Source organism: Bacillus sp. NPDC060175 (assembly GCF_042728695.1).
GTDB lineage: Bacteria > Bacillota > Bacilli > Bacillales > Bacillaceae_G > Bacillus_A.
Genome location: NZ_JBHWYR010000048.1, coordinates 1 through 43,151, shown reverse-complemented (window position 1 = coordinate 43,151; position 43,151 = coordinate 1). Strand labels below are relative to the sequence as shown.

General features: G+C 34.3%; 33 protein-coding genes, 9 pseudogenes and 1 riboswitch. Of the genes and pseudogenes, 30 read left to right on the top strand and 12 right to left on the bottom strand.

Translation table 11 applies throughout. The annotated features are described in order from the left end of the window. The first annotated feature begins 321 nt into the window (after positions 1-321). From ACFWDE_RS21265 to ACFWDE_RS21255, 3 genes are all read left to right on the top strand, one after another. Positions 322-2,697: a putative mucin/carbohydrate-binding domain-containing protein gene (locus ACFWDE_RS21265; RefSeq protein ID WP_377894529.1), complete on the top strand. Its 2,376-nt coding sequence runs from the start codon at positions 322-324 to the stop codon at positions 2,695-2,697. 166 nt (positions 2,698-2,863) lie between these two features. Next, complete coding sequence (locus tag ACFWDE_RS21260) at positions 2,864-3,571, top strand: IS6 family transposase (RefSeq protein WP_377894527.1); 708 nt, start codon at positions 2,864-2,866, stop codon at positions 3,569-3,571. A 155-nt stretch (positions 3,572-3,726) separates the two neighbouring features. Continuing rightward, complete coding sequence (locus tag ACFWDE_RS21255; RefSeq protein WP_377894525.1) at positions 3,727-5,511, top strand: S-layer homology domain-containing protein; 1,785 nt, start codon at positions 3,727-3,729, stop codon at positions 5,509-5,511. Positions 5,512-6,011: 500 nt separating this feature from the next. On the opposite strand, the pseudogene ACFWDE_RS21250 reads toward ACFWDE_RS21255, so the two are convergent. Together ACFWDE_RS21250 and ACFWDE_RS21245 are read right to left on the bottom strand one after the other, a co-directional pair. Next, positions 6,012-6,920 (bottom strand): annotated as a pseudogene (locus ACFWDE_RS21250) (nucleoside hydrolase). Positions 6,921-7,445: 525 nt separating this feature from the next. Next, entirely contained in the window at positions 7,446-9,476 is a 2,031-nt protein-coding gene (locus tag ACFWDE_RS21245; protein ID WP_377894523.1) for a serine hydrolase domain-containing protein, read from the bottom strand. A gap of 575 nt (positions 9,477-10,051) precedes the next feature. On the opposite strand from ACFWDE_RS21245, the gene ACFWDE_RS21240 reads away from it, so the two are divergent. From ACFWDE_RS21240 to ACFWDE_RS21200, 9 genes and pseudogenes are all read left to right on the top strand, one after another. Next, positions 10,052-11,221 carry a serine hydrolase domain-containing protein gene (locus ACFWDE_RS21240; RefSeq protein WP_377894521.1) on the top strand — a complete coding sequence of 390 codons (1,170 nt, stop codon included), beginning with the start codon at positions 10,052-10,054 and terminating at the stop codon, positions 11,219-11,221. A 234-nt stretch (positions 11,222-11,455) separates the two neighbouring features. Further along, positions 11,456-12,286 (top strand): annotated as a pseudogene (locus ACFWDE_RS21235) (IS4 family transposase); the annotation flags it as partial. Between the two features lie 175 nt (positions 12,287-12,461). Then, entirely contained in the window at positions 12,462-13,052 is a 591-nt protein-coding gene (locus ACFWDE_RS21230; protein WP_377894519.1) for a sensor domain-containing protein, read from the top strand. A gap of 4 nt (positions 13,053-13,056) precedes the next feature. Beyond that, entirely contained in the window at positions 13,057-14,847 is a 1,791-nt protein-coding gene (locus ACFWDE_RS21225) for a response regulator (protein ID WP_377894518.1), read from the top strand. Positions 14,848-15,664: 817 nt separating this feature from the next. Beyond that, positions 15,665-16,702: a serine hydrolase domain-containing protein gene (locus ACFWDE_RS21220; RefSeq protein WP_377894516.1), complete on the top strand. Its 1,038-nt coding sequence runs from the start codon at positions 15,665-15,667 to the stop codon at positions 16,700-16,702. 482 nt (positions 16,703-17,184) lie between these two features. Further along, the gene (locus ACFWDE_RS21215; RefSeq protein WP_085311911.1) at positions 17,185-17,595 is read left to right on the top strand and encodes a DUF1878 family protein; all 411 of its coding nucleotides are present in this window, start codon (positions 17,185-17,187) and stop codon (positions 17,593-17,595) included. 944 nt (positions 17,596-18,539) lie between these two features. After that, positions 18,540-18,983, top strand: coding sequence for a carboxymuconolactone decarboxylase family protein (locus tag ACFWDE_RS21210; RefSeq protein ID WP_000083030.1), 444 nt, complete (start codon positions 18,540-18,542; stop codon positions 18,981-18,983). 241 nt (positions 18,984-19,224) lie between these two features. Beyond that, positions 19,225-19,755, top strand: coding sequence for a GNAT family N-acetyltransferase (locus tag ACFWDE_RS21205; RefSeq protein WP_002204269.1), 531 nt, complete (start codon positions 19,225-19,227; stop codon positions 19,753-19,755). Positions 19,756-19,866: 111 nt separating this feature from the next. Then, positions 19,867-20,034 (top strand): annotated as a pseudogene (locus ACFWDE_RS21200) (IS4 family transposase); the annotation flags it as partial. On the opposite strand, the pseudogene ACFWDE_RS21195 reads toward ACFWDE_RS21200, so the two are convergent. After that, a pseudogene (locus ACFWDE_RS21195) lies at positions 20,023-20,163 on the bottom strand (IS6 family transposase); the annotation flags it as partial. The pseudogenes ACFWDE_RS21200 and ACFWDE_RS21195 overlap by 12 nt on opposite strands. 37 nt (positions 20,164-20,200) lie before the next feature. Between ACFWDE_RS21195 and ACFWDE_RS21190 the strand changes: the two are divergent. From ACFWDE_RS21190 to ACFWDE_RS21170, 5 genes and pseudogenes are all read left to right on the top strand, one after another. Beyond that, positions 20,201-20,443: an alpha/beta hydrolase gene (locus ACFWDE_RS21190; RefSeq protein WP_002166554.1), complete on the top strand. Its 243-nt coding sequence runs from the start codon at positions 20,201-20,203 to the stop codon at positions 20,441-20,443. 67 nt (positions 20,444-20,510) lie between these two features. Beyond that, entirely contained in the window at positions 20,511-20,858 is a 348-nt protein-coding gene (locus tag ACFWDE_RS21185) for a hypothetical protein (RefSeq protein ID WP_002191455.1), read from the top strand. Between the two features lie 381 nt (positions 20,859-21,239). After that, positions 21,240-21,416, top strand: a riboswitch (M-box (ykoK) riboswitch). A 213-nt stretch (positions 21,417-21,629) separates the two neighbouring features. Beyond that, positions 21,630-22,958, top strand: a complete 1,329-nt coding sequence (gene mgtE / locus ACFWDE_RS21180) for a magnesium transporter (protein ID WP_002016493.1) — start codon at positions 21,630-21,632, stop codon at positions 22,956-22,958. A gap of 207 nt (positions 22,959-23,165) precedes the next feature. Continuing rightward, complete coding sequence (gene tnpB, locus ACFWDE_RS21175) at positions 23,166-24,287, top strand: IS200/IS605 family element RNA-guided endonuclease TnpB (protein ID WP_377894511.1); 1,122 nt, start codon at positions 23,166-23,168, stop codon at positions 24,285-24,287. 70 nt (positions 24,288-24,357) lie between these two features. Then, positions 24,358-24,708, top strand: a pseudogene (locus tag ACFWDE_RS21170) (cation transporting ATPase C-terminal domain-containing protein); the annotation flags it as partial. Between the two features lie 287 nt (positions 24,709-24,995). Here the strand turns inward: ACFWDE_RS21170 and ACFWDE_RS21165 are convergent. From ACFWDE_RS21165 to ACFWDE_RS21155, 3 genes are read right to left on the bottom strand one after another with little or no spacing between them, the layout of a single operon-like run. Continuing rightward, entirely contained in the window at positions 24,996-26,123 is a 1,128-nt protein-coding gene (locus ACFWDE_RS21165) for a Ger(x)C family spore germination protein (protein WP_377894509.1), read from the bottom strand. Next, on the bottom strand, positions 26,120-27,223 hold the full coding sequence (locus ACFWDE_RS21160; RefSeq protein ID WP_377894507.1) for a GerAB/ArcD/ProY family transporter: 1,104 nt from the start codon (positions 27,221-27,223) through the stop codon (positions 26,120-26,122). The genes ACFWDE_RS21165 and ACFWDE_RS21160 overlap by 4 nt, the downstream gene beginning before the upstream one ends. Next, positions 27,210-28,718: a spore germination protein gene (locus tag ACFWDE_RS21155; RefSeq protein ID WP_377894504.1), complete on the bottom strand. Its 1,509-nt coding sequence runs from the start codon at positions 28,716-28,718 to the stop codon at positions 27,210-27,212. Before ACFWDE_RS21155 ends, ACFWDE_RS21160 begins: the two co-directional genes overlap by 14 nt. 285 nt (positions 28,719-29,003) lie before the next feature. Between ACFWDE_RS21155 and tnpA the strand changes: the two genes are divergently transcribed. From tnpA to ACFWDE_RS21140, 3 genes and pseudogenes are all read left to right on the top strand, one after another. Then, a complete protein-coding gene (tnpA, locus tag ACFWDE_RS21150; protein WP_377894502.1) occupies positions 29,004-29,402 on the top strand; it encodes an IS200/IS605 family transposase in 399 nt (132 codons plus the stop codon). A gap of 11 nt (positions 29,403-29,413) precedes the next feature. Beyond that, positions 29,414-30,526: an RNA-guided endonuclease TnpB family protein gene (locus ACFWDE_RS21145; RefSeq protein ID WP_377894500.1), complete on the top strand. Its 1,113-nt coding sequence runs from the start codon at positions 29,414-29,416 to the stop codon at positions 30,524-30,526. Positions 30,527-30,823: 297 nt separating this feature from the next. Beyond that, positions 30,824-31,192, top strand: a pseudogene (locus ACFWDE_RS21140) (PTS transporter subunit EIIC); the annotation flags it as partial. Between the two features lie 10 nt (positions 31,193-31,202). Here the strand turns inward: ACFWDE_RS21140 and ACFWDE_RS21135 are convergent. Continuing rightward, positions 31,203-31,478: a hypothetical protein gene (locus ACFWDE_RS21135; RefSeq protein WP_001087731.1), complete on the bottom strand. Its 276-nt coding sequence runs from the start codon at positions 31,476-31,478 to the stop codon at positions 31,203-31,205. A 405-nt stretch (positions 31,479-31,883) separates the two neighbouring features. Between ACFWDE_RS21135 and ACFWDE_RS21130 the strand changes: the two genes are divergently transcribed. From ACFWDE_RS21130 to ACFWDE_RS21110, 5 genes and pseudogenes are all read left to right on the top strand, one after another. Next, entirely contained in the window at positions 31,884-32,435 is a 552-nt protein-coding gene (locus ACFWDE_RS21130) for a GNAT family N-acetyltransferase (protein WP_377894498.1), read from the top strand. 506 nt (positions 32,436-32,941) lie between these two features. Further along, positions 32,942-33,085 carry a hypothetical protein gene (locus ACFWDE_RS21125; RefSeq protein ID WP_377894496.1) on the top strand — a complete coding sequence of 48 codons (144 nt, stop codon included), beginning with the start codon at positions 32,942-32,944 and terminating at the stop codon, positions 33,083-33,085. Between the two features lie 111 nt (positions 33,086-33,196). Continuing rightward, on the top strand, positions 33,197-33,955 hold the full coding sequence (locus tag ACFWDE_RS21120) for a MerR family transcriptional regulator (RefSeq protein WP_377894494.1): 759 nt from the start codon (positions 33,197-33,199) through the stop codon (positions 33,953-33,955). Between the two features lie 10 nt (positions 33,956-33,965). Further along, positions 33,966-34,625 (top strand): GAP family protein, encoded by a 660-nt coding sequence (locus tag ACFWDE_RS21115; protein ID WP_377894493.1) that lies wholly within the window; start codon positions 33,966-33,968, stop codon positions 34,623-34,625. Between the two features lie 12 nt (positions 34,626-34,637). After that, positions 34,638-34,988 (top strand): annotated as a pseudogene (locus ACFWDE_RS21110) (DUF2306 domain-containing protein); the annotation flags it as partial. 981 nt (positions 34,989-35,969) lie between these two features. On the opposite strand, the gene ACFWDE_RS21105 reads toward ACFWDE_RS21110, so the two are convergent. Together ACFWDE_RS21105 and ACFWDE_RS21100 are read right to left on the bottom strand one after the other, a co-directional pair. Then, positions 35,970-37,058: a YhgE/Pip domain-containing protein gene (locus ACFWDE_RS21105; protein WP_377894491.1), complete on the bottom strand. Its 1,089-nt coding sequence runs from the start codon at positions 37,056-37,058 to the stop codon at positions 35,970-35,972. 80 nt (positions 37,059-37,138) lie between these two features. Beyond that, positions 37,139-37,564, bottom strand: a complete 426-nt coding sequence (locus tag ACFWDE_RS21100) for a MarR family winged helix-turn-helix transcriptional regulator (RefSeq protein WP_377894490.1) — start codon at positions 37,562-37,564, stop codon at positions 37,139-37,141. A 290-nt stretch (positions 37,565-37,854) separates the two neighbouring features. On the opposite strand from ACFWDE_RS21100, the gene ACFWDE_RS21095 reads away from it, so the two are divergent. Beyond that, positions 37,855-38,034: a DUF4083 family protein gene (locus ACFWDE_RS21095; RefSeq protein ID WP_377894488.1), complete on the top strand. Its 180-nt coding sequence runs from the start codon at positions 37,855-37,857 to the stop codon at positions 38,032-38,034. Positions 38,035-38,287: 253 nt separating this feature from the next. Here ACFWDE_RS21095 and ACFWDE_RS21090 read toward each other — a convergent pair. Continuing rightward, positions 38,288-38,488: pseudogene (locus ACFWDE_RS21090) on the bottom strand (IS4 family transposase); the annotation flags it as partial. A gap of 442 nt (positions 38,489-38,930) precedes the next feature. Here ACFWDE_RS21090 and ACFWDE_RS21085 point away from each other — a divergent pair. Both ACFWDE_RS21085 and ACFWDE_RS21080 read left to right on the top strand, forming a co-directional pair. Further along, entirely contained in the window at positions 38,931-39,404 is a 474-nt protein-coding gene (locus tag ACFWDE_RS21085) for a GbsR/MarR family transcriptional regulator (RefSeq protein WP_377894487.1), read from the top strand. Between the two features lie 11 nt (positions 39,405-39,415). Continuing rightward, a complete protein-coding gene (locus ACFWDE_RS21080) occupies positions 39,416-40,234 on the top strand; it encodes an alpha/beta fold hydrolase (RefSeq protein ID WP_377894485.1) in 819 nt (272 codons plus the stop codon). A 320-nt stretch (positions 40,235-40,554) separates the two neighbouring features. Here ACFWDE_RS21080 and ACFWDE_RS21075 read toward each other — a convergent pair whose 3' ends face one another. Then, positions 40,555-40,905: a PH domain-containing protein gene (locus tag ACFWDE_RS21075; RefSeq protein WP_377894483.1), complete on the bottom strand. Its 351-nt coding sequence runs from the start codon at positions 40,903-40,905 to the stop codon at positions 40,555-40,557. A gap of 443 nt (positions 40,906-41,348) precedes the next feature. On the opposite strand from ACFWDE_RS21075, the pseudogene ACFWDE_RS21070 reads away from it, so the two are divergent. Together ACFWDE_RS21070 and ACFWDE_RS21065 are read left to right on the top strand one after the other, a co-directional pair. Further along, a pseudogene (locus ACFWDE_RS21070) lies at positions 41,349-41,472 on the top strand (IS110 family transposase); the annotation flags it as partial. A gap of 180 nt (positions 41,473-41,652) precedes the next feature. Then, positions 41,653-42,411, top strand: coding sequence for an alpha/beta fold hydrolase (locus ACFWDE_RS21065; RefSeq protein ID WP_377894481.1), 759 nt, complete (start codon positions 41,653-41,655; stop codon positions 42,409-42,411). 309 nt (positions 42,412-42,720) lie between these two features. On the opposite strand, the gene ACFWDE_RS21060 is transcribed toward ACFWDE_RS21065, so the two are convergent. Next, complete coding sequence (locus ACFWDE_RS21060) at positions 42,721-43,026, bottom strand: monooxygenase (RefSeq protein ID WP_199676300.1); 306 nt, start codon at positions 43,024-43,026, stop codon at positions 42,721-42,723. Positions 43,027-43,151: the final 125 nt, after the last annotated feature.

Here is a 43,151-nt window from a genome sequence, read left to right as displayed (position 1 = left end):
GAAGAATTCTTTATAAAGTAATGTAAAAATGAAATTATTCGATTTGTTTGTAAGTGAATTTCCTGTATTTTTGACCTTTAACAAGCGATTTTTATTTATAGTTCATATAAATCGGACACATGTTGTGTTGTTTGAAGGGAAGGTGCATAGATTTTAATAATTTATTTGTATATAAAAGAGAAATAGTTGAGTGTATATTAAATGATTTTTTAAAAATATTTCATGTAAACGCACGAGTGGTGTTGAGTTTATTTATGATAAATAGCTTCCTTTAAAATCGATAAAACATTATATAAAATAATGAGGATAGAGGTATTCATTATGAAATTCATAAAAGGAATATTCGTTTCTACGATTGCACTTACAGCCTTTACAGGATTAGAGTTAATTAAATTTAATGAAAATCCCAATGTAGTGTATGCAGATTCGAAAGATTCTTCAAAAAATACAAGTCAATTCCAGGGGGATATTAAAGAAGGAGATAAAATTATTTTAAAGTTTAAAAGTGAAGTGAATTTCCCGTATAAGGATGGACTCGAAATACAAATAAAAGATGAGGGTAGCGATCCGGAATTAGTAAAAATCTTCTCTGAATTTCCGCAGCTAACATTAAAGCGTTTATTTACATCTGTAAATCCGAAAGAGATTGAAAACATTGATAAACATACGAGGGAAACTGAAAATAATGCACCTTCTAAATTACTAGATTATTATATTGTCGAAGTGCCTAATAAAGTAACAGCTGAAGCGTTGATGGACAAGTTTAAGAAATCTTATCTTGTTGAAGAAGTATATATGCAAGAAAAGCCAGCTCTTTTACCAGAAATACAATTACCTACTGTATCGCTTAATCCTTACGACGATCCAAGATTTTCAAACCAGGGATATCTTAAGGAAGCACCATATGGGATTAATTCATCTTATGCATGGAGCATTAAAGGTGGAGATGGAAAAGGAACTACTTTTGTAGATATGGAGTATGGTTGGTTATTAGACCATGAAGATTTAGTAAATCAAAAAGTTGAGCTAATATCTGGTAGAAATATAGATCAACACGTTGGCCATGGAACCTCTGTTCTTGGGATTGTTTCTGCTGAAGATAATAAGGTTGGTAACATAGGCATTGCACCAAAGGCTAAGGTAAAAGTGGTATCCCAAATAAGAGATGATGGGTCTTATAATACAGCGGATGCTATAATAAATGCTGTACATAATTTACAAGCTGGGGATATTTTATTATTAGAGGCACAAGCTTCTTATAATGGATATGGTGATAAATATTTACCTGTTGAAGTACAGCCAGCTATCTTTGATGCAATACGAGCTGGAACGGATAAAGGAATTATTGTGATAGAAGCCGGGGCAAATGGTTCTAATGACCTTGATCAATTTAGAGATCGTAATGGAAAACAGGTATTAAATCGCAATAGTCCAGATTTTAAAGATTCAGGAGCTATAATGATTGGAGCCGCATCGTCAACTGTTCCTCATAAACGTTTATGGTTTTCAAATTATGGTAGTAGAATTGATGTTTATGGTTGGGGAGAAAATGTAGATACAACTCGTGCTGAACCTAATAGAATCACTAAAAATCTCTATACAACTGGCTTTAGTGGTACATCTAGTGCTTCTCCAATTATTGCTGGAGCAGCGACTTCAATACAAGGTGTTGCTAAAGAACATTTAGGACGTCCATATAAACCAGCTGAATTAAGAAATATACTAAGTAATCCAAATACAGGTACCAAATCTCAAAATCCGTTAACAGATAAAATTGGTGTTTTGCCAGATTTAAAGTCAATCTTATCAAATTTGGGATATAGCCCAGATATATCGAACAATGTTAATGTTTTAGAGGGAAATCAATTTGTATGGTCAATGAAAGGAATAGGAGATTTTGAGTTTGCCAAATTAGATTTCAATAAGACAAAAGAAGAAATGCAAATTCAATTAAAAGCAGGTGTGCCACATCATTACTTTGATAGTACATATGCGAGTATAAAAGTCCAAAACCTATCTGGAAAAGTGATATATAATAAAGACATTTATGGAAACAGGCAACAGAATGCGGAAACACAAAAAGTTTCGGTGAAAGTCGGAGACTATATAGAATTTACACATTTAGAGGGTGGAAACCGTGCGAGTCTTATAAATGTGGATAAAAATATACAGGAGAGTTTTGGTAAGAAGATAGCGTATCAAGTTACAGTAAATGGTCTCAAGAAAGTGGATCAAATTACTACTCCTAATCCTATTCCAGACACAGAAGCTCCTACACAGCCTCAAGGGTTACAAGCAACCAACATCACTGCAGATAGCGTGGAGTTAAAATGGAATCCATCAACAGACAATGTAGGTGTGAAAGAATATCAAGTACTACGTGACGGGAAATTCATTCAAACGGTACAAGGAACCACATTTACTGATGGTAAACTGACTGCTAACATAGAATACAAATATACTGTGAAGGCTATAGATGCAGCTGGAAATCAGTCTATTCAAAGTAGTGCTCTTAGTATAAAAACAAAAGAGGAAAATACTTCTTATGAAAAATGGGATCCGAAGAAAGCATATACAAAAGGGGATAGAGTAGAGTATCAAGGGAAAATCTATGAAGCTGTTCAAAGTTATCAAGGAAATGGAGATTCAAATTGGATATTCTCGTTATCCTTATGGAGACCAATTACAGCAAGTTAAATATAGTCTATTTGATAGAATAGTTATTTCAGCATTAGCAAAATAATTTTTATGAACTATATTATCCCTTAATAGGGTTCTGGTGCAAAAATTCCAAAACGCTTGTAAGTAACCTCCTAAACTTGGACATACTGATACTAGTACTCTAAAAAAGGATGTGACTGATATGGAAAAGCAAAATCTATTCAAGTGGAAACATTATCAATTGGATATTATTTTATTAACAGTGAGTTGGTACCTACGGTACACCCTTAGTTTTCGTGATTTAGTTGAAATGATGGAAGAACGTGGGCTATCCCTTGCTCATACAACTATTATGCGATGGGTTCATCAATATGGTCCCGAATTAGATAAGCGAGTAAGGCGTCATCCTAAGTCAATCAATGATTCTTGGCGAGTCGATGAGACGTATGTGAAAGTCAAAGGTCAATGGATGTACCTATATCGTGCTGTTGATTCAAAAGGAAATACAATTTATTTTCATTTAAGCAAAACAAGAAATCATAGGACTGCAAAGCGTTTTTTCAAGAAAGCTTTGCAGTCTTTTCATGTTTCAAAGCCCCGTGTGATTACAGTAGACAAAAACCCGGCCTATCCTATAGCGATTGAAGAGTTGAAGACAGAGAAAAAGATGCCTGTGGGCATCCAAATAAGGCAGGTAAAATACCTTAATAACATTGTAGAGCAAGATCATCGTTTTATTAAAAAGAGAGTTCGTTCAATGTTAGGATTGAAATCTTTTCGTACAGCTAAATCTATTCTTTCAGGAATAGAAGGGATGCATATCATTAAAAAAGGCCAACTTATTTTACGGGACAAGTCTGTCCAAAATGAAGTGAAGTTTATTCATCAACTATTTGGAATGGCTGCATAAGAATAGATTCCATTAGGAATCTATATACCTCTTTCAAATAAATAAAATCTTTGCACCAGAACCGGATAAAATATGTTTATTTGAAATTGTCACAATCCTGTAACATAAGTGATTTATTTTATAATATGAAACTAACACGGAAAGAGGGAGAGGTTATGAAAAAAATCATACCGATAGTCGCATTAATAGGCATGCTGAGCTTAGGGATACAAGAAATGAATGTGAAAGCTGAGACATACAAAAGTGCAGGTTCCAAAATGGATTTTTGGAATTCTAAAAGAACAGGCACTAATTTTATGAATAGCACTTCATTACCTGAAAACTACAAAAGTGCAAAAGAAGCTCATATTGAATATATTCGTTTAGCACCTGATAAATGGGCAAAAGATAAGGATTTTTTATTTGAAGACAAACCAGATACATCAGGAAAAGATTTTCTTATCGGTAATGCAGATAACTATCAAGGATTAGTGAAAGAGGATGTAGCAAAATTGAAAGCAGATTTAGATGCTGCACAATCACAAGGGATTAAAGTTGTACTTACAATGCTTTCATTACCTGGTGATCGTTGGCGTCAATTTAACAATAATCAGAATGATGATAGAATCTGGGAAGAAGAGAAATATCAAGAACAAGCAAGCCAATTTTGGAAGGACCTTGCGTTTGAATTGAAAGATCATCCTGCTGTGGTGGGTTACAACATTATTAATGAACCACATCCAGAAACATCTAAGAAAAATAGATATAACGATTTTTGGACGGAAGATTATGAGAAATGGTATTCAAAAGTGAAGGGTACCCCAGCTGATTTAAATGAATTTTATCAAAAAGTTGTTACTTCAATTCGTGAAGTAGATAAAGAAACACCTATTATTTTAGATTCAAGTCTATATGCCACACCTTGGGCTTTTAAATATCTTAAACCAGTTAAAGATAATAAGACATTGTATGCATTTCATATGTATGAGCCATATCAATTAACAAGTCAACTTGAAAAGCAAAATAAAGAATATCAATATCCTGGAATTGTAAAAGTGGGAGATTTAGAAACACCTATGATTTGGGATAAAAATGGATTAAATACATTCTTACAGCCTGTGCAAAATTGGTCTCAGGAAAATCATGTACCATCTAATCGAATCATTGCTGAGGAATTTGGAATTAATCGTACCGTTCCTGGAGCACCTCAATACATGCAAGACTTAATTTCTATATTCAATCAGAATGGATGGCATAAATCATTCTATGCATTCCGTGAAGATACTTGGACAGGAATGAATTATGAATTAGGAACAGAAAAAATAAAATGGGATGAAGAGGGGCAACCAAAACGTCAAGATAATCCACTTTGGGATGTAATAAAAAATGATTTGCAAATCGATGCAGGAGTAAATAGAACTACATTTAAGGATGTCCCACAAGAACACTGGGCATTTCATGCAATTCATGATTTAGCGAGTAAGGGAATTATTGCAGGTTATGGAAATGGGATATTTGGTATGGGTGATAATGTAACACGTGAACAAGTAGCTGCATTAATTTACCGTACTTTGCATATAGAAAAACAAGATAAATATGAAAATCCATACAGAGATATCGATGGAAATTCAACAATGTTTCCTGAGGAAATATTAGCTTTAACTAAGCTAGGAATTTTCCAAGGAGATGATCAAGGAAACTTTAGACCGAAAGCTACATTAACACGTGCAGAAATGGCACAAGTTATTAAGAAAGCATTTAGATTAGATGTAAAGGCGCCGCATAATTTCAACGATATTCCAGCAAATTCATGGGCAAAAGATGCGATTAGTGCCGTGCAATCGAACCATATTGCAGTAGGAGTTGGAGAAGGGGAATTTGCTCCGGATATGAACGTAACACGTGAACAGTATGCACAGTTTTTATATAATGCAATTTCAAATGCGCAATCCCATCAATAAAAAGAAAATGAAGTTGAGTGGTTTATTATATCATCATTATAAGGGCGTATTACTGCTCGTAAAAATTTAATTGGTGATACCCCACATCAACTTAAAAACTTTATAACGCCCCTAAAACAAAAAATTGTACATTTTCATCTGGACATGTCAATTTTCTCGTTTGGGGGTATTTGCTTTTCTTAGCTTGATAGCGATGTGGTGCTACCCCATGCCCATCAACTTAGGAATTCAGAATTATCCCAAAACGAAAAAATGAGCGTTTTTGTTACAAGTTAACACAAAATTTCGTTCTGGGGGTACTATAAAATTTTAGCTTGATAGCGATGTATCTGTACCCCATGCCCATCAACTTAAGAAAACAAGTTACCCCCAAAACGATAAAAATAAATTTCAGGTCTATAAAAACACAAAATTTCCATTTAGAGGGTACTTTAAAATCTTAGCTTGATGGACAAGGGTATTCACTAAAATAGGTCGCCAGTCGTTACAGTCATAAACTCCTAAAAAAACTGTTCATAATTCATTTGTATTGCAATCCTATGTTTTGGACGATTACCGAATGTTTCTGGTTCAAAAGTAAATCTAAAATCTCCTATACTTTGCCCTCGTACAGTATCAAGTACATTAACCGTCACTGCTGATTGATGGTACGTAAAAATATCATCACGATTAATCGCAATCAAAGTGAGCGCATCATGAACCGGGCTACCTTGTATTCCAGGAACTTTTTTTTGATAAAATTGATAATAGTAATAGTCTAAAAGAGGCTTTAAAAACTTAGTTTTTCCTTTAGATTGAATATAATTGACCATTTCTGGTGTTACGATAGCCGATTGTGTAACATTCAAAGGATAAATTGTTAGATTCTTTGCGTATCACATTACAATATTGGTCGCTACAGGATCACCATAAAAGTTAGCTTCTGCAATGGGAGTAACATTTCCTGGATATAGAAAAGCTCCTCCCATAATATAATAAGAATGTACATATTCCATCACATCTCCATAAAGGAGAAATAAAGTTGCAAGTGAAGTTAGCCTTCCGGTATTCACGATAATAAGTTCATTTTTATACTGCTTAATAAGTGCGAGAACCTCAAAAAAATTCTCAAATGTTTGAAGCCTTAGTCCTGGGTGAATGGGCCCTATCCCAAATTAACCGTGAACTTCTGGATAAAAAGTTTCAGCTTCTGAAAACATGGAATGCTCCGCCCCACCAAAAACTTTTATATATTCTTTTCCTACACTTTTAAGTAAAAAGCGAACATTTCTAACAACTTCAGCTTGAGGTACGTTCCCGTAGTCTGCAACAATTCCTATAACATCAACTTTATCTGTTAAATGTGCATATATGATAGCTATCGTATCGTCAATTCCAAAATCTCCAAAGAACAATACTTTTATCCCCATACAATATTTCTCCTTAATTTTACTAGCTTCTGAAACGGATTATAATTACATATCGTGCTATGAGATTGTCCCCATGCCTTTTTATAATACTGTGTATGATCGAATGCATTTAGTTAACATACACTTTCGTTAATAATGAACAAATTCCTTTTGTATGAAACGAAATAGTATATAAATACTGATCTTAACGCGTTTTTTCTGATATTCAATGCTCATCAAATGGCCCCAAAAACCAAAAAAATGTATATTGTAATCTAGAAATGCAAATTTTCTCGTTTTAGGTATTTGCTTTTTTTAGCTTGATGGGTAAGTATGATTCCCCCTAAATAACAAAGAAGGAACCTATCATATTTCATAATAGGTTCCTTCTTTAAATGCAAAAACTTAAGATGTATCGTATTATCTTTAGAATCTTTTCTGTTTTCATAAAGATCTTATAAAGTAGAATTTTTTGTATTATTTTAGCCGGATGTTGGTTTCTCATCAGCATCCAATTTTTTCATGATTCAATCTAAGATAAAATATCTACTGCCGTTTGTTAGGTAGTGCATAATAGCCAAAAGCTAAATCCAGCAAGGCACTTGCTTCTTGACGTAGTAACAGATCTTTCGGACGGAACATAAAGGATCCGTCAGCATTGATGGAAGTATCAGGGTCAAGAATTCCTTGGGAGGCAAGTGCCTGAATCGATTGGACTGCCCAGTCATCTGCGGCATCAAGTAATTTAACTTTAATAGCTTTATCAGGTTGAATCGTTTTCAAGTCTTGAATTTGCTTTACGTTTTGAATCATGGTTGCTGCGACCTGTCGGGTAATCGGAGTAGCACGGTTATACTCTGGAATTCCATTCATAATTTTTTCCCTTGCCTCCTTGGATTCGTCTGGAAAACCGTTCCATCCATGAGCAAGTAACAACGTATCCGCAAATTCTCCTTGTGTCATGGTGTCCATCGGATTGAATAGATTACCTGTTTTTGCACCCATAATATTTAGGGCATGAAGATTATCAATGTGACTTCTATAGTTACTCTTTTGTGGAACGTCATCAAAAGGTGGTTTGTTGTTAATTCTCTGGGCATCTGCTATAAAATCAAGGCTTTTAGGAGAGTTGTAGTGAAAATATGCGATTTCTCCAGCCGAATTCTTTTTGAAAGCAACTTTGTTGCCTTCCGAATCTTCAAATAACAACGGATGAATCATTTTGAGAACTTGTTTTCCCGTTGTACCACCCTCCATAACCAAATTCCCATTTTCATAATTAAAATGAGTGCGCATTGCAGCGAAACGCGTATTTTGGAATAAGCCCAAGTATTTGTGAGCTTCTTTTTCCTCTAAAGGGAGATAACTTGTTTTTACTTCATTCTTCTTAGCAGGGAAATAGTGATCCATGAGAGTTTCATATATGTCTATACTCATCACTGAATCATTATTGTAAGACATGAAAAATGCTGTTTTTTGTTCAGGCACTAAAATCAGCATTGATTGATGTCCAGGCATGCTTCCCCCTTTTATTACAACGTGTTGACCGTTAGCAAATTTATTAAAAGGCGTTTCAAATCCAATTGTCGCAACAGGAGTCGTCTTATCATCAAAAACTTGATAGTCATGCATCATATCCATGCTTTTTTTACTTACAATTTCTTTGTCTTTAAACTTTCCTTTCTGTAGTTGCATAATCATGTATTTTGACATGTCTTCCGCAGTAGATAAAATGCCTCCTTGTGGTGTATCCCTTAAACCGCTCCCACTTGTTGGAATCGGATCGCCAGTGGGACCGTAATGTGTAGCCATTCTTTCGAGAAGGTCAGGCGTAAAGCTCATGCTTGTAGATTTCATATCTAATGGTTTGAAAATATTCTTTTCCATATATTTCGAGAAAGGGCTGTTAGTAACATTCTCTACTGCAAACCCTGCGAGCGCAAATGAGACGTTGTCATACGTATAAACTTCACCCGGTGGCCGTACCACAGTTGGCATATGATTAGAGAAAAATTCTTTCATTGGTATACTATTATGAACGTATTCAGGTCCGGTTATATTCGTGAGATCGGGAAAATCTACCCCGCTGGTATAAGTGAGCATATCAAACAGGGTAAGAGATTTCCCTGTTTGATTAGGTATTTGTAATCCACCAAGATATTTTTGTACGTCTTGATCTAGTTTAAGCTTTCCTTTATCGACTTGCTGCATCACAGCCAAAGCAGTAAAAGTTTTCGAGACGGAACCAATTTGAAAGACCGTGTCCTTAGTAACGGGGCTTTTCTTTTCTTTATCGGCATATCCATACCCTTTATTGACAACGACCTTTCCATCATGAACGACGACAAAACTAGAACCGTTCACATTGTACTTCTTCATTTTTTCTTCAAATAACGGATCAGCAAAAGATTCTATTTCTTTTTTATTATTGAGTCCTTTCGTCATTTGGATATTAGTCGTGGATGCCGCTGGTTTTGATTTTTCTGCTTCTAATGATTGTTGGGAACATGCAGAAATCATGGTTGAAGAAGAAAGAAGAATTGTAACGATCCCCAGTTTGTTAATTGCTTGTTTCATTTTTGTACGCTCCTTTATTTAATTGAAATTTTTTGTTAGCACAACGAGTTAGCGGCTCGTTAGCGTATGAACAGAGTGTAGCAAGCGGCGAGTCATAGTCGATAGTGAACTTTTGTCATATTTATAAAGAACAACAAAAATTGAGTGGGATACGGCTATATTAATAGCTATGTCATAGAAATCATGACATTTTGACACTACCGTATGTGACAGAAAAACACTTAGTATCAAAGAGCAGTTTTTAACGCATTAACAATAAATGAGGAGGGGAGATTTTCATTGTGTATGATAAAAATATAAAGAGGCGTGAAAGGGGAAACAGGTATGACCTATTTATGAAAAACAAACCAGTAACAAGAGTGTTTCAAGGAAAAGAAGTAATTTCTAGGGTTAACATACATATGGAAAAAGAGGGACTTACTTAGGACAGAATGGCGTTTGTAAAAATAATAATTATGAATATGATTACGAATTCAATTTTGACCTTTTGTCATTGGTGGAGATAATAGCTGTGTGGTTAATACGAAACAGCAAGCAACTAACTATACAATATAAATAGAGAAGAGGAATACCTTATGAAAACACGTAGCCAAATTACATTTGCAAGTCTTGCCCTTTTAATAGCTGGAAGTTCCCTGTTATACACAACGCCAACCTCAATTGTAAAAGCAGAGCCTACTCAAAGTGTATCTAGTTCGTTACAAACAAGTACTCAACGAGATCGTACTGCCGTCAAGCAAGCGATACGGGATACATTGCAACTTGGATTCCCGGGGATACTTGCTAAAACTTCTGAGGGTGGAAAAACGTGGGGTTATGCCGCTGGGGTAGCGGATCTTAGCACCAAGAAACCAATGAAAACAGATTTTCGCTTTCGCATTGGTAGTGTGACGAAGACGTTCATCGCGACGGTTTTACTTCAATTAGCTGGAGAGAACCGCCTGAATCTAGACGACTCCATTGAAAAATGGTTACCTGGTATCATTCAAGGAAATGGATATGATGCTAAACAGATTACTATCCGTCAGATGTTGAACCATACAAGTGGTATCGCTGAATACTCAGGATCAAAAGAAGCTGATTTTACGCGTACAAAAAGATTGTATACCGCTGAAGAGCTAGTGAAGATTGGACTTTCATTGCCGCCAGACTCTGCCCCAGGAAAGGGCTGGTCTTATTCAAACACAGGATACGTATTACTAGGTATCCTTATTGAAAAAGTAACCGGAAACAGTTATGCGGAGGAGATTGAAAATAGGATTATTGAACCGCTTGAATTGTCGAATACATTCCTACCTGGTAATTCAAGCGTAATTCCAGGCACTAAGCATGCCCGTGGATATGTCCAACCAGACGAAGCAAATGAGCTAAAAGACGTTACTTATTTTAATCCAAGTATAGGTAGCTCGGCTGGAGAGATGATTTCTACTGCTGACGACTTAAACAAATTCTTTTCTTACTTGCTCGGTGGCAAATTAATGAAAGAACAGCAGCTAAAACAAATGCTTACTACAGTTCCTACAGGAAGAGCTGAAATCGGGAGATATGGTCTTGGAATCTATGAAACTAAGCTTCAAAGCGGTGTCACGATATGGGGACACTCAGGTGACATTCCAGGATTTAGCACTTTTGCTGGAGGTACACTTGGCGGTAAGCATACGTTGGCCGTCAGTTTGAACAGTATGCGTAGCGCTAACAGTCCTGATCCTTATAAAAATATTTTACTTGCTGAATTTAACAAGTAGGCAAAAAGGAAAACCGGATAAATTTTGTCATAGTTTTTATAGTTAAAAATATACCTTTCTGGTTCAAAAAAAACAATTTACTCTGAAAAAAATTTTGGGGGTAAAGCAAGTTCTTAATTTGATGGACATGCGGCAGTACCCTATCGCTATCAAGTTAATAAAAAGAAATGCCCCCCTATAATGAAAAAATACGCTATTCTTTCTGTAGAATCATAGGAAAGGATGGTGTTTTTTATGTCTGTTTCTGTGTCTGACGAATTACAACTATTTGCTCAAGAGATTCAAAGTTTTTTATCTTCAAATACCTTACGGAATCTTGCTAGAGATGTTGGTTTTGTACAACGAACCAGTAAGTATCAGGCAAAAGATTTAGTCGCTTTATGTGTATGGTTGAGCCAAAATATAGCTATGACTTCTTTAACTCAGTTATCTAGCTGTTTAGAAGCATCAACAGAAGTACTTATCAGTCCTGAGGGACTGAATCAACGATTTAATGAGGCGACCGTCCAACTCTTACAACGCCTACTAGCCGAACTACTAAACAAAAAATTGGCCACATCTATGCCGATTTCTTCTCCATACACTTCTGTTTTCAAGCGTATTCGTACTTTAGATTCAACTGCATTTCAACTCCCGGATGTATTTTCATCGGTTTATCCAGGTGCAGGATGATGCAGCCATACAGCTGGGATAAAAATTCAACTTGAGTATGATTTGTTAAGTGGGCAGTTCCTACATATTCATACATGTCCAGGTAAACAACATGATCGCACTTACGGCTCTCTGTGTGCCCAAACTGTGACAGCGAATGATTTATGTATCCAAGATTTAGGTTATTTTCATTTAAAAGACCTTCAATATATACAAGATAAGGAGGCCTACTATATCTCTCGTATCAAGTCGAATACACGTATTTATCAAAAAAATCCTAACCCTGACTATTTTCAAGATGGAAGAATTAAGAAAGGTACAGAGTATATACGGATAGATATGGAGACGTTAATAAACTCCCTTCAACCAGGACAAACATGTGAAATAGCTGATGCTTATGTAGGAATGATTGATAATGAACTTTTGTCATATTTATAAAGGATAACAAAAATTGAGTGGGCTAAGGCTGTATTGATAGTTATGTCATACAAACCATGACACTTTGACACTACCGTATGTGACAGAAAAATACTTAGAATCAAAAAGTAGCTTTTAACGCATTAGCAATGAATGAGGAGGAGAGATTTTAATGACGAAAGCATCAGCTCAAAAAACTTTGCAAGATTTTTATTTCTTGCTATTTACCTTTGTATCCGGATTCTTTTACTTTTGTTTCTATCTGGTCAGCATTACATTTGCATTAGTAATGACGATTATCTTTTTGGGTATTCCCTTGTTGGCTTGGGTGCTACAAACAACTCACACGTTTGTTCAGTATGAACGTATTCAGACGAAGGTTTATGCAGATATATCGATAGAGTTATTCGAACCAAGAAAAAAAGAGGAGGGAGATAAATGGATTAAAGCGAGAGATACAATCCTTAATAATAGCAACTGGAGGGCTGTTTTTTGGCTCATGCAGAAATTTTTTGTCGGAATAATGAGCCTTATATGTGCTGTTTTACTGTATGTAATGCCGCTAGTATGTATCGTTACACCCTTACTTTTTCGATATTTTAATATATACTTATTGGGCATTGCTGTGAATTCATGGGAGACAGCAATTTTTGTCATGATTGTTGGTTTCATTCTCATCTGGATACATAATCTTATTGGAAACTGCTTAGTTCGAATTATTGGAATGTACACGCATTCCATGTTTAAAGCTATAAAGGAGTGATAATTTGTTTAAGACTTTGAAACTATGGTTCTGGTATGATTGGGCCTTACTTTGTATACGTTTTATTATTTGGCTATCATTGATATCAACGACTATCCAACGACAAGATCATTTGACAGTACCACTTTGGATCATAATTCTTTGGGAAATCGTTTCATTTTCAGTACCTTGGATTTGTTTAATGTTCAGTTATCGCTATTATTTGTTCACTGAAATAATATTATTTGGCGGAGTGTGTTTCTATTTAACTTTATTATTTCCGTCAGCGTATCTTACTTTTTTAATGCCAACTTTTATGATTGCGGCAAATAGCGCTCATAAATCTTACCGCTGGTCGGGTCCTATCACAATTATTTTGTTCCCGTTGCTCATTGCGATATTTTCCAAAGTAACAGATTTATGGGTAATCATCCTACAACTCAGTTTAGCTTTTGCTATGGGCTCTTTCTTTCGTTTACTGGCTATTAATTACCGTCAAAGTGAAACTATTCGGAACCAGAAACATGTATTGGAACAATACGTATCCCAAGTTGAGCGGATTACATTACTCGAGGAACGTGATAGGCTCTCAAAAGACTTACACGATACGATGGGGCATTCCTATACCTCAATTATTATGGGGATGGAAACATTACGTATGGAATTAAAGTCTAAAGAAGGAGAGCAACAGCTCGATTCATTATTACAATTGGCCCGTAACAGTATGGAAGAAGTAAGACTGTATTTACATAAATTGGATTTATCGCAAGAATCGCTTCCCTTAGCTGTCACATTACAACAATTGACAGAGGAATTTAAGAAACATGCAAAAGTAAATGTACGTACTCGAATAATAGGGGAAGAGTATATGGCCTCCAAACAATCAAAAATGACACTATATCGGAGCTTGCAGGAATCACTAACAAATGCTGTTCGCCATGGGCATTCCACAGAAATCATTGTGTCACTTCACTTTGAACCACAACAGATAAGATTGGATGTACAGGATAATGGCTGTGGGGTAGAAGAGTGGAAGGATGGCTTTGGATTAACTGCGATGAAAGAGCGCGTGAGTCAGTCTCAAGGAAGAGTCATTGTTTATTCCAAAAAGGGGGAAGGGACGTTAATTTCATGTGTTTTACCGAAACAAGCACAACTGTCTAATGAACAAATCCGCATGTGTATTGTCGATGATCATTCATTTATTCGAGAAAGTCTTCATACAATTTTGGATGGACAGGAGGATTTACAAGTAGTGGGAATGGCTGAAGATGGAGAACGGGCTATGGAATTGTGTGAAAGACTAAAACCAGATGTAGTATTAATGGATTTAGAGATGCCTAATTTGGATGGAATTCATGCGACTAAAATGATTAAGGAAAAATGGCCGGACATTCGTGTACTCATTCTGTCAACCTTTCAGAATACAGAAAGGGCAAAAGAAATCATACGAAATGGTGCGGATGGATATTTATTGAAGTCCATAGATTCGCGTGAACTAGCTGAATCAATTCGTCTAGTCTATCGAGGAGGCACGATGATTCATCATGACTTGTTCCATAGAATGTGGGAAAAAAATGAAGAAACAGGATCATTTGAATCACGATCAGATGGAAAAGAGTATGGATTAACGAAACGAGAACTAGAGATTTTGGAACTATTATCACAAGGAAGCCGTTATAAAACAATAGCTTCGAAACTTTACTTGTCAAATGGAACGGTAAGAAATTACGCCTCCAATCTCTATGAGAAGCTAGGAGTTAAAAATCGAGAAGAAGCCGTACAAAAGGCAAAAGATACAGGATTACTTTCTTGACACTCTCACTTGAACTAGTTAGCTGAAGTCAAGGGGGAACTTACAGATAATGCAGGGCATCACTACCCAATACTACATTTGAAACTACAATGAAAAATAAAGAGTTGGAAACCCCCTGCTTTTTTGTGAATATAGTCTAATATAATTTAGTTGTTTAAAATGGGTATTCGGATTTTTATATCGAAAAGGTAAAACACTATGGAATAAGATGTCGATGACTATAAAAATTGTAGACTATAACCGAAATCGGGAAAAGGTATAAGGTATAAGGGAGTTGAATATTTTATTAAAACCTATCTTCACAGAGGACTGGTAAATAGTTTTCATATTCGCTAGTACATCGGTCCTAACTCTGAAAGTAAAATAGATATTTTGGTCAATAACATCTGTGATATAGATGCTATTTCCCTCATTTCGAAAATATCTATTACGTTGCCATGAGTGGTTTTGGGATTGAAAGAGGTACTTCCGTAAAGTCGGGCATAATAGCACTCACTAAATTTAAGCCCTCTAAAAAGAGAAGAATTTAGAAACTAAAGAAATTAGTGTGATGATGCTTTATTGTAGTCAAATATAAAATATGTCGTTTTGAGTTGAAGTGAAATGTGGAACCTAATTCTAAAATTTAAAATATATTGGAATAATGCAAAAGATAGTCCAAAACTGAAGTATCCAAGTAGGTCTGCGCAACCAGCCTGAAGATGGTCATCCCATTGTTGGATTTCATAATCCGATACGGAGTCCAATTGGATTAAATATGAGAAAGATAACAGGTTAATATATTGCTAATCATTTAAAGGAAGGGTATGTGATTGAGATGAATAATACATATAATGAAAAGACACATACATCGATTAAACAATTATTTAACAAGTTTTCGCCAAAAGCTCCTGGCTTTGCATATATTGCTAGTTTCGATAGCGGAGTAACTTATAAAGGTGCAGTTGGCTTAGCTTCTATAGAGGGAAATATACCCATAAATACCAAAATTATTTTTAATATTGCTTCAGTTTCTAAACAATTTACAGCATTTTCTATATTACTTTTAGAACAAGAGGGGAAATTGAATTTAGATGATTCAATTGTAAAGTTTGTCCCTTCTATAGGAGCATATGCTGAACCTGTAACATTGAGACACCTAATTCATCACACTGGTGGACTAGTTGATTATATGGAATTGGCTGAAGCAGCAAATATTAAATATACTGATACATTAACTGTGGAAGAATCGCTAGAACACCTTAAAAGTCATCAAATTGCAAAGTTCCCAGTTGGAACAAAATTTGAGTATAGCAATACAGGATATTTTTTATTATCACAAGTGATAGAGAAAGTAAGTGGCAAGTCTCTATGTCAGTTTAAAAAGGAGCGTATTTTTGACCCTTTAAATATGAGGGCCACAACAATTGTGGATTACTACCCAACTACTATATCAATTGCTAGCGGATATTCGAAGAATGAACAAGGAACATATAAAATCTATGAAAGCCCTTGGGAACATACAGGGGATGGGGCAGTTCATACAACAGTTGAAGACCTGGTAAAATGGGGAGAGAATTTAACTATAGGTACCGTTGGTGGAAAAGACCTTGTTAAAAGAATGAGCGAAATAGGTCCGGAAATTTCTCCAACTGGAGAATCGATTATTGACAATAAAGATTATGCTTTTGGGCTGAGAGCTGCAGAAGGTTTTAATTGTCGATACCTGGAACATTCAGGAAGCTGGGCAGGTTATCGTTCACACTTCATGAGGTTTCCAAAAGAATATTTGTCTGTTGCGGTATTAAGTAACTATGACGAATTTGACTCTAAAAAATATGCTCATGAAATAGCAGAAATTGTTTTAGAAAAGTAAAAAAAATAGAGCGAAGGATACAGTATTTGGATTTGGTTTACCCACGTTTTTTAATATTGTTTAAAAGTATGTACCTTACACTTTCTCAGAATCCAATCAAACAAACGGAAATAACCTTAGAATCAGATTTGTATTTTTAATGTTCTGGATAATCACTATTATCGTTGCGGTAATATTGCAAATCGAGTATCCCTGCATTCTCATTTTTATTTAATGAGAATGCAGGGATATAATAAATACAAAATTTTCGTTTTGAGGGAAATTGCTTTTCTTAGCTTGATAGCGATGTGGTGATACCCCATCGCTATCAAGCTAATATTTTTAACTACCCCCAGAACGAAAATTTTATACATCGTTGACTATTGATAATGATAGGTTATGTTAATAAAAATTGTATAGGTGATATATCATAAGTATTTGTATTTCAAGTTATAAATTGTTATGATAAACTGGTTAATTTAGGGAAATGAAGGAGGAGGAACATGGATTTAATCAAAGAAGTGACTTTATTAAGATATCAATTTAGACTTATGCAAAGTATGATTCAGTCAGATGAATTCCCATTTTATAGATTTGTTATAGATTATGAATTTGAAGAAGAACAAGTAAATGCTTTAAGAAAAATTTTAATTGCATTTCATGATCGATTAACTAGAGAAGAAGTTTCGATTTTTGCCCAAAATGATCATTTATTTTCTAAATTTAAACTTCCTTTAGATATGCTATACAGCCCCAAAAAACCTAATTTAGATGAGTTTAAACTATATATCACTAAGATTTTTTATCAAGAATTTGAATTGAAATACTTGTTATTAAGTTTAAAAAAACAATGTATTTTTGTGAATGTCTGTGATTATCTTTTAGAGCAATTACAAATTAGTAATAAAGTTTGATTATGTAAATAAAAAGCCCCTTCAGATACTCTAAAGGGATTTTAATAGAATTCTAGATAGATTGAATGCAGCTAACATTGATTATGTAAATATATAAAGGTAACAGAAATAATTATTAAACGGCTAGATGAGGCATCGCTATAAAGCTAAGGTTTTTCACTATCCATAAAGTAAAAAAGGCGTTATCCTTTCCTATGATTCTACAGAAAGAATAGCGTATTTTTTCATTTTAAGGAAATTTAGTTTTGCTAGCTTGGTAGCGATGGGGTGGTACCCCATCGCCCATCAACCTAAGATTTTAAAGTATCCCCTAAATGGAAATTTTGTGTTTTTTTGAACTTTTATTTATTTTTCGTATATGACGTAATACTTCTTAAGAAGATTCCTAACCCTGCAAAAAAGAATCCTAAGCATAATAAGCTGGCTGGCGTTCCCCAAGTGATTTGATCTAGCATTTTTATCCCCTCCCATTTATTATTATATAGTATTTAATAGAATTTATCCAGATTTTCCCTTAAACAGGTGCCGCCACATGCCTATCAAGCTAAGAAATTAGTTGTTCTCCAAAACGAAAAAATTAACTAAATCCCCATAAATAACTATAGGAAGATAAAAACACTGTAGCTTTCGAATAAAGTTTGATCAAAATTATGTAATTGTTTGGTGATAATAAAATTGTTTCATTTATAATAAAATCATTTAAAAATTAATAAAGTTATTCAATTTATTCTGACGGTAATAATAAAATAATTAAAAAGTGAAAATATTTGTTTGGAAAATACGGTTACTCATTTGCGATATTTACGTAGCATGAAACAACTAATTACACTGTCTATAACTGAAATTCTCTTTGATTTCGAATGCCTTACAAATAAAAAAATAGCACGAATGTTCGTATTAAGGTATAATTATAAGTATCTTAAAATCAAAGGAGGTCTTGCCTTATGAGTCAAAGAATTTCCTACTATGATGTTGCACCTGATGGCATGAAAATTATGATGGATATGGAGAAGTACACTAAGAAGTCTACAATTAATCGAATTACTAGAGAACTTATAAAGATTAGAGTCTCTCAAATTAACGGTTGTGCTTTCTGCATGGATATGCATACATCCGATGCCCGTAAGATAGGTGAAACCGAACAACGAATTTATTGCTTGAATGCTTGGAATGAATGTGATTTTTATACACCTGAAGAGAAAGTTGCTCTTGAACTATCTGAGCATATTACTCTAATTCCCACTAAAAGAGTTCCTGAAGACCTATATAAGCGAGTACGTGAACACTATGACGAGAAACAATATGTTGACCTTGTTCTGGTAATTAATCAAATCAACAGTTGGAATAGAATTTCTATTGCAATGGGAAATACAGCAACTAAAAAATAATTGCTCTCAACGAACGGTAAATAAGAATAAAATTAAAGATGTTTAACAATCACAATGCAATTGTTTCATTTTTCTTTATTACGCAGTTATCATAAACTGTGACATAACCAAATTTTTGAAATTTATTGTTTCATCCTTTATAGCTTTTATAATAATATTATCTTGAAACACGAAGGGACTGAACTATGCGCAGATATCAATATCTTAACCCCAAAATAAAAACATAATGGAGGTAAAAATATTGATTACAGAACTACAAACCGAAAGATTAGTTTTAAGAAAAATGAAAGCATCAGACTCAGCTAGCATGTTTACAATTTGGGCTGATCCAGAAGTTACAAAATTTATGAATATCAATAGTTTTACTGATGAAAGCCAAGCGGTAGATATGATTGAAATGCTTGATAAGTTATCTCGGGAAAACAGAGCTATTCGTTATTCAATAATTGAATTAGAATCAAATGAAATTATCGGTTCTTGTGGTTATAATTCATTTGATTTCAAAAACGCCAAAGCAGAAATTGGTTACGATATTAGTAAAGCTTTTTGGGGTAAGGGATATGCGCCAGAAGCCATTCTCTCTTTAATGGATTATGCGTTTAGTACTTTAGAATTCAATAGAATAGAAGCAAAAGTTGAATCTGAAAACATCAATTCAATAAAAGTCTTACAAAAGTTAAACTTTACATTCGAAGGGACAATGAGAAAGTGTGAAAAATCTAATGAAAAGTTTATTGATCTAAGTATTTATTCAAAATTAATAACGGATTAACTTATATTACTTAGCCTACATTCCTTAAAATGTAGGCTATTAAATACCCTCAAAATGAAAAAAATACGTTATTCTTTCTGTAGAATCATAGGAAAGGATGGCGTTTTTTGTATGTCTATTTCTGTATCTGATGAATTACAACTATTTGCTCAAGAGATTCAAAGCTTTTTATCTCCAAATATCTTACGAGATCTTGCTAGAGATGTTGGTTTCGTACAACGAACAAGTAAATACCAAGCAAAAGATTTAGTCGCATTATGTGTATGGATGAGCCAAAGTTAGCCCTCGTTCCTCCATCATTTCCACCACATTACGAAAGCTTAAATTGTACCGTAGGTACCATCTAACCGTTAATAAAATAATGTCAGGTTGATAATGTTTCCATTTAAAAAAATTTTCCTTTTCCATACTGATTACACACCTTTTATAGAGTAATAGTATCAGTATGTCCAAGTTTGAAAGACTATTTTCAGTCATTTTAAATTTTCTGCACCAGAACCTAAATTACCGCTTGGCTACTCCATCTTATTCTACTTGGCCGGGCATCATGGATGATATGAGATTAGCAATCGACTATATTGTGAATCAATCATATGAATGGAATTTAAATCCACAAAATATAGGAGTTATGGGTGACTCAGCAGGTGGCTATCTAGCTGCAATGCTTGTTTTAAAATACGTGCAGTAATTCCAGTATATGGTCTTTATGATACAAAAAAAACTATGAACTACCTGAACAACAAGGGACCAATCATGTGATCTTGAAAATGATGGACACAACGCCTTATCAGTCAACTCAAGCTTATATAGATGCTTCTCCCATATATCAAATAAAGAAAGCAACAAATAACCCAATGTTTAAAAGTAGCTTTTTTGTTATTTGGGGAGAGAAAGATGAAATTGTTTCTCCGGCAGAAGGTATAAATTTTATTAAAGTTTTGAAGGAATATAATGTTAATACTGAATCTTTTTCTGTACCTGATCAGGGGAATTTTTGGTTATGTGTCGATAATATACGAGGTTCTTGCTCGATAGATGAATATCCAAATACAATAGTGTCCCCTGAAATTTTGAAGTTCTTAAAGGCAGAACTAACCTATTAGAGATAATTATAAGTAGGAGCTTCTTGGGAGGTAGATGATTGTTTATAGCCATCTAAGTTTACCAACCTATAAGGGGAGTTCCTACCCTAAAAAACAATGCCAATTACATTGTTAATTTCAGTGAATTAATACTGGTATTTACATCTCTATCATTATACGTGTGGCACATTAAGCAATCCTCTCACCAAGGTTTAGATATTGTATAACTTAGAAAATCAAATGCATAAATTGTGAAATTTATTGTATAAATATAAAATGTTAATATCTAGCATTTGGTATTGGATTGACACCAAAAAGTGGAATAATAAGTTTTATATGTACTTGACAAGTCTAAAAATAGTGGATATTCTTTAACATGAAACAAGCAAAAAAATTTTAATATTTATAACCTGTTAGGTGAGGCTCCTATACAAACACAGGCTATTGCCCAAAAATATCGAAAGATGCCAATGGGTAGAACAGGAATTGTCGGATTAAGGCTCTTCTTAAGATAGCTAAGTGATGAATGATTCATCCTTTACGTTGTATAGTGCCAAAACTCAACTAGGGGGGAATGAGCTTTATTTAGCTATGTCTTTTTTAAATCAACCTCCTTTAGTTGAATCACTAGGGGAGGTTTTTTATATGCAAAATTTTATTTGTAATAAATCTCTTAAAAAAGGGGGGAAAACTAATGATTGATGATATTGATCCCATATTTATTAAGAAATTTGTTTTCCCAGAAGTGGGAAAATGAATAAATAGTACTACTGTCCTTAAGGAGGAATTACGATGAAAAAATGTTTACAACAATTATTAACGACAAAAGACATACACCTAGAGCGAGAACTTTTAAAAACTCAGTCCTATGATATTGCAATGGGAATGAAAGATTTTCATCATGAAGATCAGATATCTTTAATGAAATGTTTTCCTATTGAAAAAGGAGCGAAAATTCTTAGTTACCTTACTCCAGAGGAGCAATATAATATTTACACCAACTTGTCTGTGGATAAAGGGGAAAAGCTATTAGCTAGGCAATCCATTGATGACCTCGTTGATGTAATTCTTTCAATTCATCCACTTCAGGCTGAAAAATTGATACAACTTTTATCTGAAGAATCTCAACAAAAAATTAGAGATCTGCTGGTTTTTCAACCTGGAACAGCGGGCAGCCTGATGACAATTGACTATATCGCTGCCAGGGAAAATTGGAAAGTGAAAGATACGCTGTCGCATATTAGGAAAATTGGGGCAGGGGTAGAATCTATATCGTATATTTATGTTCTTGATACACGTGGACAGCTTAATGGAATTGTTTCTATTCGTGAATTATTGCTAGCATCAGATGATAAGACTTTATCATCAATAATGGCATCAGATGTTATTTCAGTTTCAGTAGACTTAGACCAACAGGAAGCTGTACAAAAGCTAATGGATTATGATTTATCCGCTATACCTGTAACAACGATGGAAAATCGGATGATAGGTATTATAACCTTTGATGATGCAATGGATGTTTTCGAAGAAGAAGCAACCGAAGATATTCAAAAATTAGGAGGAAGTACCCCATTAGATAAGCCATATTTCGAAACCTCTATTTGGCATATATACCGTAAACGTATAGGTTGGTTATTACTTCTGTTTGTAGCAGAAGCATATACTGGTTCTGTACTTCGACATTATGAAGAAACTTTGACTCATGTAGTTGCACTGGCTTTCTTTATTCCATTGTTAATCGGAACTGGTGGAAATACAGGTACACAAGTTGTAACCACATTGGTGCGTGCTGTAGCTCTAAATGAGGTGAAATTTAAAGATATATTTCGTGTCATGAAAAAAGAGGCATTAGTAGGTGTTTTACTTGGGCTTACATTAGCCGTGGCAGCATTAATTCGTGCATACACTTTAGGCGTAGGTACTGAAGTCGCACAAGTTGTAGCTATTACAGGATTATTCATTGTTATTTGGTCGTCTATTGTTTCATCTGTATTACCTTTGATTCTAAATAAGTTAAAGCTGGATCCAGCTGTTATCTCGGGTCCGTTCATTACGACGTTAGTCGATGGGACGGGGTTAGTTCTGTACTTTACCATTGCAAAAATGCTATTAGGTTTATAAAAAATTTATTTTTCGTTTTTATCATTTTAGCCAAGAAGACTCCTTCCTCAAGGAGCGCGAAGTGAGTAGGTGGGAGATGAATTGGCCTCGGACAAAGAATGGCAGGAAGCCATCTTAATTGTTCGACATACATAAAGTGTTACTTCACTACCTACCGAATGTATGTTTGTTGTATAATAGACGCATACCGAAATGGAGGTGAAATGAATGATGATTAATAAAGCATATAAATTTCGTATCTATCCAAATAAAGCACAAGCGATCCTAATCAATAAAACGATAGGTTGTTCTCGTTTTGTATTCAACCACTTCCTATCCCTATGGGATAATGCATACAAAGAAACAGGAAAAGGTTTGACATATGGTACATGCTCTGCCAAACTTCCTGCCATGAAGAAAGAGTTTGTTTGGCTAAAAGAAGTGGATAGTATTGCGATTCAGTCGTCTGTTCGCAACCTTGCGGATGCTTATACACGCCTTTTCAAAAAACAAAACAATGCCCCGCGTTTCAAATCTAAGAAGAACAACGTACAATCTTATACCACAAAACAAACAAATGAAAACATTGCCGTTGTAGGAAACAAAATAAAATTGCCAAAACTAGGTCTTATTCGATTTGCCAAAAGTCGTGAAGTAAAGGGACGCATTTTAAATGCTACAGTTAGGCGGAACCCTTCTGGTAGATATTTTGTGTCACTATTAGTTGAAACAGAAGTGCAAGAACTTCCGAAAACACATTCTTACATTGGAATGGATGTAGGACTAAAAGATTTTGCCATTTTGTCAGATGGAACAACCTATAAAAACCCGAAGTTTTTTCAATCATTAGAAGAGAAGTTGGCTAAAGCACAGCATGTTCTTTCTAGAAGAATGAAAGGTTCTTCTCGCTGGAATAAACAGCGAGTAAAGGTAGCTAAAATTCATGAATACATGGCAAATGCTAGAAAAGATTACTTGGACAAAATCTCAACTGAAATCATCAAAAACCACGATGTTATCGGTATAGAGGATTTGCAAGTATCGAATATGTTAAAGAATCATAAGTTAGCAAAAGCAATTAGTGAAGTATCATGGTCACAGTTTCGAGCCATGTTGGAATACAAAGCAAAATGGTATGGCAAACAAGTCATTGTCGTATCGAAAACATTTGCTTCAAGCCAATTATGTTCTTGTTGTGGATATCAAAACAAAGACGTTAAAAATCTAAACCTACGTAAATGGGACTGCCCTTCTTGTCTTACACACCATGATAGAGATATTAACGCAAGTATCAATCTAAAGAATGAAGCGATAAGGCTTCTAACCGCAAGGACTGTGGAGCTAGCCTAATAAATTAGAGTTCGATAGAACTCTTTACTTAGGAATCCCCCTCTTCTAAACGAAGTGAAAGTGGGGGTAGTTCAATGTAATGTGGAATATATTTGGTGCAAATATTCCTGAAATGCAATCTTTATTTCAAACGGGTTGGTTCGTAGTAGGATTATTAACACAATTATTGATTGTGCATATGATTCGTACTCAACATATTCCTTTCCTACAAAGTACGGCTGCTAGACCTGTTTTGATACTTACAGGTTTAGTTATGATTATAGGGATTTCCCTTCCATTTACCAGGTTAAGTACCCAAATTGGCTTAACTCCACTTCCGTTGTATTATTTCCCGTGGTTATTTGGAATTTTAACAATATATGCTCTAGTTACTGAAATTATAAAGAGAATATACATCAGGAAGTTTAATCGATGGCTTTAAAACTAAAACATTTTGTTGAAGTTCATTGTACGTTGAAAAGGCGGAGTCTCTTTGGAGACTTCGCCTTTTCGGTATATCAGGAATTACTAGTAGCCTCATAATATTTCCTCATATATTCATGCCTCTGTTTATCTCTTGAGAAACTTTGCACCAGAACCATATATACCCTAGAAACACATGTTTCCCTACAGAAAAGGTGAATTCATCTTCCACTTAACTTATTGGTGCTATGCACCTTCACACAAATTGAGGGGGAAGTTTTCTTGGCTAAAAATAATCTAGATAGTTTAATTTCTAATTGTTCCTGTATCTTTTATTTTAACGTGTGTATTCACACGTATTTTAGCTTTTGAAAAAGCGCGCAACCAATCTTCTTTAACCTTTTTCCATTCTTTATATTGAAAAGCTCTAGCGTGTAATGATAAACCAATTGGATCAATTTTATTTCTCTGCATATCCTGTAACATGCCTTGTAATTTTTTATTGAACTCTTCCTGGATTTCATGTTCCAATCTACCTATATTCTTATTACCATGTAAACGAGTTTTAGTTAAGTTTCCGTTGGTTTTTTCAATTAAGGATACGTTCATACTTACATCTATATTAAAAATAAATTTACCTTTTTGGAAATCAACACTAATTTTTCTCTTTGCATTTTGTACCAAAACAGACGTATTTGGCTTTTTATCAGATTTTTTTGGAGAAAGAACAAGGTGTAGTATCATCCGACCTGTATTTTTTGACTTATTAATAAGGTTGAAAAACTTCACATCGGTTTTAGGAATCTTCGTTAAGTACTTTCCTTGATGATTTAAAAATGCAATTCCTACCGTATCAATTTCATTATTTGTTTTCTTGATAATGGGAACAGTTTGCGTCATTCCCTGTTCATTTTTTTCTCTCATTAATTGTTGAATCGTGGAAGAGACGGATTGATTATTTTGAATAGACGATTCGATTACACCATTTATATAAGATGGAAGTGATGGCTTATCAGGCCTATTAACTTTAAACACATCTTCTGCCGGTCCATCAACAAGCACCACTTTAGCATTGATGGTAGCGTAAGGATCACGGTAAGAGGAATCGAGCGCCTGTATCCAATTTTCTTCTTGTGCTAATTTATCCCCAATTAAAATAACTTCAGCTTTGGATGATGTCACATACCCTGTTAATTTCGTATCCATTTTGCTAAATCCATCATATATGGTTGACGCCTGAACCCAATGCTCTACAGTACTGCTTTGCTGTTTATGATGAAAGAGTGGTATGCTTGTGCCCACTTTTATGTTTCCATTAGAAGTACTATCTAAGCCGATTAAAAGGATTAAAGAAACTTTTTCAAGAGGAATTCTCTGACTACAACCAATTAAACATACACAACAGATTACAATCCATATCCATTTTCGAATCAAAGCTGTTTCCTCCTAGTAAACCAAGTAAAAACAATGCTGTAAGCGAAAAAGAAGATTGGTAATAGAATAAAGAAAATGATATTTAAGATATCCATAAGAGAATATATAAATAAATATTGATCCACATCGGGGTTTAGAAAAATGAATAAGCCGACTATTAATAGCATAAAACCAACCAGCACCCAATTGCGAACGGTTTTTTGAAATAAAATGGTCACAGATTCGAAACTGAAAAATAAATACGGATATATTGTAGTGGAAAATACAATCAAATAGTAAGCGATATATAAAATTTCTAATCGTTCTATGAAAGAAAAACGAACTCCTTTTAACAGATGAAATACTGGCCAAATTACGTCTTTTATCCCCTCCGGACTAAAGTATATATAAGAAAGAATAGTCACATATAGATAGAAAAACATGGTTCCAGTATTCGCTATTAGTATTCCTTTTATGGCTTTTTGTTTTTTTTGTAAGAACGGATAAATAAAATATGCAATTTCTAAGCCCGCATAAGGAGTAATGGTTTCTTTTGTTGCCTTTACAATAGGGTATAAGCCATCTTTAAAAATAGGTAGTAGGTGTAAAGGATTGTAGTTACTCTTTAGTGAAAAAAGAAGAAATAGTGGCATCCAAGTAGTGAAGAAGAAAACAAGCATAGAATAACTAGTAAGAGCCCTTAACCCACTCAGGGCTAAAATAATAAAAGGCAATAGTAATAATATGGAGATTTGATAAGCAGGAGTGGAAGGGAATATCCACACTTTTACAATATCAGTTGCCTTTAATAAAGTATTAAAACCAGCAAAAAATAGATAAAAGGCATATAAAAGAAGAAAAATTGTCCCTAGCCATTTACCAAAGTATGCATTTAAGATCTGAGAGAAATTCTTGTTAGGATTTTTTCGTAACATTAATATAATAATTACGCCAATTATAGAAGTAATTATCCATCCCAGAATGATAGAAATCCAGCCGTCTGTACCAGCGGTAGTGGCAAGAGGGCTTGGCATAATTAACATACCTGATGCAAGTTGCAGTGAATGAATGAAAACAATATATTCGAATAATGTTATACTTTGGAATTTAAGATTCCCCATGCGAGCCACCTTCTTTTTTCTTTCTTTGTTTCGGCTGTCCTGTGCTCGAGCGGGTGGTGATCATAGAAATAGGAAATCTTACAAAAGAATCTTTTAACTCTTGGAGACGAAATGGTGCTATTGGCAATCCATATGGTGAACCATAGGAAGTTAGTGAAACAAAATGAGCAAATAAGAGCATTAATCCACTAACAATACCTACAATTCCAAAAAAGTAGGCAAATAACATCATTGGAAAACGAATAAGCCGAATACAACTTGATAAATCATAATTAGAAACAACAAATGATGCAATGGCAGTAATAGATACGATAATAACCATAACATTACTCACAAGTCCCGCTTGAACAGCTGCTTGTCCAATTACAATCCCTCCAACAATTCCAATGGTTTGTCCAATTGGTTGTGGTAGACGAATACCAGCTTCACGAAGCATTTCTAATGTGATTTCCATAATAAATGCTTCTAGTAAAGGCGAGAAAGGGACTTTAATTCTTGACGTTGCAATAGAAGTATATAGATCTAAAGGAATGATTTCAAAGTGGAATGAAACCATTGCAATATATATTGCGGGTAAAAATATAGCTATAATAAATCCTAAAAATCGTAATAAGCGAAAAGATGATGCAATCAGCCAATGTACATTATAATCATCGGGAGTCTGAAAAAATCCAATTAAATTCATTGGAACGATCATTGCACCAGGAGATCTATCAATTAACACTGCTACTTTACCATCAAGAATATGATTAGAAATAGCATCTGGGCGTTCACTTAAATAAGCCTGTGGAAAGGGAGTCCAATTTTGATCTTTTGTAAAGTTGGACAATTCTCCTACGCTCAATACTGTATCAGTTTTAATTTTACAGATTCTTGTCTCCACTTCCTGTACCACATCTTCGTTAGCTACATCGCCTAAGTAAAGTAAATATACAAAAGTAGTGGCCCGTTCTCCGATTGTCAATTCTTTGATTTTTAACTCAGTAGAAGGAATATATCTACGAATGAGACCTATGTTTTTAGTGGCATTCTCAATAAACCCATCATGAGAACCTTTAATGGTAACTTCTGAAATAGGTTCCTGAATCGATCTTTCTGCCCATCCCTTTGTATTTATGAGAAGGGCTTTCTTTTCTCCTTCCATAAACAGTACACATTGTCCCTCGAGCAGCCCTTTTTTAATTTCATTCCATGTATATACTGTTTTTGTATAAGTAGCAATAATATTAGAATTAAATACTTGCCTGTCTTCATTTACTTCTTGTAATAATGGTGTAACGACATTTCCTTTTAGTGCAAAACCATCTGTCAGACCTTCAAAATAATATAGTAAAACATTCGTTTTTGTTTTTAATTGTAATGGATGTTCAACTAAATCGGCACAAATATCAAAGATCTGTTCTAATGTATTCTTAAGTTCTTGTAAATTATTTGTCTGGATAGTTTCAACAATGGTATTTTCCATGGTTTCTAAGGTCTTTTCATTTAAAGACATGATTTACACCTCATTACGTATAATAGTCGTGTTTTTATTATTTTAATATAATCAAATTTTATTCATTGGGATAGCAACACATCGCTATCAACTTGAAATTTGGTGGCACCCCCAGAACGAAATTTTAACGAATTCCTCGAAAGAATTCTCCTTCCTCAAGCGCGTGAAGGGCGTAGCCCAGCGGTAGGTGGGAGATGAATCTCGGTTGGGTGTAGCCAAAAAGCTTTGCTTTTTATTTTGCCTCTGATATAATCAGTCTTATAAATTATAAAGGTTGGTATATCAATGAAATTAGACGGAAATAATCATTCAGTGTTCTTGTTGTATTATCATCTTGTGTTGGTCGTAAAATACAGAAGAAATGTGTTTGATGATGATATGTCAGATTATGCAAAAGACATGTTTGTCAGGTTATCCGAGAATTACAACATAACACTGGTAGAGTGGAATCATGATGTAGACCATGTTCATATTTTGTTCAAGGCACATCCGAATACAGAAATGACAAAATTCATCAATGCTTATAAGAGTGCAAGTTCTCGACTAATCAAGAGAGACTTTCCACAAGTGAAAAAGAAACTTTGGAAAGAGATGTTTTGGTCAAGAAGTTTTTGCTTACTAACTACTGGTGGTTCTCCAATAGATGTAGTAAAGAAATATATTGAAAACCAAGGTGAAAAGTGAGGTGAAATGATATGACAAAGCATAATAAAGCATATAAATTTCGTTTGTATCCAACAGAAGAACAAGCATATCTTATGCGTAAAACCTTCGGTTGTGTACGTTTCGTGTATAACAGAATGTTAGCAGAACGGAAAGAAGCGTACGAAAAATACAAAGATGATAAGGAACAACTAAAGAAACAAAAGCTTCCAACTCCTGCGAAATATAAAGCAGAATTTGAGTGGTTAAAAGAAGTTGATTCATTAGCTTTGGCAAATGCTCAACTAAACTTGCAAACTGCCTATAAGAATTTCTTTAGTGGTCAAAATGACTTCCCAACATTCAAAAGTAAAAAAGACAGAAAGTCTTATACAACGAATGTAGTAAACGGAAATATTATGTTGCTTAATGGTCATATCAAATTGCCAAAACTGAAAATGGTACGTATCAAACAGCATAGAGAAATACCACAAGACTATATGATCAAGTCATGTACGATCTCCATGACACCTACCGGTAAATACTATGTGTCCGTCTTGACTGAATACGAAAAAGAGATTGTAAAAAAAGAAGTAGAAACATTTGTTGGATTAGACTTTGCGATGGATGGATTATATGTTAGTTCTGAGGGTGAGAAAGCCAATTATCCTAAGTTCTATCGTAACATGTTAGACCGATTAGCAAAGGCACAACGAGTATTAGCAAGACGAAATAAAGGTTCTGAGCGTTGGAATAAACAACGTATTCGTGTAGCTAAGTTACATGAGAAAGTAGCTAACCAACGTAAGAATTTCCTTCATCATGAGTCTAAAGAGTTGGCTACTAATTTTGATGTTGTAGCTATTGAAGACCTAAACATGAAAGGAATGTCGCAAGCACTTCATTTTGGAAAAAGTGTTGCTGATAATGGGTGGGGTATGTTCACTTCTTTCTTAGCTTATAAACTAAACGAACAAGGAAAACAACTTGTGAAAATAGACAGATGGTTTCCTTCCACAAAAGCATGTAGTAGTTGTGGAAATGTGAAAAATATATCATTGTCTGAACGAGTATATTCTTGCATATGCGGTGTAAATCTCGATAGAGATTATAACGCAGCTATCAATATCAAAAATGAAGCAATACGTCTATTAGCGTTAGCATAAATAGCAATAAAATAACCTTTGGAACAAGGGAGTTAGCTCGGCTGTCTTAGGACGAATTCGTTAGCTATCAAAAGTAACGACTAACCGAGAAGCCCCCACTTCAAACAGTCCGTTAGGACGTTAAGTGGCGGGTAGTTCACAGAACATTAATTTTACATATTACAAAATCGTACAAGTATATTAGCATATAGAACAATTCGATATTGTTGTAGCACAAGGGAAAGAGAAGTATGTTGGCTCAGCAGCACCTTCCGCTGAAGATTTACAAGCAAAAGGTGCAGAAATGAAGGCTGAACAAAAGAAAGAAATAATACACCTTTTAAAACATTTTTAAGAAAAATCGGGAATATATTCAGCCCTTTAATTCCAGCTTTTGTTGGAGCTGGTTTAATCGCGGGTATTGCATCAATTTTGTCAAACAATATTACTGCAGGAAACTTAGACAGTGCTACATGGCAGCAGTATGTAACTATTTTTAATGTTATTAAAAATGAGATATTTAGTTATTTGGTTATTTATGTAGGGATTAATGCTGCAAAAGAATTTGGAGCAACACCATCTCTTAGTGGATTCATTAGTGGTGTAACCCTTTTAACAGGAGTAACAGCTGATCCACCAATAAACAATATATTCAACGGTGAACCATTATCACCAGGTCAAGGAGGGGGAAACAAATTTAACTCTGTGTTTCTTCAAATTTTCGTTTTTGAATATATGCTTGAGCATGAATAATTTCTTCCTGAAGCTCTTTTAATTCTTTCATAGATTCTGATTCAATAGTCATGTAAGTAGTAACTAAACTGATCATCATATCCATCTTCTCTACTATATTTTGAATGACTTGTTCAGATTGCTCTTTTTTAGGGTGTTGTATTGCCTTTAATACATTTTCTATATAATTTTTCTTTCTTTGCTGGATATCATAAATAAACTGTTGTGTGTTTGAGTTCATTTGTTGTTCCTCCGTTTTGGATATATTTCCATTCTATCATATTTGAATAGGAAATATTGGATTCCCCTAAATTTACACCTGTCTCGTACATCTCCTCAAATATACAAACTAATTCCTTAACGTACAGGGAACCAGTTTAGATGTATCTAAACATACAATTTCCCCGAAATGATATAGTGAGACCAGATAGGTGTTTATGAACCAAAATCTATATGTATTTCGATTTTTTCTTATTGAACTAACGGAACAGATTAGCATCAAAACAATATTTTGTGTTATTGCAGTAAAAGAACGTTGATTAATGGTTTAAATTAAGTAATGATTGAACCAGTTAAAGAGTAGATAATGGGTTTCAATGTTATTTTTATGTTTAAGGCTATTAAAACTTGAGAGGAGGGAAATTCAATGGAAAAGGAATTTCCTATAATTGAAACAAGAAGATTAATTTTAAGAGCAGTAACAACAGAAGATGCTAATGATATGCTTAAATATCTATCTGATAAAGATGTTGTGAAATCTATGGGGTTAATACCTTTCCAAACTGTAAAAGATGTATGGGATGAAATAGGGTGGTATAAATCTATATACGAAGAAGGTACAGGAATTAGATGGGGAATTACACTAAAAGATTCTGGTAAGGTTATAGGAAGTTGTGGTTTTCTTAATATGCTTACGAAACATTATCGAGCTGAAGTTGGATATGAATTAAGCAAAGATTACTGGGGAAAAGGGATAGCTAGTGAAGCATTGGAGGCCGTTGTTAAGTATGGCTATCATCACCTTCAGTTAGAAAGAATTGAGGCTTTAATTGAACCTTCTAATCTCCCATCACAAAAACTAGTAGAAAAGCAAGGCTTTAGAAGAGAGGGGTTGCTGAGACATTATGAATTTACTTGTGGTAAATTCGATGATTTATATATGTATTCAACCATAAGAGAAGATCATAATATTATTTAAAGTATAGTTTTGGCGAAAGAGACTTTTAATAAGGTCAAATATGGGTTTAAAATAAAGTTTAACTGTTTGTAATAAAGTTGCACCGTTTATAAAAATGATAAACCGAAATTACAGATAGATTTCGGTATGCTACGGTTAGTTTGAAACAAAGAAGAACTGTTCATAAAAAGACTGATTAAAAGCCTGTATTATCAATACGGGCTTTTAATCAGTCTTTTTTCAAAACTCCTCTTTCTATTTTCTTTTAGATCAAAGTTATTAACATTACTTTGATCAATCTTAATTTTAAAGTTACAGAAAGTATTTCTTCATTTTTCACTACTCCTTTCGTTGGATATCGTTATAGAAGATGATGTTATATCAATTACTAATTTTATATACATTGATTTATAAAAGCGAAAAAGGATAAAAAAGCTTGAAGCTGACGCTAGGTCATTTTATATACTGTTTAGTAACTACTTCGTGTTCTCGAGATAAATTAGATTAAAAAATTAGGAGGTTTTTAGATGAAAATGAGAGATATTATTATTTATGGGTGTGTCATTATAGGAGCAGGTATTGGATTGACAATGGATCATGGATTTCCAGGTGTACTAATTGGTTTGGGTGCAGGATACTTACTTCAGAATTTTTTTTGTAAAGAAGAATAAAAGCATAAAGACTTGTGGTAAGAACAAGAGAGAAAAGAAGATGATAAGTTAGAATGGAGAAAACGGTTGTTAACGATAGAGTCTTAACGTAAAGGAAGGTAGGTTTATCAGTTGATACACATTAATAAGGTTGGAGAGCTGACAGGTGTTACAGTAAGAACACTGCGTTACTACGATAAAATTGGCTTATTAAAACCAGCATCTAAAACAGAGGGCGGCCATCGTTTATATACGAATGAAGAAATAAAAAAACTACAGCAGGTTCAATTTTTAAAAAAGATTGGATTTTCGTTACACGAGATTAAGAATATGCTTGCTTCCAGTGAGTGGGATTGGTCGGAGAGTTTAAAGAGTCAATTATCTTTTGTAATAAAAGAACAGGAAAATTTAAAGAAAATAGAGTTATCCATACGGGAATTGATACATGGAATTGCGATAGAAGGGACAGAAAACTGGACCGCGATTCAGAAGATTATGCAATTATCCAGTAAAGATAAAGAAATACAGCAGTATTATCGCGAATCTTTATTTAAAGACAGAGATATGAAATTATGGGGAAAGGTTCCCAATATGACAAGTAACAACTCAGATTCACTCGAATGGATTGCTCTGATAGGTCAGTTAAAGCGTTATATGAAGGACGGTCCAAAAGCATTCAAGGTCCAAAATATTATTAGAAGAATGGATGAAAAGCGCTTAGAGGAATTTGAAGGTGAGGATGAATTTTTAGATATGCTGTGGGAAATAAGGATGTCGCCAAAGCAATCAGAGAAACTGAGATTATATCCGCTTGAGCAGGATGTGCTTGAGTTTATGGACCAGGCATATGCCATTTTTATAGCTAAAAAAAATAATCCACAACAAGAATAAAGGGGAAAGAATGGTGAGTACAGAACTACTTCTCCTGATAGGGGGGATGGCCCTATTGGACACGTTAAGCCCTGGCACATTAGGGGTAACGGTGTATCTGCTTTTAACAGATAATAAGAGACTTACCAAACGTTTATTGGTTTACTTATTGACGGTAGCAGGATTTTATTTTGCTGTTGGAGTTTCACTCATGTTAGGATTAGGGTTTTTGCTTGATAATATTTTTAGCGTATTTCAAAATCGAATGGTCAGTTGGATGGTCTTTATTATTGGATTGGTATTGTTCATTGCAAGTTTTTATGTTCCAACAAAGAAAAATACAGGACTACCTGCACCAAAATCAAGAAGTATTCTTTCAATGGTTGCGCTGGGATTCACTACCTCACTAATTGAAGTAGGTACTGCTTTTCCGTATTTTGTAGCAATTAGTATAATGACTACTTCTAATCTATCATGGATGGAATGGTCTTCTATTTTAGTTGGATACAACTTTATCATGGTGTTTCCTCCCCTTGTGCTGTTTCTCTTCTATCTCCTATTTGGTCGACGGATGCAAAAACCTCTTGAGAAGCTTCGGGTAAAAATCGCTAATAATACGGGATCGGCTCTTTCGTGGATTATGTGTATTGTTGGAATCGTTCTGATTTTTTATAGCGTGGATTATTTGTAGGGCGTTTCATGACTTTATTTATCCTTTTACGCTACGGGAGGATTGGTAGGAAAGCTTGGCTTCGGTTTGTTATCTGTATTTTGGCTAACATCGGCATATCAAGCATTAAACAGAGTTAAGAATAAAAAAATTCAAGACCATCGGAATTGGATGATCAGAAATTATTCTTTAACCTTTGCGGCAGTTACATTAAGAATTTGGCTACCTTTATTTGTATTGCTATTTGGACTGGAGCATTTCGAACTTAGTTATGCTGTTATTGCTTGGTTAGCGTGGGTGCCAAATTTAATCATTGCAGAATTATTTATAAAACAAAGTCTTAATAAAGGACAACAACAGAAAAATGCTGATTTACATTTTTGATGCAAATTTGATGTGATATTGAGGCAAGAACTCTTAGGTATTTCAATGATTTTCTATAAAAATACAATATTTATTTTGTCTTTTAAATATTAACTTCACAAAAGATACAATTTATTTCTTTTTTTGACAATTATCCGAATAGAAAATTTTCATTTAGGGGGTATATTAAAACCTTAGCTTGATGGGCATGGGGTAACCATATCATTTCGGGAAAATTGTACGTTTAGACACGATTTAGACACAAATAAGCCAGTTTCCTGAACGATTTAGAAATCGGCTTTTAAATTTCAACTTACATCCATCATCAATTCAATATTCATTGAAGGATATGTACTAAATGATTTGTTCCGTTACAGCTGTCCGCAAAAAAAGGTAGCCTTTCATCTCTATCAATTTAAGATAGCAATTACACTCTATAAAGAAAAGACACCCACACGAGTGTCTTTTTCTAAATCGAACCATTTCGATTTATTTTCATACTTAATAAGCTTCTTAAGAGCATGTTAAATCATAGCTATGCGTATAAATTTCAATTAAGTTTCGTTGTTTATCCGGATTATAAAAATAAGAGTGACATTATAGATTGCAGTTCAAAATATTTTAAACAGCACATAAAAGATTTATGGGACAACTTACCGGTTTTTCGTGATGATATGAAAAATGTTCCAACTTTCCATATACCAAATAATAAGGAACTTATAAGAAAAGCTCTTAGTAATACTGACTTTATGGTTAATTAAAAGTGTACTGCAAATAGTTATTTTTATCCTTGTTGAATCAATTAGGTGTAGTTTTATATACAGTTTGAGCAAAAGTTTTAATCAATCTTTTTTATTAAAATCAAATTAGCAATTAGAATAGAGGCAACCATTTTGATCAATCTTTGTTCAAAATGGTTGTCTTTCATTTACCACAAAATAAAGCTTCATCAAATCTTTTTTTTCAAACTTTATTCTAAGGCTACACATCTAATGTTAAAAATTAATTTGCATGGACTAAAAGATTTTGATTTTCCTCTTTTTTCTCTAACAAAATTACTTTCGTAAAGGTTATACCCCAAGTAACAGCAGCAATTAATATTAAATATATTACGTAGTTACTAATAGAAGCTCCACTATATGTTAAGCGCAGATAGCCTTGAATTGCATTTGATGCAGGCAAGAAGTCTCCAATATTCTTGTAAAATGGCGACAAAAAAGAACTTGGAACGATATACCCCGCTGTCATTAACTGAAGGGGTACCAAGGCTGTGTTAATGAAAGCGGCCCAATGATTCATTAACACAAATGTCATTTGAGTTAAACAAATACATGCAAGGTATACAAGAATTTGAAATCCCCACATTATCCAGAATGAAGCTACAGTTTCTACAAAAAACATAGTGAAGCCGGTAATTACCAAGGGTGCAAGTATGGACACAGCAACTAATATTATTTGTCTAGCCCAGAATAAAGCCCACATTCCATGCTTGGCTTTTAGCATTAAAGTGGAAACATTAAGCTGAATGGTCATAGTCATAACTGCAATGTAGGATATAAACCCTAGAATCATAGGAATCATTGTAAATGAAAAGTTAGATACTTCATTATCCTTGATAATGTTGGATTGGACATCATCTTGATGTGAAATATGTAGCACTTTTCTGCTAATCATCGTAGTAATCTTCTCGGCAGAACTCTCAAGAACAGATATGGCCACATTAGCATTTGCCTGATTTACATAATACGATATCTCACTATGTCCGGTACCGATAGATTCTTTAAAATGACCTGGAATGAACATGACCATGTCTACCATACCATTGTCCATTTCATCGCGTGCTTGTTCAATGGATGTAAATTTGTGGAGTTGGAAGGGGAGAGTCGTGTCTAATGCATTAAATACAGACTCTGTAAGAGTTGTATCTTCGTTTACTAATCCGATCTTTAGCTGATCTATTCGAGTAGTTGCTCCGTTATACCCTGTTAACCATAGAATTGAAAATAATAATGGTAGTGCGAATGCAAATAACAGACCAAACTTCGTATATGACAGTTTAAAATAACTTTTTAATGTTTTTGAAATATTCATAATGTGCTCCTTTAATAATTAATAGTCTAGACGATAATCGGCTGTGCATGTACTTGTGTAAAATATAATCCAGATGATTTTCATCTGGAATGTTTTGAGAAGACCTCATTAAGTAAATGAACAAACTGTTTGGCCTCGGCTGGTGGTAATACATCCACAATGGAACGACTTACATCTTGCATTACAGGAAGTGCTTCAAAATAAATGTCCCTGCCTGTGGGGGATAGAAACAACAAAATAACTCGTTTATCCTCATGACTGGATTTTCTTATGATATACTCTTTGTTTTCTAGCCTCTCAAGAGTTTTTCCCACGCTGGTTTGATCCTTATCTTCCAATCCTGCTAACTCTTTTTGAGATATGCCTTCATGTTCAAAAAGGTGGTGTAGAATAATGAATTGTTCAGGGGTTAAACCATATTTATTTAACGCATGGTTTGATTTTTTTTTAATTAGAAAATACATTCTAGTAAATAAATAACTCACAGCACTCTCTTGTGGAATCAAAATAGAGCTCCTTTCATTGGAAATTAAATGCACAGCCTATCATTCAAATCGTATTTTACCTTCGAAATCTCTACAAGTCAAGTTGAAGGTAGAGAACGAACATAGGGGGTACCGCCACATTGCTATCAAGTTAAGATTTTTAATTACCCCCATAACGAAATTTTTATGCATCGTTGACTACTGATAATGAGACGTTATGTTAACCAAGCATGCATATAATATACAACCAAAATCAAACAACATATCACTTCTTTCAAATGGTAAAATAGGGAAAAAGGAGGTTCTAAATAATGCCTTTAGAAACCAGTATTTATTACATAGAAGTTGCTATTATTTTAGTAATCATCGGTGCACTGTTTGGCGGGATTATACGTATAATTCGGCATACCAGCAATCGCAAAAAGCAAGATCAAGTTGAGCAAAAGTTAGATAGGGTTATTCAACTATTAGAAAAACAAAACAAAGATTGATCCTCCCTCCAAACAGGAGGGGTTTGCAATAACTTCCAATAACGAAAATTATGTAAATAAGCTGTCCATATGGGCAGCTTATTGTATTTTTTGCTTAGCGTGGTTATTTTCCAAAATATGTCACTACCCCATCGCTATCAAGCTAAGATTTTGCAAAGTCAATTTTAGGCGAGATTTTTTCTTTTTTCTAAAGGGAAAATGTAGATGATTGAAAGATTTGCATACGAAATAAACCCTAACGGGTTTCCTTTTTTGAATTAAGCTGCTTGGTTATCAGACATGGTACATTTTGGCTCACCCATACACATAAAGCTACTAAATCTTTTGCTTGGTACTTACTGGTTCGTTGTACAAAACCAATATCTCTAGCAAGATTCCGTAAGGTATTTGGAGATAAAAAACTTTGAATCTCTTGAGCAAATAGCTGTAATTCGTCATACACAGAAACAGACATAAAAAACGCCATCCTTTCCTATGATTCTACAAATAGAATAGCGTAATTTTTAATTTAAGGGAATTTTGTTCTGCTATCTTGATAGCAATGGTGCCCTACACCAAAACGGCTCAATTTCATCGTTTTGTGGTAGCTTATTTTATTAGGCTGATAGTTATTTTGCACTTACAATCAAAGTAGACTCTATCCTTGTTGAAACACTCTTAGCGTACGATAGAGTGGCCTTTTTCGTGTCAAAATTTTCTTGGTGTAGATTTGAAATAAAATTACCATGTTTATAAAAAAGATGAGATGTTTTATACCTTTAATCAAAGAATTCTAAGTAAGTTTTGATCAAACTTTATTTCAAACCAGCATTAACATTTTTTGTAATTTCCCTTGCAAATATACGTTTACTGTGTTTAATATGTATTAAACACAGTAAACGATAGGGGTGTGTGAAATGAAACAGGGAATATTGAACGATGATCAGAAGGAATTGATAGAAGATTTTGGGACTTATATAGAATCTTCAGGCGGTGCAAGATCGCTTGGCAAGATATGGGGGTACTTATTGATATCAGGTACTCCAAAATCACTCGATGACATGGTAAACGATTTGCAAATTAGCAAAGGAACGGCGTCATTGTCCGTTCGACAAGGTGTTCAAATTTCTTTATTTCGTAAGGTTGGGGTTCCTGGTAGCAAGAGGGATTTCTATCAACTACATTCAGATGCATGGGCATTGACTTTGCATACGAGCATTGCACAGGGAAACATGATGACACAATATTTGTGTAGAGCAAAGGAGCTAGTTCTTAAAGAGGAAGCCGCGCCTATAATCGATGAGAGTATCGAGTTTTTCGAATTCGTTATCCAGCAATCGAAGCAAATTTTAGTTCAGTGGGAAGAGCGAAAAGGGAGTAGTACAAAATAGGAGGATATATTATGCCAAAAGTTACTGCAAACGGAATCACTATTCATTACGAAATTAAAGGCCAGGGATTTCCCATACTATTTCTGCACGGAAGTGGATCATCATGGAAAATGTGGGAGCCTCAATTCGAGGCTTTCTCTGCACACTATCAGATGATTATGCCTGATTATCGAGGACATGGAGATTCGACAAAGGAATTTCCGAATAATAAATACGACCATCATGTTATCGTGGAGGATATCAAATGCTTTCTAGATGTACTTGGAATCAGCAAGATTCATGTTGTAGGAGTTTCGCAAGGCGGTCAATTGGCTACATTGCTGGCGATAAAATATCCAGCATACGTAGATAAACTTGTCGTATCTAATAGCTATAGTGAGATGCCTACATTGGCAGCCAATTGGGTGCTGTCGATATCGAATTTTATATTCAGTCTGCTTCCATACAATATGATTATAAATCTCATGATGAAATATTATAAAGATGATCCTTATACACAGCGTATTTTAAGAAATTCTTTTTCAATTGATAAGAACATGCTACTTGCAATGAAGAAAGCACCATTTCCAACACATACTGATCAACTGCATCGAATTCAGTCACCTACGCTTGTAATGGGTGGTGAGGGAAAATTAATGCCCGGCGTTGATGAAGGGAAAGGATCCCGCATTATTTTCAACCATGTTCAAAATGCTAAGCTCGCACTATTCAAACATGCATTCGATCCATTAAACACGATGCGCCGGGATATCTTTAATGAGATGATAATTGAATTTCTAGAAGACAAGCCTTTGAAACAATATAAGGATGTAACAGCATTCAGTAAATAAAAACAATAGAGTTTACAAGGTTTACTTTCTTCGAAAAGGATATCTTTTCTTATTAGGGTACCGCCCATGCCCATCAAGCTAAGAAAAAATTAATACCCATAGCCATCAACTTAAGATATCGGTTGTTCCCTAAAACGAAAAAAACGAGTTAAATTTACATAAATAACTGCCAAGAGATAAAAATTTCGTTTTGGGGGTACCTCAAAATCTTAGCTTGATGGTGATGTGGCGGTACCCCAATTTAGAGGAACTAAAAAATCCGATTTCTGAATTCTTTAGAAATCGGATTTTTATTGACATGATTTACTCATAGGGTCTGTTTAATCTTCAGTTATTTTATTTTGAATCATCTGTATAAATTCACTGAGATTGTTGCTTTGGATATTTCTGATGCTCACTCTTTCATTTTTATTCCAAAAAAGTATACTGGATACACCAAATAAATTCTTTTTTTCTTTCAATTTTGATAGGTTTTCATAAAAATATTCATTAATCCATGCATCACCAACTAAATCAGGCCCGTAAAAAAATAATCTTTTATTTGTAGCAACTAGTACTCCAGGACGTACAGGATGCCGATATTCAAAAATGTCTAAAGAACCATGTAAAACATCTAAAACTTTTTCATCTGAAGATAATATTGTCTTGGCTCGGTCTAATAAATTTTGCATTGTAGGACTCCTTTATTATCTAATATAAATCAATTATATCTGAAAATTCATAGAATTTTAAACTAATTATTCTAATATCTAATTAATTTGCGGGTGGTGTCAGCTATGCTGGTACTACCCCTATATAAGAAGCTGTACCTAAAAGATCGTTAAAAATGAACTTTTAGATACAGATTCTTGTTTTAGTTTTGTAAGTGGCTCCAAAAAGAAGGAATCGTTGCTGTACCCCCATTACATATATATAATGTAGCTTTGAAATAAAGTCGAACCGTTTATAAAAAAGTTAAATCGTTTTGCTTTCCAGAACGAAAAAAACTAATCAGGCAGACAGTCGTGGTGTAACCGGACATTTGCGATACCATTTCAATAGAGGTGGTTGTCCGTTTCACCAATGCTTAAGGGTACGATTCTTCAGAAATGGAGGTCGCATTTTCATATTTATAAAAAAGATGGGAATTCAACTATTAAATCTTAGAAATCTTTCTAGACAAGAGGAGATTGTGACGAATATGTATGTGGAAGCTAAGCTGCAGTTTTCACACTATTTTAGATCAAGTGTTTCCAGAATAACGACAAAAAACTTGGAAGTAAGCAAATTATCAATTGGTATTCTACAGATTTCTTTTGGAGTGGTTTTAGCTGAAGTTACAAAATATAAAATGGAAAAATTCACAAAACTATATAATACTCCAATTATTTTGGGAATATTAATAGTGTGAAGCTTATAATTGAACTGGGTGATTAAAAGTGACTATACAAAATAAAAAGATAATTGATATCTGTGATGACCGCAGACTATTCAATAAATATTCACGTAACAGTATTCCAAGCGTAATTTTCATAGCAGGGTTAGGCGATAGCTATGAGACATGGAAAAAAGTCCAAGACCGAATATCGCAAAAAACATCAACCTTTTCCTATAACAGGTCGGGTATTGGCAGGAGTCAAGTCGCATCCGTCCCGACGACTTGCTATGATCTAGTCGAGGAGCTCAACGAATTGTTGCTAGCGCTTGAAGTGGAGAGGCCCTATATATTGGTGGGACATTCTTTTGGTGGTTTGGTCGCTAGATTATATGCCAGCCTTTATCCACTGAACATCTGCGGTATGGTTTTGATTGACGCCGCACCGGAATATAAAGAACTTGCCTATGAAAAGGTTCTACCCGAAAATCTGCTTGCAGGAAATAGGGAATATTACGAGAATCCTATGTTGAATAGTGAGAAGATTGATAAAATACAAAGCTATAAGCAAATCGTTGATCATTCAAATCAAAGTAACCTCCCTCTCGCAATTATTACAAGAGGTTTACCTGACAATGGTGAAGAGGGATGGCCATCTCAAGAAATATTGGAAATTGAGCAAAGACTCCAAGCAGAATTCCAATGGCTGTCAACGTCAAGCAAGTACCGGATTGCTAGTCGAAGTGGACATTATATTCATCATGATGAGCCAGAAATTGTTATAGAGGAGATTATGTTAATGTTGAAGGAGATGGGAAAATGAGCGATATAAGATTGAAATTCATGATGGATCTGCAAAGAATTGAGGGGGTACGGAAACGATTCTGGGTATGAGGGGCCACTCAGGGAAAATATTCAAATTGATACTATAAATATAAACAAGAAACCTATCTTCGGATAGGTTTCTTGTTTTAAAATAAAGATGATTGAATATTAAAACACATATATAGCCTAGGGGGATTAGTTATGCCTAGTATTCAAGATACGATATATCGGCGTACCACCAACATTTTAACGAAAATATACGCTAAGCAAATTTCGGCATAAAAAAACGTTGATTTTGTATCCCTTATTATTTGACATAACCATGATTCAGTTTGGTTAGTTTTTCATTAATGTTAAAAATTCTTACCCTAATATCTTTAACACCAGACGCTTGAAGTCTATTCTTATGCATTTCAGCATATTTTTCAGCATCTTGTTTTTCTTCAAATACATAGATGCCTCCAGCTTCTTTTTTATCTTGATTCTCTGTCCATATTTTCCAATGGAACCCTTCTTCTTCGTTAATACTTTTTGCTAAATCCCAAAATGCTTTTTCCATTTCCTCATCAAAAGGACCTTCAAAAGGAAAATCAACTTGTAATAAATATGCCATTTTCAATCGCTCCTATTTTAAATATTTTTCAATGTGGTACTACGCCTTATAAATATTCCTTTTTTTGTACCAAAAATCTACAAATAAAAAAATAAGATCGGGAAACACGATCTTATCTTTAAAAC

What these genes read in the sequence shown, in the direction of transcription:
- ACFWDE_RS21060 (WP_199676300.1), bottom strand. Translation starts at nt 43,026, where the DNA reads ATGGCATATTTATTACAAGTTGATTTTCCTTTTGAAGGTCCTTTTGAT.
- ACFWDE_RS21145 (WP_377894500.1), top strand. Translation starts at nt 29,414, where the DNA reads ATGACAAAGCATAATAAAGCATATAAATTTCGTTTGTATCCAACAGAA.
- ACFWDE_RS21260 (WP_377894527.1), top strand. Translation starts at nt 2,864, where the DNA reads ATGGAAAAGCAAAATCTATTCAAGTGGAAACATTATCAATTGGATATT.
- ACFWDE_RS21220 (WP_377894516.1), top strand. Translation starts at nt 15,665, where the DNA reads ATGAATAATACATATAATGAAAAGACACATACATCGATTAAACAATTA.
- ACFWDE_RS21105 (WP_377894491.1), bottom strand. Translation starts at nt 37,058, where the DNA reads ATGAATATTTCAAAAACATTAAAAAGTTATTTTAAACTGTCATATACG.
- ACFWDE_RS21080 (WP_377894485.1), top strand. Translation starts at nt 39,416, where the DNA reads ATGCCAAAAGTTACTGCAAACGGAATCACTATTCATTACGAAATTAAA.
- ACFWDE_RS21095 (WP_377894488.1), top strand. Translation starts at nt 37,855, where the DNA reads ATGCCTTTAGAAACCAGTATTTATTACATAGAAGTTGCTATTATTTTA.
- ACFWDE_RS21115 (WP_377894493.1), top strand. Translation starts at nt 33,966, where the DNA reads ATGGTGAGTACAGAACTACTTCTCCTGATAGGGGGGATGGCCCTATTG.
- ACFWDE_RS21125 (WP_377894496.1), top strand. Translation starts at nt 32,942, where the DNA reads ATGAAAATGAGAGATATTATTATTTATGGGTGTGTCATTATAGGAGCA.
- ACFWDE_RS21130 (WP_377894498.1), top strand. Translation starts at nt 31,884, where the DNA reads ATGGAAAAGGAATTTCCTATAATTGAAACAAGAAGATTAATTTTAAGA.
- ACFWDE_RS21160 (WP_377894507.1), bottom strand. Translation starts at nt 27,223, where the DNA reads ATGGGGAATCTTAAATTCCAAAGTATAACATTATTCGAATATATTGTT.
- ACFWDE_RS21265 (WP_377894529.1), top strand. Translation starts at nt 322, where the DNA reads ATGAAATTCATAAAAGGAATATTCGTTTCTACGATTGCACTTACAGCC.
- ACFWDE_RS21075 (WP_377894483.1), bottom strand. Translation starts at nt 40,905, where the DNA reads ATGCAAAATTTATTAGACCGAGCCAAGACAATATTATCTTCAGATGAA.
- tnpA (WP_377894502.1), top strand. Translation starts at nt 29,004, where the DNA reads ATGAAATTAGACGGAAATAATCATTCAGTGTTCTTGTTGTATTATCAT.
- ACFWDE_RS21240 (WP_377894521.1), top strand. Translation starts at nt 10,052, where the DNA reads ATGAAAACACGTAGCCAAATTACATTTGCAAGTCTTGCCCTTTTAATA.
- ACFWDE_RS21210 (WP_000083030.1), top strand. Translation starts at nt 18,540, where the DNA reads ATGAGTCAAAGAATTTCCTACTATGATGTTGCACCTGATGGCATGAAA.
- ACFWDE_RS21255 (WP_377894525.1), top strand. Translation starts at nt 3,727, where the DNA reads ATGAAAAAAATCATACCGATAGTCGCATTAATAGGCATGCTGAGCTTA.
- ACFWDE_RS21215 (WP_085311911.1), top strand. Translation starts at nt 17,185, where the DNA reads ATGGATTTAATCAAAGAAGTGACTTTATTAAGATATCAATTTAGACTT.
- mgtE (WP_002016493.1), top strand. Translation starts at nt 21,630, where the DNA reads ATGAAAAAATGTTTACAACAATTATTAACGACAAAAGACATACACCTA.
- ACFWDE_RS21190 (WP_002166554.1), top strand. Translation starts at nt 20,201, where the DNA reads ATGTCCAAGTTTGAAAGACTATTTTCAGTCATTTTAAATTTTCTGCAC.
- ACFWDE_RS21085 (WP_377894487.1), top strand. Translation starts at nt 38,931, where the DNA reads ATGAAACAGGGAATATTGAACGATGATCAGAAGGAATTGATAGAAGAT.
- ACFWDE_RS21245 (WP_377894523.1), bottom strand. Translation starts at nt 9,476, where the DNA reads ATGAAACAAGCAATTAACAAACTGGGGATCGTTACAATTCTTCTTTCT.
- ACFWDE_RS21230 (WP_377894519.1), top strand. Translation starts at nt 12,462, where the DNA reads ATGACGAAAGCATCAGCTCAAAAAACTTTGCAAGATTTTTATTTCTTG.
- tnpB (WP_377894511.1), top strand. Translation starts at nt 23,166, where the DNA reads ATGATGATTAATAAAGCATATAAATTTCGTATCTATCCAAATAAAGCA.
- ACFWDE_RS21155 (WP_377894504.1), bottom strand. Translation starts at nt 28,718, where the DNA reads ATGTCTTTAAATGAAAAGACCTTAGAAACCATGGAAAATACCATTGTT.
- ACFWDE_RS21135 (WP_001087731.1), bottom strand. Translation starts at nt 31,478, where the DNA reads ATGAACTCAAACACACAACAGTTTATTTATGATATCCAGCAAAGAAAG.